Annotated in this window: 56 protein-coding genes, 1 tRNA gene and 1 other RNA gene (1 of these 58 running past the window's edge); 30 read left to right on the top strand and 28 right to left on the bottom strand. The window is 35.6% G+C overall.

What is annotated here, in order from left to right; translation table 11 throughout:
• Positions 1 to 1,376 carry the 3' portion of an SDR family oxidoreductase gene (locus CXF59_RS04785; RefSeq protein ID WP_101136619.1) on the top strand. It extends 43 nt beyond the left edge of the window, so 1,376 of the gene's 1,419 nt are visible here — the last part of the coding sequence; its start codon lies off the left edge, out of view; its stop codon occupies positions 1,374 to 1,376.
• Positions 1,377 to 1,605: 229 nt separating this feature from the next.
• Here CXF59_RS04785 and CXF59_RS04780 read toward each other — a convergent pair whose 3' ends face one another.
• From CXF59_RS04780 to CXF59_RS04750, 7 genes are all read right to left on the bottom strand, one after another.
• Entirely contained in the window at positions 1,606 to 2,901 is a 1,296-nt protein-coding gene (locus CXF59_RS04780) for a deoxyribodipyrimidine photo-lyase (RefSeq protein WP_101136618.1), read from the bottom strand.
• The gene (locus CXF59_RS04775) at positions 2,901 to 3,362 is read right to left on the bottom strand and encodes an SRPBCC family protein (RefSeq protein WP_101136616.1); all 462 of its coding nucleotides are present in this window, start codon (positions 3,360 to 3,362) and stop codon (positions 2,901 to 2,903) included. The genes CXF59_RS04780 and CXF59_RS04775 overlap by 1 nt, the downstream gene beginning before the upstream one ends.
• Before the next feature lie 175 nt (positions 3,363 to 3,537).
• Positions 3,538 to 3,978: a sterol desaturase family protein gene (locus CXF59_RS04770; protein WP_101136614.1), complete on the bottom strand. Its 441-nt coding sequence runs from the start codon at positions 3,976 to 3,978 to the stop codon at positions 3,538 to 3,540.
• 48 nt (positions 3,979 to 4,026) lie between these two features.
• Entirely contained in the window at positions 4,027 to 4,866 is an 840-nt protein-coding gene (locus CXF59_RS04765) for a phytoene/squalene synthase family protein (RefSeq protein WP_101136612.1), read from the bottom strand.
• Between the two features lie 2 nt (positions 4,867 to 4,868).
• On the bottom strand, positions 4,869 to 6,344 hold the full coding sequence (locus tag CXF59_RS04760; RefSeq protein WP_101136610.1) for an NAD(P)/FAD-dependent oxidoreductase: 1,476 nt from the start codon (positions 6,342 to 6,344) through the stop codon (positions 4,869 to 4,871).
• A gap of 35 nt (positions 6,345 to 6,379) precedes the next feature.
• On the bottom strand, positions 6,380 to 7,276 hold the full coding sequence (locus tag CXF59_RS04755) for a MerR family transcriptional regulator (RefSeq protein ID WP_101136608.1): 897 nt from the start codon (positions 7,274 to 7,276) through the stop codon (positions 6,380 to 6,382).
• A gap of 67 nt (positions 7,277 to 7,343) precedes the next feature.
• A complete protein-coding gene (locus CXF59_RS04750) occupies positions 7,344 to 8,309 on the bottom strand; it encodes an ion channel (protein WP_101136606.1) in 966 nt (321 codons plus the stop codon).
• 523 nt (positions 8,310 to 8,832) lie between these two features.
• On the opposite strand from CXF59_RS04750, the gene CXF59_RS04745 reads away from it, so the two are divergent.
• From CXF59_RS04745 to CXF59_RS04715, 7 genes are all read left to right on the top strand, one after another.
• Positions 8,833 to 9,468 carry a phosphoribosyltransferase gene (locus CXF59_RS04745; RefSeq protein ID WP_101136604.1) on the top strand — a complete coding sequence of 212 codons (636 nt, stop codon included), beginning with the start codon at positions 8,833 to 8,835 and terminating at the stop codon, positions 9,466 to 9,468.
• A 43-nt stretch (positions 9,469 to 9,511) separates the two neighbouring features.
• Complete coding sequence (locus tag CXF59_RS04740) at positions 9,512 to 10,162, top strand: dienelactone hydrolase family protein (protein WP_101136603.1); 651 nt, start codon at positions 9,512 to 9,514, stop codon at positions 10,160 to 10,162.
• Between the two features lie 139 nt (positions 10,163 to 10,301).
• Positions 10,302 to 10,985 (top strand): nitroreductase family protein, encoded by a 684-nt coding sequence (locus tag CXF59_RS04735; RefSeq protein WP_101136601.1) that lies wholly within the window; start codon positions 10,302 to 10,304, stop codon positions 10,983 to 10,985.
• A 37-nt stretch (positions 10,986 to 11,022) separates the two neighbouring features.
• The gene (locus CXF59_RS04730; protein ID WP_101136770.1) at positions 11,023 to 11,916 is read left to right on the top strand and encodes a dienelactone hydrolase family protein; all 894 of its coding nucleotides are present in this window, start codon (positions 11,023 to 11,025) and stop codon (positions 11,914 to 11,916) included.
• Between the two features lie 3 nt (positions 11,917 to 11,919).
• The gene (locus tag CXF59_RS04725; protein ID WP_101136599.1) at positions 11,920 to 12,813 is read left to right on the top strand and encodes a DUF808 domain-containing protein; all 894 of its coding nucleotides are present in this window, start codon (positions 11,920 to 11,922) and stop codon (positions 12,811 to 12,813) included.
• 110 nt (positions 12,814 to 12,923) lie between these two features.
• Positions 12,924 to 13,253, top strand: coding sequence for a GNAT family N-acetyltransferase (locus tag CXF59_RS04720; RefSeq protein ID WP_232758650.1), 330 nt, complete (start codon positions 12,924 to 12,926; stop codon positions 13,251 to 13,253).
• A 155-nt stretch (positions 13,254 to 13,408) separates the two neighbouring features.
• Entirely contained in the window at positions 13,409 to 13,717 is a 309-nt protein-coding gene (locus CXF59_RS04715; RefSeq protein ID WP_101136596.1) for a DUF3784 domain-containing protein, read from the top strand.
• A gap of 304 nt (positions 13,718 to 14,021) precedes the next feature.
• Here CXF59_RS04715 and CXF59_RS04705 read toward each other — a convergent pair whose 3' ends face one another.
• The 3 genes from CXF59_RS04705 to rpmH all read right to left on the bottom strand — a co-directional run bounded on the left by CXF59_RS04705 (position 14,022) and on the right by rpmH (position 17,977).
• Positions 14,022 to 14,363: a hypothetical protein gene (locus tag CXF59_RS04705; RefSeq protein WP_101136594.1), complete on the bottom strand. Its 342-nt coding sequence runs from the start codon at positions 14,361 to 14,363 to the stop codon at positions 14,022 to 14,024.
• Between the two features lie 443 nt (positions 14,364 to 14,806).
• Complete coding sequence (gene carB / locus CXF59_RS04700) at positions 14,807 to 17,659, bottom strand: carbamoyl-phosphate synthase large subunit (protein ID WP_101136592.1); 2,853 nt, start codon at positions 17,657 to 17,659, stop codon at positions 14,807 to 14,809.
• 156 nt (positions 17,660 to 17,815) lie between these two features.
• A complete protein-coding gene (rpmH, locus tag CXF59_RS04695; RefSeq protein WP_074723512.1) occupies positions 17,816 to 17,977 on the bottom strand; it encodes a 50S ribosomal protein L34 in 162 nt (53 codons plus the stop codon).
• A 164-nt stretch (positions 17,978 to 18,141) separates the two neighbouring features.
• Here rpmH and CXF59_RS04690 point away from each other — a divergent pair, with 164 nt between their 5' ends.
• Entirely contained in the window at positions 18,142 to 18,657 is a 516-nt protein-coding gene (locus tag CXF59_RS04690) for a hypothetical protein (RefSeq protein WP_101136590.1), read from the top strand.
• Positions 18,658 to 19,202: 545 nt separating this feature from the next.
• Here CXF59_RS04690 and CXF59_RS04680 read toward each other — a convergent pair.
• Together CXF59_RS04680 and CXF59_RS04675 are read right to left on the bottom strand one after the other, a co-directional pair.
• Positions 19,203 to 20,102: a lytic transglycosylase domain-containing protein gene (locus CXF59_RS04680; protein WP_101136588.1), complete on the bottom strand. Its 900-nt coding sequence runs from the start codon at positions 20,100 to 20,102 to the stop codon at positions 19,203 to 19,205.
• Between the two features lie 38 nt (positions 20,103 to 20,140).
• A complete protein-coding gene (locus tag CXF59_RS04675) occupies positions 20,141 to 20,815 on the bottom strand; it encodes an alpha/beta hydrolase (RefSeq protein WP_198554633.1) in 675 nt (224 codons plus the stop codon).
• A gap of 776 nt (positions 20,816 to 21,591) precedes the next feature.
• Here CXF59_RS04675 and CXF59_RS04670 point away from each other — a divergent pair.
• Complete coding sequence (locus CXF59_RS04670) at positions 21,592 to 21,876, top strand: GNAT family N-acetyltransferase (protein WP_101136766.1); 285 nt, start codon at positions 21,592 to 21,594, stop codon at positions 21,874 to 21,876.
• Between the two features lie 32 nt (positions 21,877 to 21,908).
• Here CXF59_RS04670 and CXF59_RS04665 read toward each other — a convergent pair whose 3' ends face one another.
• The gene (locus CXF59_RS04665; protein WP_157824520.1) at positions 21,909 to 23,213 is read right to left on the bottom strand and encodes a hypothetical protein; all 1,305 of its coding nucleotides are present in this window, start codon (positions 23,211 to 23,213) and stop codon (positions 21,909 to 21,911) included.
• Between the two features lie 716 nt (positions 23,214 to 23,929).
• On the opposite strand from CXF59_RS04665, the gene CXF59_RS04660 reads away from it, so the two are divergent.
• Positions 23,930 to 24,160, top strand: a complete 231-nt coding sequence (locus CXF59_RS04660; RefSeq protein ID WP_101136585.1) for a hypothetical protein — start codon at positions 23,930 to 23,932, stop codon at positions 24,158 to 24,160.
• Positions 24,161 to 24,241: 81 nt separating this feature from the next.
• On the opposite strand, the gene CXF59_RS04655 is transcribed toward CXF59_RS04660, so the two are convergent.
• From CXF59_RS04655 to CXF59_RS04640, 4 genes are all read right to left on the bottom strand, one after another.
• Positions 24,242 to 25,876: an ABC-F family ATP-binding cassette domain-containing protein gene (locus CXF59_RS04655; protein WP_101136583.1), complete on the bottom strand. Its 1,635-nt coding sequence runs from the start codon at positions 25,874 to 25,876 to the stop codon at positions 24,242 to 24,244.
• 173 nt (positions 25,877 to 26,049) lie between these two features.
• Positions 26,050 to 27,513 carry a sodium:alanine symporter family protein gene (locus CXF59_RS04650; RefSeq protein WP_101136581.1) on the bottom strand — a complete coding sequence of 488 codons (1,464 nt, stop codon included), beginning with the start codon at positions 27,511 to 27,513 and terminating at the stop codon, positions 26,050 to 26,052.
• Between the two features lie 322 nt (positions 27,514 to 27,835).
• Complete coding sequence (locus CXF59_RS04645) at positions 27,836 to 29,011, bottom strand: GlmU family protein (RefSeq protein ID WP_101136580.1); 1,176 nt, start codon at positions 29,009 to 29,011, stop codon at positions 27,836 to 27,838.
• A 153-nt stretch (positions 29,012 to 29,164) separates the two neighbouring features.
• The gene (locus tag CXF59_RS04640; protein WP_016990893.1) at positions 29,165 to 29,416 is read right to left on the bottom strand and encodes a type B 50S ribosomal protein L31; all 252 of its coding nucleotides are present in this window, start codon (positions 29,414 to 29,416) and stop codon (positions 29,165 to 29,167) included.
• Between the two features lie 231 nt (positions 29,417 to 29,647).
• Between CXF59_RS04640 and CXF59_RS04635 the strand changes: the two genes are divergently transcribed.
• From CXF59_RS04635 to CXF59_RS04615, 5 genes are all read left to right on the top strand, one after another.
• Positions 29,648 to 30,190 (top strand): DUF4199 domain-containing protein, encoded by a 543-nt coding sequence (locus tag CXF59_RS04635; RefSeq protein WP_101136578.1) that lies wholly within the window; start codon positions 29,648 to 29,650, stop codon positions 30,188 to 30,190.
• 3 nt (positions 30,191 to 30,193) lie between these two features.
• Positions 30,194 to 31,150 carry a glycosyltransferase family 2 protein gene (locus tag CXF59_RS04630; protein ID WP_101136576.1) on the top strand — a complete coding sequence of 319 codons (957 nt, stop codon included), beginning with the start codon at positions 30,194 to 30,196 and terminating at the stop codon, positions 31,148 to 31,150.
• 119 nt (positions 31,151 to 31,269) lie between these two features.
• On the top strand, positions 31,270 to 32,997 hold the full coding sequence (locus CXF59_RS04625) for a phospho-sugar mutase (RefSeq protein ID WP_101136574.1): 1,728 nt from the start codon (positions 31,270 to 31,272) through the stop codon (positions 32,995 to 32,997).
• Positions 32,997 to 34,826, top strand: coding sequence for an ABC transporter ATP-binding protein (locus tag CXF59_RS04620; protein ID WP_101136572.1), 1,830 nt, complete (start codon positions 32,997 to 32,999; stop codon positions 34,824 to 34,826). Before CXF59_RS04625 ends, CXF59_RS04620 begins: the two co-directional genes overlap by 1 nt.
• A gap of 82 nt (positions 34,827 to 34,908) precedes the next feature.
• Complete coding sequence (locus CXF59_RS04615; protein ID WP_101136570.1) at positions 34,909 to 35,610, top strand: hypothetical protein; 702 nt, start codon at positions 34,909 to 34,911, stop codon at positions 35,608 to 35,610.
• A gap of 15 nt (positions 35,611 to 35,625) precedes the next feature.
• On the opposite strand, the gene CXF59_RS04610 is transcribed toward CXF59_RS04615, so the two are convergent.
• From CXF59_RS04610 to CXF59_RS04600, 3 genes are all read right to left on the bottom strand, one after another.
• Positions 35,626 to 36,348 (bottom strand): hypothetical protein, encoded by a 723-nt coding sequence (locus CXF59_RS04610; RefSeq protein ID WP_101136568.1) that lies wholly within the window; start codon positions 36,346 to 36,348, stop codon positions 35,626 to 35,628.
• A 118-nt stretch (positions 36,349 to 36,466) separates the two neighbouring features.
• Complete coding sequence (locus CXF59_RS04605; protein WP_101136567.1) at positions 36,467 to 38,935, bottom strand: TonB-dependent siderophore receptor; 2,469 nt, start codon at positions 38,933 to 38,935, stop codon at positions 36,467 to 36,469.
• 15 nt (positions 38,936 to 38,950) lie between these two features.
• On the bottom strand, positions 38,951 to 40,648 hold the full coding sequence (locus tag CXF59_RS04600; RefSeq protein WP_101136565.1) for a M23 family metallopeptidase: 1,698 nt from the start codon (positions 40,646 to 40,648) through the stop codon (positions 38,951 to 38,953).
• A gap of 179 nt (positions 40,649 to 40,827) precedes the next feature.
• On the opposite strand from CXF59_RS04600, the gene CXF59_RS04595 reads away from it, so the two are divergent.
• The 4 genes from CXF59_RS04595 to rny all read left to right on the top strand — a co-directional run bounded on the left by CXF59_RS04595 (position 40,828) and on the right by rny (position 43,192).
• Complete coding sequence (locus CXF59_RS04595; protein WP_101136563.1) at positions 40,828 to 41,118, top strand: hypothetical protein; 291 nt, start codon at positions 40,828 to 40,830, stop codon at positions 41,116 to 41,118.
• Positions 41,119 to 41,126: 8 nt separating this feature from the next.
• Positions 41,127 to 41,420, top strand: coding sequence for a cell division protein ZapA (locus CXF59_RS04590; RefSeq protein ID WP_101136561.1), 294 nt, complete (start codon positions 41,127 to 41,129; stop codon positions 41,418 to 41,420).
• A gap of 51 nt (positions 41,421 to 41,471) precedes the next feature.
• Positions 41,472 to 41,581, top strand: a non-coding RNA gene (ssrS, locus tag CXF59_RS04585) — 6S RNA.
• Positions 41,582 to 41,629: 48 nt separating this feature from the next.
• Complete coding sequence (rny, locus tag CXF59_RS04580) at positions 41,630 to 43,192, top strand: ribonuclease Y (RefSeq protein ID WP_101136559.1); 1,563 nt, start codon at positions 41,630 to 41,632, stop codon at positions 43,190 to 43,192.
• 127 nt (positions 43,193 to 43,319) lie between these two features.
• Here rny and xerD read toward each other — a convergent pair whose 3' ends face one another.
• Together xerD and CXF59_RS14875 are read right to left on the bottom strand one after the other, a co-directional pair.
• On the bottom strand, positions 43,320 to 44,222 hold the full coding sequence (gene xerD, locus CXF59_RS04575) for a site-specific tyrosine recombinase XerD (RefSeq protein ID WP_101136558.1): 903 nt from the start codon (positions 44,220 to 44,222) through the stop codon (positions 43,320 to 43,322).
• 94 nt (positions 44,223 to 44,316) lie between these two features.
• Positions 44,317 to 44,487, bottom strand: a complete 171-nt coding sequence (locus CXF59_RS14875; RefSeq protein ID WP_157824519.1) for a hypothetical protein — start codon at positions 44,485 to 44,487, stop codon at positions 44,317 to 44,319.
• A 297-nt stretch (positions 44,488 to 44,784) separates the two neighbouring features.
• On the opposite strand from CXF59_RS14875, the gene CXF59_RS04570 reads away from it, so the two are divergent.
• Both CXF59_RS04570 and aroQ read left to right on the top strand, forming a co-directional pair.
• Positions 44,785 to 45,327, top strand: a complete 543-nt coding sequence (locus CXF59_RS04570) for a porin family protein (protein WP_101136556.1) — start codon at positions 44,785 to 44,787, stop codon at positions 45,325 to 45,327.
• Between the two features lie 75 nt (positions 45,328 to 45,402).
• Complete coding sequence (gene aroQ / locus CXF59_RS04565; RefSeq protein WP_101136554.1) at positions 45,403 to 45,819, top strand: type II 3-dehydroquinate dehydratase; 417 nt, start codon at positions 45,403 to 45,405, stop codon at positions 45,817 to 45,819.
• A gap of 86 nt (positions 45,820 to 45,905) precedes the next feature.
• Here the strand turns inward: aroQ and CXF59_RS04560 are convergent, their stop codons facing one another.
• The 4 genes from CXF59_RS04560 to CXF59_RS04545 all read right to left on the bottom strand — a co-directional run bounded on the left by CXF59_RS04560 (position 45,906) and on the right by CXF59_RS04545 (position 49,297).
• On the bottom strand, positions 45,906 to 46,775 hold the full coding sequence (locus CXF59_RS04560) for a cation diffusion facilitator family transporter (RefSeq protein ID WP_101136552.1): 870 nt from the start codon (positions 46,773 to 46,775) through the stop codon (positions 45,906 to 45,908).
• 18 nt (positions 46,776 to 46,793) lie between these two features.
• Entirely contained in the window at positions 46,794 to 48,107 is a 1,314-nt protein-coding gene (gene murA / locus CXF59_RS04555) for a UDP-N-acetylglucosamine 1-carboxyvinyltransferase (protein WP_101136550.1), read from the bottom strand.
• A 102-nt stretch (positions 48,108 to 48,209) separates the two neighbouring features.
• A complete protein-coding gene (locus CXF59_RS04550) occupies positions 48,210 to 48,920 on the bottom strand; it encodes a DUF4290 domain-containing protein (RefSeq protein WP_101136548.1) in 711 nt (236 codons plus the stop codon).
• Positions 48,921 to 49,012: 92 nt separating this feature from the next.
• A complete protein-coding gene (locus CXF59_RS04545) occupies positions 49,013 to 49,297 on the bottom strand; it encodes a DUF493 family protein (RefSeq protein ID WP_101136546.1) in 285 nt (94 codons plus the stop codon).
• A gap of 153 nt (positions 49,298 to 49,450) precedes the next feature.
• Between CXF59_RS04545 and CXF59_RS04540 the strand changes: the two genes are divergently transcribed.
• The 5 genes from CXF59_RS04540 (at position 49,451) to CXF59_RS04520 (ending at position 54,041) form a co-directional block, all read left to right on the top strand.
• Positions 49,451 to 49,990, top strand: coding sequence for an AAA family ATPase (locus tag CXF59_RS04540; RefSeq protein ID WP_101136764.1), 540 nt, complete (start codon positions 49,451 to 49,453; stop codon positions 49,988 to 49,990).
• 71 nt (positions 49,991 to 50,061) lie between these two features.
• Positions 50,062 to 51,957, top strand: coding sequence for an ATP-dependent DNA helicase RecQ (locus tag CXF59_RS04535; protein ID WP_101136545.1), 1,896 nt, complete (start codon positions 50,062 to 50,064; stop codon positions 51,955 to 51,957).
• Positions 51,957 to 52,904: a methionyl-tRNA formyltransferase gene (gene fmt, locus CXF59_RS04530; protein ID WP_101136543.1), complete on the top strand. Its 948-nt coding sequence runs from the start codon at positions 51,957 to 51,959 to the stop codon at positions 52,902 to 52,904. The genes CXF59_RS04535 and fmt overlap by 1 nt, the downstream gene beginning before the upstream one ends.
• 178 nt (positions 52,905 to 53,082) lie before the next feature.
• Positions 53,083 to 53,355, top strand: a complete 273-nt coding sequence (locus CXF59_RS04525; RefSeq protein WP_007136308.1) for an HU family DNA-binding protein — start codon at positions 53,083 to 53,085, stop codon at positions 53,353 to 53,355.
• Positions 53,356 to 53,480: 125 nt separating this feature from the next.
• Entirely contained in the window at positions 53,481 to 54,041 is a 561-nt protein-coding gene (locus CXF59_RS04520) for a YqgE/AlgH family protein (RefSeq protein ID WP_101136541.1), read from the top strand.
• On the opposite strand, the gene CXF59_RS04515 is transcribed toward CXF59_RS04520, so the two are convergent.
• Both CXF59_RS04515 and CXF59_RS04510 read right to left on the bottom strand, forming a co-directional pair.
• On the bottom strand, positions 54,038 to 54,877 hold the full coding sequence (locus tag CXF59_RS04515; protein ID WP_101136539.1) for an aminotransferase class IV: 840 nt from the start codon (positions 54,875 to 54,877) through the stop codon (positions 54,038 to 54,040). The two genes, CXF59_RS04520 and CXF59_RS04515, sit on opposite strands and share 4 nt — an antisense overlap.
• 55 nt (positions 54,878 to 54,932) lie before the next feature.
• Complete coding sequence (locus tag CXF59_RS04510) at positions 54,933 to 55,325, bottom strand: START-like domain-containing protein (RefSeq protein WP_101136537.1); 393 nt, start codon at positions 55,323 to 55,325, stop codon at positions 54,933 to 54,935.
• 153 nt (positions 55,326 to 55,478) lie between these two features.
• Here CXF59_RS04510 and CXF59_RS04505 point away from each other — a divergent pair.
• From CXF59_RS04505 to CXF59_RS04495, 3 genes are all read left to right on the top strand, one after another.
• A tRNA-Met gene (locus CXF59_RS04505) sits at positions 55,479 to 55,552 on the top strand.
• Between the two features lie 689 nt (positions 55,553 to 56,241).
• A complete protein-coding gene (locus CXF59_RS04500) occupies positions 56,242 to 56,493 on the top strand; it encodes a hypothetical protein (RefSeq protein WP_198554632.1) in 252 nt (83 codons plus the stop codon).
• A gap of 279 nt (positions 56,494 to 56,772) precedes the next feature.
• Positions 56,773 to 57,671 (top strand): hypothetical protein (locus CXF59_RS04495; protein WP_157824518.1); only part of this gene is annotated, 899 nt, incomplete at its 3' end.

Below are 57,671 nucleotides of genomic sequence, written 5' to 3'. Positions count from 1 at the left end.
GGCTTTTACCCATTTTAATTGAGCAAGGTCATGATGTAATTTGTTGCGTGAGAGATAAAAATAGATTCTACACACCCGAAGAATTCGAAAAAAAAATTACTGTTATTGAAGTGGATTTTCTAAAAGAAGAAACTTTAAAAAATATCCCTAAAGACATCGATGCCGGGTACTACCTCATTCATTCCATGGCAAGTTCAAAGGATAATTATGACGAACTAGAAAGCACCTCAGCCATTAATTTTGTCAATAGAATAAACAATACCAATGCTAAACACGTCATTTACCTAACAGGAATTGTAAATGACGACTCTTTATCTAAACACCTATCATCCAGAAAAAATGTTGAAGACATTCTAGATAACGGAACTTTTGCATTAACAGCTTTGAGAGCAGGAATCATTGTGGGCTCAGGAAGTGCATCCTTTGAAATCATTAGAGATTTAGTACTTAAGCTACCTATTATGATTACCCCAAAATGGCTCAATACCAGATGCCAGCCTATTGCAATCCGTAATGTCCTCGAATTTTTATCAAAGGCATTACTAAATCCAATAACCTACAATCAAAATTTTGACATTGGTGGGCCAAATATACTTACCTATAAGGAAATGTTATTGGGTTTTGCCAAAGCTAAAAATTTAAAAAGATGGATCTATACTGTCCCTTTAATGACCCCAAAATTGTCCTCTTATTGGCTTTATTTCGTTACTTCTACATCTTATAAATTAGCTTCAGCATTAGTTAGCAGTATGAAAGTTGAAGTAGTTTGCAGGGACACCCGCATAAATGAACTCCTTGGTGTAAATCCAATGACATACAAAAAAGCACTCTCTCTTGCTTTAATCAAAGTTGGTGAAGACAAAGTTGCTTCTAGTTGGAAAGATTCCTTAGCAAGCGGCAGATTTAGTAGTAATATTTCAGAATACCTATCGATACCGAAAAAAGATTGCTTTATCGACAGAAGAAAAAAAGCACTAATTGACCGGGAATATACCATTAATAAAATTTGGTCACTAGGTGGAGATACAGGATGGTATTATGGCGATTGGCTCTGGGGAATTCGCGGGTTTATTGACAAGCTTTTTGGAGGCGTAGGTTCTCGACGAGGAAGAACAAACAGACATGAGATTCACAGCGGAGATGTTTTGGATTTTTGGAGGGTCTTATATGCCAATAAAGAAGAAGGAAAATTAGTCTTGTATGCCGAGATGAAACTGCCGGGACAGGCATGGCTCGAATTCAAAATAATAAATAACACATTGTACCAAGCTGCCACATTTAAACCCAAGGGTATTTGGGGCAAATTATATTGGTATTCCGTTTTGCCTTTTCACGGCTTCATTTTTAACGGAATGCTGAATAAACTGATAAAGTAAATCTTCTTTTTTTATCTCAACATACGAGATTTGGTACTAGCCACTAATCATTATCTCAATCACAGCAGTATTCCACCATTTGTGATAATCAAATTCAATCTTTCATTATTAACGGAATCATGAATGAGCTTATAAAGTAATTCCTTTTTTTTTAAACATATAAGTAATAGAAGAGCGTATAAGTTGTATTATTCTTACGAAACTTATAGTACTTATATAGCAAATCCTTTTATTTCAATATACCTGCTTTGTAAGTAGCGATCGCTCTATCTCTCGCGAAAGCATGATCGACCATAGGCTTTCCGTAACCCAATTCAAATTCAGGAATCCATTTCCGTATGTAGATTCCTTTTTCATCAAATTTTTTCAATTGAATCTCCGGATTGAAAACTCTGAAATAAGGTGCTGCATCGCAACCAGTGCCGGCCGCCCATTGCCAATTGCCCACATTGGATGCCATTTCATAATCCAGTAATTTTTCGGCAAAATAGGCTTCGCCCCACTGCCAATTGATCAATAAATGTTTACATAGAAAACTCGCAACAACCATACGCACTCTATTGTGCATATAACCCGTTTCATTGAGCTGACGCATTCCTGCATCTACCATGGGATATCCTGTAGTTCCGGAACACCAGCGCTTGAAGTCGGCCTCGTTATTTAACCACTGAATCCCGTCGTAAGCGGGTTTGAAATTATGGGTTACTTCCCTGGGAAAATTAAAAAGGATTTGCATAAAAAATTCTCGCCATATCAATTCGCTTAAGAATACGGCATTCGTATTAGCAGCCCAATTAACCATTTTTCGAACACTTACCGTACCAAATCGCAAATGCGGTGATAGATAAGAAGTCGCATCTACAGCCGGAAAATCTCTTTTCTCCTCATAATTAGCAATCTGCTTTAGATTATAAGGCTGCACCTTAATAGTGCTTTCCTCAAAACCAATCTCTCCTAGAGATGGAAAAACAAAGGTTGAATTATAAAAACTAGAAGAGGTACTCGCACCAATGTACTCTCTAACGGGTGCCATTGTATTGTACTTCTCCAACCACTTATTTTTAAACGGAGTATAAATAGTATACGGTAATCCGTCTGCTTTTGTAATTTCTTTTTCTTCAAAAATAACTTGGTCTTTGAAGGAAAAACACACAATATTCTCGCTTTGTAAAAACTCACAAATCTTATAGTCCCTAGCTATGGCATACTGCTCATAATCTTTATTGAAGAACACTTCTTTGATATCAAATTCTTGAGAAAGCACTTTAAATACAGTAGCAGTTTCTCCCTTTTTAACCAACAAAGAACTTCCTATTTGTTTTAACTGATCATTGATATTAAATAATGATTGATGAATAAATCCAACTCTCGCATCATTTTTAGGTAAATTCTCTAAAATAGCATCATCATAAATAAATAATGGAATAACTGGATATTCAGACTCTAAAGCATGGAATAAACCAATGTTATCTTCCAACCGTAAATCACGTCGAAACCAAAAAAAAGATACTTTCTGTTTTGTCATTATTTTGAATTAAAGATTTCGTTCACCTTTAGAACTCTGTGTGCAAAAATTTCGTTTAATTTACTCTTAACAATAAGGGTGTTCATGATTCTTCCTAAAAAGCCCAAAGGCAATGCATAATGAACAACATCTGTCATTTTAGTACCATTCTCAGTCGCTTCAAAAAAATGTTTATGATGCCATAAAGCATAGGGTCCAAAACGCTGTTCATCAACAAAATAACTATTTTCCTCTACGAATGAAATTTCAGTCATCCAAGATATTGTTATACCCAAGAGTGGGGTTACCTTGTACTGAATTATCTGTCCGGCGTACATGGGTTTACTATCAAAATCTGTGATTTGAAATCCCATCGTCTCTGGTGTTATCTTTTGTAAGTTACCAGGACTGGAGAAAAATTTCCAGCACTCCTCTACTGTAGCATTTACATGCTGTACCGTTTCTTTTTTATATACTTTCATTGGATTTTATTTTGGATTTGATAACAACTGTTAGCAGTGAGTTGCGAGAAACGCCCACAAAAGAAATGATGTGAGCCTTATTTATGGTCGGGCTATAAAAGCGTCATTGTAACACTTAACGGGATTAAAAATAATCTATCTTTTATTTTTTAATAGAAAGTATGCGTAATAATTACTACATGTTGTAATACTTGAAAGGCACATAGAGCATCCCAAAAACCTCACTACCTTCCTTACCCATTTTTTTGTGGTGTACTTTGTGTGCTTTGCGCAAACCTATGAGGTATCTATTTTTAGTAGTCTTAAACCATTTGAATCTTTGGTGAATCAAAACATCATGAATCATGAAGTAACAAAAGCCATATGCTGTGATTCCAAGACCTATAAAAAACAAGTAGTTAAAACCAGCCTCTGCTCCAACTGAGAAAAGGACGATACTCGGAATAGCAAAAATCGCAAAAAATATATCATTACGTTCGAAGATATTCGCATATTTCGGCTGATGATGGTCTTCATGAAAATACCACATAAAACCGTGCATTAAATACTTATGCGTTAACCAAGTAACACATTCCATAAATAGAAAAACGCCAAGAAAAATTAAAAAAGAGATCATTGGTATTATATATAATTAGTTTTGGTTTCTACGAATAGGTTTTCTGCTCTACACTAGTTTCATCTTGTAAGATACAAAAGAGCGTGCCAATAATGCCGCTTTCGTATAATTAGAAACTCTTATTCTTTCAGTTCCAATTTGATGATAAGGCGTATTCTCTAGTTTATTTAATAATTTCTTATAATAGACATAGGCGGTATAAACTCCAAATTTCGCTTCGATTGGCAATTTTACAATTCCTTCGTAGGCAACCCTAAAATCCTCTTCAATTTCCTTAATAATTGAATTTTTTGCCTCTTCGTCAAACGAGTTCAAATCAACTCCGGGAAAATAGTTTCTATTCAATACTAAGTTATCCTCCTTCAGATCTCTTAGGAAATTTACTTTTTGAAAAGCAGATCCTAATCGCATCGCTTCTCCTTTTAATTGCTCATACGTCTGCGTTTTTCCGGCGACAAAAACTTTTAAACACATTAAACCTACAACATCAGCTGAACCATATATATACTCATTATACTCTTCGGTGCTGCTATAATCTGACTTGACTAAATCAAGCTTCATACTTTTTAAGAACGCCTGAATAAGGTCATCTGTAATATTGTATTCTTTCACTGTACACTGAAATGAATTTAATATCGGGTTCAAACTGATCCCTGCTTCAAATGATTTATAGTATTCTTTTTCGAAATCATTTATTAACTCTTCTTTATTAAAACCATGAAAAGAATCCACAATTTCATCAGCAAAGCGAACAAAACCGTAGATGCTGTATATAGCATCCCTAATACTTGGCGAAAGCATGTATACCGCCAATGAAAATGAAGTACTATAGTTTTTTGTCACTAGCTTACTACATTTGAATGATACATCATCAAATAATTGCTTCATAGTTATATTTCTAAAAATTGTTTATTAATTAAATCTGAAACCAATTTTCCTGATATCAATGCCGGTGGTACACCAGGCCCTGGAACAGTTAATTGCCCTGTAAAATATAAATTACGTACTTTTTTGCTTTTTAATTTTGGCCTCAGGAACGCGGTTTGCAACAATGTATTTGCCATTCCGTAAGCATTTCCCTTGTATGAATTATAGTCTTTTACAAAATCATCTTTACAAAACGAAACTTTAAAGATAATGTTATTTTTTACACTTTGTTGTGTTAAGTCCTCAAAACGATCAATTATTTTATTAAAGTACTCCTCTCTTAACTCTTCCGAATCATTAATTCCCGGTGCCAGCGGAACAAGAAAAAAACCTGATTCCATTCCTTCTGGAGCGGCCGTTTTATCAGTTAGGGAGGGGAAATTAGCATAAAAAAGAGGCTCTTTTGGCCACTGCGGTGCATCATATATATCTTTTGCATGCTGATAAAAATCTACATCAAAAAACAAGGCATGATGTGATATATTTTCAATTTTTTTATCGAAACCAACATAAAACAATAAAGATGAAGGAGCAAAAACTCTACTATCCCAATATTTTTCTGAGTAAGCGCGAAATTCCTTATCTAACAACGTTTCCGTATGGTGATAATCAGCACCACTCAAAACTAAATCGGATGTAATAGTTTCTCCGTTCACTACAATTGCCGTTGCTGTTTTATTTTCAACAATTATTTTTTCAATGTTGGAGTTGGTATGAAACGTTACTCCCAGCTCTCTGGCCAGACTTTCCATGGCTTTAACTACATCAAACATACCCGTTTTGGGATGCCAAGTTCCCATTCCAAAATCGGCATAATTCATAAAGCTATAAAAGGACGGAGTATCAGATGGTTTTGCTCCCAAGAATAAAACAGGAAATTCAAGAATTTGAATTAACCGTTCGTTTTTAAACTTCTTACGTACATCACGACTAATATTGCTAAAAAATTGTCCTATCTTCTTCGTTGTTTCCACAGTTACAAGTTCTAACGGTGATACTCCCGGACGATATACTAAATCTTTTATGGCAATGTCATAGTTGCTTTTTGCCTCAGTTATGAATTTGTGCAAGACCGCACCACTTCCTTCTTCAATAGATTCAAAAGTAGCTTCAATTTCCACTAAATTATCTGCGATTGTAATAAATTCATCGACACCAAAGTAAACGCGATAAGCAGGCGACAGTTTGATGAGCTCATAATAATCGGTTGTCTTTTTCCCGAAATCAGCAAAGAAGCGATCAAAAACATCAGGCATCCAGTACCAACTTGGCCCCATATCAAATGTAAAACCATCTTTCTTCAATTGTCTTGCTCTTCCGCCAATGGTTGCATTCTTTTCAAAAACCACGACTTCATGGCCACTTTTTGCCAAGTAGCATGCAGCAGATAATGCTGAAAATCCGGAACCTATAATTGTAATTTTCTTTTTTTCTTTCATTTGTTTAACAAATATTCAAAGTAATTAAACGAAACCTATATTTTTTCTGCTAATTCTGCGATAGAATTAAAAACAACTACTCTATCGGACAGATTTTCAGCATCAATAAACTGAGTTAACCATCCCATATACCATAATTCGGTCCTATCGTCCAATAGTTGATCCGACATTTGTACGATATACTCGTTAATTTCACTTCGTTCTGGCTGAACCGTTAGATATGATACAAATACAATAGAGTCGAAATGTTTTTTGAGGTCTTTTAAGTTATCAATTGGCATACTCTCCCCTAAATACAACGACTTATAGCCGCTTGACAAAATTTCGTAATTCAGATACATCAAACCCAACTCATGTATTTCATTCATCGGAAGCGAAAGTACGAACACTTTATCTAATTTTGTTGGTTTAACCGATTGAAGTTTTTCCGTATTGACCAGTATCTTTTGTTTGATTAAATAACTGACGAAATGCTCGTGAGCAGGAGTGATAGTATCAGTCTGCCATAACAAACCCAATTCTTCAAGCAATGGAATAAATACCTGATGAAATATTTCCTTGAATGACTTTTCTTCAGTCAGCCAATTGTACGTGTTTAAAAATAGTTCTTGATCAAAATTCATCATCGCCATTTTGAAAGCGGTGATAGCATGATTTTTTGCACTCTTTGAAGATACAATTTCTCTTACCATCATTGGAATCTCCTCCTCTGGATAAGAAGAAATTTTAGATATTTTATATCCGTAATCATGTAATAAAGTAATGTTCAACAGTTTTTGCAAACTCGCCAAATCATACAATCTGATATTAGTGTCTGTGCGCATGGGCTGCAGCACATTATACCTTTTCTCCCAAATGCGAATGGTGTGTGCTTTTATGCCGGAAAGGTTTTCGAGGTCCTTTATGCTAAAAACATTTTTAATATTGTTCATTATTTATCCAAATTTATTAAACAAATGTAGTGTATTTATTTGTTTTAAATCTGAAAATAAGTTAAAACTATCCATTTAGAGGGGCATCCTTGAATGAATTCAGCTTATCTAAATACAAAATTGTTTTCGCATTGTCAATGCTTCTCGTGTACATCGTTTCAAATTTAGCCCCATAAATCACTTCCTCAAAAGTATAAGAAGTGCGAATGGCCACTGTATTACTGAACATATCATCAAACGTTTTTACAAAAACAAGAATTTCACCTTGCGTATTGGCAAAATCATCTTTTGTGAATTGGTACAAGGGACTTTCCTCGGTAATGGGATGCACTAAGGTCCAACTTAAGGGCAGCGCATTTATTCTTTCTAATTCTAAATCCAACGAATAGAATTTATTAACCATCTTTCCGTCTTCCTCTATGCTCATCCCTAACGTTATTTTCGCTTCCGCATCGGTAAAATTAGTGTTTTTAAAAGGTGCTACTCGTATCATCAGTCCTGAAATATCACCATAAGGTGCAATCAACGCATTGTGTGAAAATTTCAAAAAGGCAGTGGGCTTACTGAATCTTCCAAAGAACAATCCTGTAGCAATAGCAAAACTCAATAAACCAATTAACGCCTCGGCAGCAGAAAGTGCGCTGGTCAAAAACCCGGTGGGACTGATATGCCCGTAACCAACAGTGGTGAAGGTTTGCGCGCTAAAAAAATAAGCTTGCCCAAATTTTACCCATTCACTGTCCGTACTTGTAATTCCGTCTAAATGTTCGATCCCAATTCCATAATAAATAGTGGCAAATATAAAATTAATACCCGCGTAGAAAGATAGAATAATCAGCATAAATCTCCACACTTTCATATCAATCATCGTATGATACCAACTGATGCGCTGTAAAATAGGCATCCCTCGCTTCATTACGTTAGCGCTTCCATTTTTATTGACAAAACGACCGCCATAACTGTTAGCATTCGTACCAAACCCTGTATTTTTATCCGCTTTTGCCCTTAGATTTATTCTTTCTAACAATGCCATTTCCGATGTATTATATAAAACCAAAATTAAATAAAATTAATTAGCATCCAAGAAAATTGTTCCGAGAGAAAACGACTGCCATAAACAGTGATAGTGATTCCTAATTAATTCAATTTCAAAACACCATTAAAAACGAATCGCATTCATCATTAGTCCTTTTGTATTATAAATAACTTTGATATCCAATTGATTTATAGCCACTGAACAAATACAGTACACGTGCAAAAGAATGCTTTTGCCCCCACTTTGATTCATCACGAGCCAAAACTGCAATACCCTCTCTTTTTGTTTGTTTTTTTAGTACGGCAATAACTCCTTCAATCTAGAAAATACCTGCAAGTCTATTTTGGCAGATTAACCCCCCTATTGGTTCCTGAAACTGAATAGTAGTTCCATGGGATTATCACAACAGGCCGCTTAGTAAATTTTACAAACCAAATAAATTTTTACCTTATGTTATATAACTAATTATAAATCAGTAACTTTATGTATAAACCTATTCTTTTTTGCTAAAATTAATGTCATGTATAACGAGATCTTTAAAGACCGAATCGAAGCTGCAATTTTGCTTTCGGAAAAATTAAAAAAGTACAAAAATAGCAATTCGGTTGTTTTGTCCGTACCTAGAGGAGGCGTGCCCCTTGGTTATGAAATTGCCAAAAACCTACAACTTCCTTTAGAAATTGTTCTTTCCAAAAAAATCGGACATCCTTTCAATAAAGAATTTGCTATTGGCGCCGTTTCGATGGATTCTACCATTCTAGACGACCATCCTGATGTCCCAAAGGAATACGTAGAAAAAGAAATTGTCCGACTGCGAAGTCTGCTGCGGGAAAAACACAAACTCTATAGAGGCGATAGAGACCCCATAGTCCTTAAGGATAAAAATGTCATTCTCGTAGATGACGGAATAGCGACAGGAAACACCCTGTTAGCAAGTATAGAAATATTGCGAAAGCAGCATCCCGCTAAAATTATTGTCGCCGTTCCGGTCTTGCCCTACGATACTCTACCCATATTTGAAAAACAAACTGATGAATTCGTCTATTTGATCGCCTCAAAACATTTCAGGGGCGTAGGTAGATTTTACGAAGATTTTCAACAGGTAAAAGACGACGAAGTAATCCAGATGCTGGAAGTTACACATCCGCTTGCATAAATGCCATTCACTATACCCATCAATTATTCAAAAAACGGAAATTATGAAACAAGTAGAAATAGACATCCCCTTAACGTATGTAACACTAAAAGGAAATTTAATAATTCCCGAAGACGCGACAGCAATTGTTGTTTTCTCCCATGGGAGTGGCAGCAGCCGATTTAGCACCAGAAATAGAACGGTGGCAGAACTAATTCAAAAACAAAAAATAGGCACTTTATTGTTTGACTTGCTTACGGTGGAGGAAGAAAGTGTTTACGAAAACAGATTTAATATCGACCTGTTGGTCAGCCGATTGATTGAAACCACGGAATGGCTCATGAGTTACAATGAAGTGAAAGATTTGCCCATCGGCTATTTTGGATCCAGTACGGGAGCGGCTTCGGCGTTGCGAGCAGCTGCCTATTTTGGTGACACCATAAAAGCGGTAGTCTCTCGTGGCGGCAGACCTGACTTGGCATTGAGTGCCTTGCATCAGGTGACGGCTCCAACATTATTAATTGTGGGTGGCATGGATATGCTCGTAATCGAAATGAATAAAACCGCTTATGACGAATTGCATTGCATAAAAGAAATGAAAATTATTACCGGAGCAAGCCATCTGTTTGAAGAGCCAGGAAAACTGTCGGAAGTGGCTGATTTTGCAATTACCTGGTATAAAAAGCACCTGGTCAATAAAAAGGAGTATCATTAAATTCTAACCACAGCACTACCAAAATCCCAATTGAGGGATTTTTTTTGTTGCCAGTAGAAAGTGCTACTTGAGCAGTAAATCTATTCTTTAGACTCATATTTTTTTTTATATTTGACATTAGGAATAAAAAAAGATCAAAATGCCCGATAAAAAAATAATTGAAGACCATCCGTATATCCGCTACAGCAAACCCATTCTTTCCGATGAAGAAATGCTCGAACGTTCCTTCTCTTTTTTTGAAGCCATGGACAGCAGACGTTCGGTAAGGGAATTTTCAGATAGACCAGTTCCCAGAAAAGTGATTGAAAACCTTATAAAAACGGCTTCTACCGCCCCTTCCGGTGCGCACAAGCAGCCTTGGACTTTTTGCGTGGTCGAAAATCCCGCAATAAAAAAACAAATACGAATCGCTGCCGAAGAGGAAGAACTAGAAAGCTACGAATCTCGCATGTCGAGTGATTGGCTGGAAGATCTAAAACCTTTGGGCACGGATTGGCGCAAACCTTTTCTGGAAACCGCTCCCTACCTCATCATCGTTTTTAGGCGCATATATGAATTTGACGCTGAAGGCAAAAAGAAAAACAACTATTACGTGCAGGAAAGTGTGGGCATAGCAGCTGGATTTTTATTGGCAGCGATACATCAGGCGGGTTTGGTTTCCTTAACCCATACCCCCAGCCCGATGAACTTCCTAACCAAAACCCTAAGCCGGCCTGAAAATGAGAAACCTTTTCTGTTAATTCCCGTGGGTTATCCCGCTGAAGAATGCTGGGTTCCGGACATAAAAAGAAAAAGACTCGAAGATATTTGTGTTTTCTATTGATTCGAACAAAAGATTACCTTTAACAAAAGCTATGACCATGAAAAAATTGACCAAAGAAGATATCAGTCAAGAAGTATTTGACCTATATGACGACTACGCACATAACAAAATTGACAGAAGAAGGTTCGTTGAAAAATTATCCTTGTTTGCTGTAGGAGCTCTTACTGTTCCTTCTTTACTAAGTTTTATGACGCCCAATTACCTGGATTCCATATTGATCAAACCCGGAGATCCACGGTTAAAATCAGAATACATCACTTACGAATCCTCTAAAGGCGGAGGAAAAATCAAGGCGCTTTTATCTCAGCCAACGGGGACGAAAAAGAAACTACCCGGAATAATTGTAGTACACGAAAATCGCGGACTGAATCCTTATATCGAAGATGTAGGCCGGAGAGCTGCAGTAGAAGGGTTCATCACTTTAGCACCGGATGCATTATCTCCATTAGGTGGTTATCCTGGCAATGACGACGATGGAAGAGAGTTACAAAAAAAACGGACTCGCGAAGAAATGCTCGAAGACTTCATTGCTGCCTACGACTATCTAAGGTCGCATAAAAATTGTAATGGTCAAGTGGGTGTTGTAGGATTTTGTTTTGGAGGTTGGATTACCAATATGATGGCGGTGAAAGTTCCAACTTTAGCGGCAGCTGTACCGTATTATGGTGGACAGCCCACTGCCGAAGGAGCCGCACAAATAACAACACCACTCCTGCTGCACTACGCAGGTTTAGACAGCCGAGTAAATGAAGGTTGGCCTGCCTATGAAACCATTCTCAAAACGAATAAAGTAGAAAATACCGCATATACATATCTAGGAGTCAATCATGGCTTTCACAACAACACCACGCCCAGATATGATGAAGCTGCAGCTACAGTGTCATGGACCCGTACAATTGAATTTTTTAAAGAAAAACTAAACATAAAATAGATTATGGCATCAGGAATTTTTGCACTGCTGGACGATATCGCAGCACTTATGGATGACGTTGTGGTGATGAGTAAAATAGCTACTAAAAAAACAGCAGGAATATTAGGGGATGACTTAGCTGTTAATGCTGAAAAAGCATCGGGATTTGTTTCCTCCAGAGAAATTCCTGTCTTGTGGGCGATAACAAAAGGATCTTTTTTAAACAAATTGATAATCCTACCGCTCGCTTTTGTATTAAGTTATTTTGTACCCTGGTTAATCACAGTCGTACTTATATTAGGCGCTATTTATCTTGCTTTCGAAGGTGCTGAAAAAATATACGAATACATAGTTCCCCATGAACATGAGGTCACTAAAATTGACACCATAATCCCGAGCAAAGAGGAAGTATTAGCTCTCGAAAAAGGAAAAATAAAAGCAGCCATACTAACTGATTTTATATTATCAGTAGAAATTGTAATTATAGCCTTAGGTAGCGTAGAAGGGAAACCAATCACGACCCAAGTTATTGTGGTCACATTTATCGCCTTTTTAGCCACCGTAGGAGTCTATGGAATTGTCGCTGCTATCGTACGAATGGATGATTTAGGAATGCTACTAACTGCTAATAGAAGTAAAACCTCTAAATTTATTGGCAAGCAGTTGATCCAATTGCTACCCATAGTCATTAAAAGCCTCGCCTTTATAGGAACCATTGCATTGATTTTAGTTGCAGGAGGAATATTCATGCATAAAATTGAACCGGTGCATCATTTACTACAAAACCTGCCTTCGATAGTTGGAGAGTACCTCGCTGGACTTGTTGGTGGAATCATAGCATTAGTACTTGTAAAAGGATATAAAAAAATATTTGGCAAGAAAAACGACACCGTTAAAAATTTAGATACTACAAATTAATGATTACTATACAGCGCATTGAAACCTCCAATCCTCTTTATCAATTAGAAACCGATCTAAGAAACCGTATTTTATTACGCCCCATTGGCATTCCAGACCATGCTTGGGAAATGCACGATCAAAAGGCCTGGCATTTTGTGGCGGTTGAGAATGATGCTGTCATGGGCTGTGTGGTATTAAATCCGCTAAACCCTGAAAAAACCAAAACCCAACTCATGCAAATGGCGGTGGAAACGAACCAACAAGGAAAAGGCATCGGAAAATTATTAGTGAAGGAATTGCTGTTTTTTTGTAACGCTAACGGAATTAAAGAAGTGGTTTCTCATGCTCGAGATAATGCCGTTCCCTTTTATTTGAATTTAGGGTTCGAAATCTATGGCGAACCTTTTGTGGAAGTAGGTATTCCTCATGAACACATGAGAATTCAAGTTGTAGATTGAGAGCTATTATAATGCAATACTAGTAAAGCAACTTAAATTACAGCTCTTCTAAATATCTGTAGCTAAAATGATATATATTTACCCAAAGAAACAGAAGCTGTTGATTAGTAAATACCTACAAGTCGTAATGCCTTAGAAAAAAAACAGAATAGAAAATGATTGTAGTTGCTATAGTATTTATAATACTTGGGATTTTAATAAAATACGGAAAAATGTATTTCCTGATAGCAGGCTACAACACCATGCCGAAAGAAGAACAGGAAAAATATAATATTAAAGCAATAGCATCAGTCTTTAGAAATGCAATGTTTGGTATGGCTTTGCTAATTATTCTTGGATTTTTTGCAGCAAAATGGTTTGAAGATCCAAAAATTGAACAGTATACTTTTTGGAGTTCAATGCTTATTGGAGTTCCTTATTTGTTGATTAAATCAAATTCAAAAAAATACAAAATTAAAGAATGACTTATGACCAGTATATTTGAAAACCCTTTGTTTTTAATACCAATAACATCTGGACCACTATTTATGATTGCAGGTCTGGTACTGTTGAAGTTTCCTCCAAAAAAGATAAACTCGCTATATGGCTACAGAACGAATAGCTCTATGAAAAATATAGCAAAATAGGACTTTGCACAAAAGCATGCTTCAATTGAGATGATGAAACTCGGAGGAATATTAACTTTAAGTGGACTAGCAGGTTACTTGTATTATCCTAGCGGAAAAATAGCAATGTTTCTGGGTTTAGGTTTAATGATTACGATGGTTCTTATTTTAATCTTTCGAGTTGAAAGAGCACTAAAAAAAAGAACTTAACACTACTAAATAAAGACACCACAGCTATAGCTATAGCTAAATACTTATTCTCGAAAGCTCTTCTACCCAAGGGATGTTGTAAAACATCCATTTTATTTATACCAGTCATTACTAAATCCATGAAAAAAATAATTTTAATAGCTTTGTTTATCGCAGCCGTTACATAAGTGTAAACAGCAAACCCGTCTTTTACCAGAGAATAGCCAAGATAGTAATCCAGAAGTAACGAAGCAAAACCAAGAACCAACCCAGTCCCTCCCTGCAAAACTTGAAACTTATCTAACGTATCTATCATCAAATGAAGACACTCTAGACTATTGCAATGGAGCTGTTAGCGACAGCGACGGATACAGAAAGACCATTACTCCTAAAGTAACAACAAACACAGTCGTAGACAAAATGACCCTAAATAGATTAGCAAAAGCCACAGTAATGACTGTTACTTCTGGAAAGTGCAATAGAATTATGGAGTAAACCACCATAAAAGTAGCAGGAAATACTGCTTATATTACTACCATCGAAGGGTCAGCTGGTATTTCAATAACCATGTGTAATTGTCGTCCGGAAATAGAAGTTAACTCATTGCAATTACCCGGCATCAATAAAGTAGTTTTTGAATAATAAAATACAGGACTCCCCCACTTCTACAATTGTTCCACTCGTACACACCTAAAAAATAAATTTATCCCACAAAAAAAGCCCCAATCAAGGGGCTTTTTCAATATATTCAATTCAAGCTTACTTGCTCAAATACATTTTACGTCTAGAGTACAATTCATAGAATTGATCGTCTTTCAGGTCGTCAATAAACAAGATACTTTCCCCTGTTGATTTCATTTCTGGTCCTAGTGCTTTGTTTACATTATGAAACTTACTGAAAGAAAAAACAGGCTGCTTTATCGCGTATCCTTTTAATTGCGGGTTAAATTTAAAGTCGGTTACTTTATTGTGACCTAACATTACTTTCGTTGCATAATTCACATAAGGTTCTCCGTATGCTTTTGCTATAAATGGAACTGTTCTAGAAGCTCTAGGATTCGCTTCAATAATATAAACGATCTCATCTTTTATAGCAAACTGAACATTGATTAAACCAACAGTCCTTAAACCCAGTGCGATTTTCTTAGTATGATCTTTTATTTGTTGCATTACTAGTTCTCCTAAATTAAAAGGAGGCAAAGTTGCATTACTGTCTCCAGAGTGCACTCCACATGGCTCGATGTGTTCCATAATTCCTATGATATACACATTTTCTCCGTCGCAAATTGCATCTGCTTCTGCTTCTATCGCACCATCAAGATAGTGATCTAAAAGTAATTTATTTCCAGGAATTGTTTTTAATAAATTTACAACATGCTCCTCTAGTTCTTGCTTGTTGATTACAATCTTCATTCCCTGACCACCCAATACATAAGAAGGACGAATCAATAAAGGAAAATCTAAAGTATCAGCTAAAGCTGAAGCTTCATCAGCAGTTTCAGCAATTCCGAACTGTGGAAAAGGAATTTTTAAGTCAGTTAGCAATTCGGAGAAACGCCCTCTGTCTTCGGCTAAATCCAAAGCATCAAAGCTAGTTCCAATAATTTTTATACCGTATTTAGAAAGCTTCTCTGCCAATTTTAAGGCAGTTTGTCCACCTAATTGCACAATTACACCTTCTGGCTTTTCATGTTTGATAATATCGTAGATGTGTTCCCAGAAAACGGGTTCAAAATACAATTTATCAGCTGTATCAAAATCAGTAGAAACCGTTTCAGGATTACAGTTGATCATGATAGTCTCATAACCGCACTCTTGCGCTGCAAGTACTCCATGAACACATGAATAATCAAATTCAATTCCTTGTCCAATCCTATTTGGGCCAGAGCCAAGAACGATTATCTTCTTTTTATCGGTAACAACACTTTCATTGTCGACGTAACGTGTTCCGTCTGCTTTTTCAATTTCGGCTTCAAAAGTCGAATAGTAATAAGGCGTTTTGGCTTTGAATTCCGCCGCACAAGTATCTACTAATTTGAATACACGATTGATGTTCATATCAATACGCAAAGTATGCACCTGACTTTCTAAACAACGCACCATGTGTGCAATTTGTCTGTCGGCAAATCCTTTTTGTTTCGCTTCAAGCAAAAGCTCTCTTGGTAAATCCTCCACTTTATAAGTAGAGATTTCTTTCTCTAAAGCATAAAGCTCTTCATATTGTTTCAAGAACCACATATCGATTTTAGTGATTTCATGTATACGGCTTAATGGAATTCCCATTGCAATAGCATCATAAATCACAAAAACACGATCCCAACTCGCAAAAGTCAATTTCTCTATAATTTGTTCGTAGTTTGTATATCCTTTTCCGTCAGCACCCAGACCATTTCTTTTTATTTCTAATGATTGAGTCGCTTTATGAAGGGCTTCCTGGAACGAACGTCCAATTCCCATCACTTCACCTACTGATTTCATTTGAAGTCCTAACGTTCTGTCGGCACCTTCAAATTTGTCAAAGTTCCAACGTGGAATTTTGACAATTACATAATCCAAAGTTGGCTCGAACAAAGCTGAAGTCGATTTTGTAATTTGGTTCTGCAATTCATCCAAGTTGTATCCTAAAGCTAGTTTTGTAGCGATCTTTGCAATTGGATAACCCGTCGCTTTAGACGCCAATGCAGAAGAACGAGACACACGAGGATTGATTTCAATCGCTACAATGTCTTCTTTTTCGTCCGGTGAAACGGCAAACTGCACGTTACAACCTCCGGCAAAGTTTCCGATGCTGCGCATCATCAAGATTGCATAATCACGCATTCTTTGAAACGTGGTATCCGATAAAGTCATCGCTGGCGCCACCGTAATGGAATCCCCTGTATGAATACCCATTGGGTCCATGTTTTCGATGGAACAGATGATGACAACATTGTCATTCTTATCTCTCAAAAGTTCCAATTCGTATTCTTTCCAACCCATTAACGCTTTGTCAATCAAAACTTCATGAATAGGCGACGCTTCTAAACCTCTGGTTAAGAGAGTGTCAAAATCTTCTTTTTTATAAACAATAGCCGCTCCGGTTCCACCTAAGGTAAACGAGGGACGGATTACCAGCGGGAAACCAAATTCCTGTGCAATTTCTTTTCCCCTAAGGTAAGAAGTACATATTTCCGCAGGTGCAGAGGGTACATTTATCTTTTTTAGCAATTGTTTAAATTCCTCTCTGTTCTCCGTAATATTGATAGCATTTACATCAACACCTATCATTCTTACTCCGAAATCTTGCCAAATTCCTTTTTCGTCTGCTTCTAAACACAAATTCAAAGCCGTTTGTCCGCCCATGGTAGGTAAAACAGAATCGATTTGAGGATGCGCTTTTAAAATTTCAATTATCGACTTAGTCGTTAGGGGTTTCAAATAAATATGATCGGCCATGGATGGGTCGGTCATAATTGTTGCCGGATTTGAATTGATAAGAATAACCTCAATTCCTTCCTCACGGATAGAACGAGCAGATTGTGATCCCGCATAATCAAATTCACATGCTTGACCAATAACAATAGGACCTGAACCTATAATTAAGACTGATTTTATGGAAGTATCTTTTGGCATTGTATTGAAGTTAGTGTGTTGTGTAGTTGTTTTTAGAAAGGCTAAAGTTACTGAACTTAAAGACCTTAAACCTGAACCTTAATTATATTTTAACGAATAGGTATAAAAAAAGGCGATACTAAAAAAAGTAACGCCTTATTTATGTTTATACAAACATTATTTTTTGTGTCTTGGTTCGCAAGAAACAGTCAATTTATGTCTTCCTTTAGCTCTTCTTCTAGCAAGAACTTTTCTTCCATTCGGAGTCTCCATTCTGTCCATGAATCCGTGCTTATTTCTTCTTTTTCTTTTCGATGGTTGAAACGTTCTTTTGCTCATTGCTTTGTATCTTTAAAATCTTATTTATATGTCTTCCCGTTTTTGAATATCTGTTACCCTAAAACCGAGTGCAAATATACAAAGACTTTTTTTTCTCACAAGTAGTTTTGTAAAAATATTTTCAATTCATTTTACTATATTTGCGTTCATAAAACAATCATACTATGTTTCACAAGAATATTAAACTTATTATCGCCGGACTTCTGGTAATTACTGGCATTTGGCAATTTACTGAAAACAATATTGGCAATGGGATTTTCCTTATATTATTGACTGCAATTCCAATTTTCCTTTACTTCAAAAATGAATTCATCTTATTAGCGTTCTTAAAACTAAGAAAACAGGATTTTGAAGGTGCCAAAAAATGGCTGGTATTCATTAAAAATCCGGAAACTGCCTTAGTAAGAAAACAACAAGGGTACTTCAATTACCTGCACGGAATCATGCTTTCGCAAACTAACATCAATCAGGCAGAGAAATATTTCAAGAAGGCAATCGAATTAGGCTTGTCTATGGATATGGATTTGGCTGTAGCCAAATTGAATCTTGCCGGAGTTGCAATGTCAAGAAGAAGAAAGCTAGAGGCAACTAACCTTCTAAACGAAGCAAAAAGACTAGACAAACAAGGTATGTTGAAAGAACAGATCACCATGATGAAAGGTCAAATGAAAAAGATATAATTTAAAAAAGGCAAATGACATCATTTGCCTTTTTTACTTTTATTCCCTTAGGAACTAAAAAACAATAAGAAAGCGCAGCTTTGCAGGTCTATTTAAAAATAGTAATTGCGAAGCTGCATTTTTTTGTAGTTTAAACAGAAGAGATTCTCAAGCGCTTTTTACTTTCATCATTTTTCATAGAGAAGGAATCCCCCAAGAACTAACAACCTAAACGCAAAAACTTTCTTCAATGTATTTTGATAAACATGAATGACCATTTTACTCCCAAAATAAACGCCTACCACAAATACCAATGAAATTATGATTGCAAAGCGCCAACCTATAAACCCTGCTTTGTGCTACTTAATAACAGCAACGTAACGGGCGACAATAAGGCCGCTAAACTTATATCTTGGACCTGTGTTTGTGCAAACCCCATCAATAACCAAAACGAAACTATTATTATTCCTCCACCTCTTCCAATCAATCCGCTCAAAACACCCGCAGTAAGCCAATAGACATTAACAAAATTATAGTTTGAATCGTTATTTTCATGTCAGTTTAGATTAATATCCACTTAATGGAATTTCAATCGTATATTTTTTATTGGTTGGATTTTCTAATTTTCTATCTCTAAGCCAAGGATTGTGAATTTTCAAAATCTTATAGTTTATCCCCTGTGCTTTCGCGAAGTCCGCTAAATCAGTAATAGTACTGTCCACCTCGATTTTTCTGGTCGGTAATATCGTATACAATTCTTCATTTACTAAAGAGAATCCATATTTTTCAGGGTTCCTCATAATTTCTTTTAGCGCCAAAATTCGGAATACGTAACGGGACGTTTCTTCGGTAAGAAGCAAATCATAGTAATTGGATTCTTTCTGGATATCCATTTGCTTGTTTACACCTCCCATTCCGCCATTATAAGAGGCGGCAGCTAAAGTCCAAGTTCCAAATTTTTCTTTGGCTCGCAACAGATAGCTACAGGCTCCCTCTGTCGATTTTTCTAAATTGTAGCGTTCATCGACAATATCATTCACTTCCATCCCTCTTTCCTTGGCTGTTTCAGGCATGAATTGCCATACACCTCTCGCACCGGCGCTGGATACAGCATTGACCAAACCGCTTTCTATAACTGCCAGATACTTAAAGTCATCCGGAATTCCGTTCTTTTTAAGAATAGGTTCAATTACAGGGAAAGCCCGGTTCGCTCGTTTTATTGCTAAAATGGTGGACGCATGAAGATTTATGTTCACGATCAATTCCCGGTCCAAGCGTTCTTTGACATCCGCAATTTTCAGCGGCGTTGCTTCTCCAGCAAAATTAGCAGTGACCGGAAAATAACTTGATACGTATACTTTTTCTTTATCTGTTTTATTTTTGGATTCAGAAGTAGTCGCAAAAATCAACAAACCACTTGCAAAAACTATGGTAAGAACGACGCTTATTCTTTCTATTCTTTTCATTTTTTCTTGTTTTAGGCATTTATATCAGGCAGCTACAATCAGTCCACACTTACCTTTGTGTCTAAAATAACCGCAGCCAAATTAGCATTAAACCACCTGTATTTATTCAAAATCATGATATGACTCCCGCCCTTTACTACAGTACACTCTTTAATGTACTTGATTGGAAAAACATCATCCATGTCACCATGAATATGTATTACGCTTTCGTCAGCGACCGTTCTCTCCCATAGAATCACTTTTTCTACTGCCCATTCCAAATAACCGATATCACGAACCGACAGGAATTTTTTATATAATTTTAATCTATGAGTAATCTTTGCTCCAAAGGAAAACTTAGCTAAATTCTCCAAATTTAATATCAAACTCATCGGAATCAGTTTGTAAGCCTTAGTGGTCTTGGCGATTTTCATCCTTCGGGGAAACTCCAAATTACTTTTTACACTCGAGATAATGATTACTTTTCTGACATTGATATGTTTTGCCATTTCCTGAACCAGAATACCGCCAAACGAAACTCCGACTAAAACTGGGTTTTCACGTTTAATTTTTTTTGCAATTCTCTTGGCATAATCGTCCAAAGACTCCTTAGCCAGCGGAATCTCCCATTCTAAAAGATGTATTTCACAATCAGCTTCAGGAAGTTGTATTCGCTCAAAAATTGAGGCACTAGCCGCTAGTCCCGGCATAAAATAAACTGGTATTTTACTCATAATCGTATTTCCTGATTTTACAACAAATTGCCGTCTAATTATTATAAATTTCCTATAAAATTAATTTTTTTATTGAAACCAACTCCGAATCTACCTTTATATTAGCATTAAATTATGACTGCCACACTTTACAAATCTAAGACTGAAGGCAAGGTAGATTTAGTATAACCTATCAACTAATCCTTTCCCTTTAGACGTTATTGCCGTTCCCATCGAATGCGGGTTGAAAAATCGAAACTACACGCCGTTATAAAGCGCCAAAAACGGAAAGCATATACAGGAACAACAGCGGAACAGTATGAAATTAAAGTGTACAAAAATTAACGTACAAAAACCCCCTAAACACTTATTATTACTGACCAATAGGAACTTACCCCCAACATAGACGTTAAAATGATTTGATACCGAGAAGCAAATGGGTACCTTTGTAAAGGTTGCCTCACCAAAAAAATGCACTAAATACAATATAGGTTCATTGATGAAACTATATTTATCTACAAATTTTAGAAAACAAAACAACCACAGCAGATCGTATACGCTTATCTCAGAAAGACGTTTATCTATCTTCTTAGTTAAATGGATTAGTATTACACAACCAAATTTATCAGGACAGACAATATGAAGATCGTTGATTTTCTTAATTTGAAATAAAACCAGAACTAAATCTAAAACACTATTGGTTAAAATACCAATGAATCCCCAAGAATTAAACTTGGCAAAATAATACTCCGCTAATAAATACCTAAATAAACAATATGGAACAATCTAGTATCATCATGGAAATCAAAGACAATACTTTCGCAAGGCAATTTGAAACCACAGTAGAACAGGGGGTTGTTTCAGTTGAATATTCTTTTCAGGAAAGAAAAATATTTTTGACAAAAATAAATACCCCAGATCAATTCGACAACGAAGAATTTGTTTCTCAGTTCCTCTCGGAAATAATGGCAATTGCTATTGAAAGAAAATTAAAAGTAGTCCCAATACTTCCAAAAATAGTGGTGTTTTTTAAAAAAAACCCCATTTACAAAGAACTGCTTCCCCCAGGAATTAGATTTTAAAAAAAGAAAGGGGGGCTTAAAAAAGAAACCCACTATAAATTTTTATCAACGACCTTTTGTATTTCAGAACGATTAGACCTTCTGACTTCCCGAGCTGATTGCCTTATTTGACGATTAGTTTGTCTCGTTGCAGATCGTGTAGCCCGCGCCTGTTGTCTATTGGACTCTCTAGTTTGAGACTTTATTGACTTTCTCTTCTGCTGTCTTGTTGATGTCCGATTGCCTGATCGCGGTGGTTGTTGTCTTGTTGACGGCCGAACGCGCTGTCTTGTAGGCTGTTTGTTCTGCCGTCTTGTTGACGGCTGAACACGTTGTCTTGTCGACTCTATGTTCTGCTGTCTTGTTGAAGGCTGCACTCGTTGTCTTGTCGACTCTATGTTCTGCTGTCTTGTCGAAGGCTGCACTCGTTGTCTTGTCGACTCTATGTTCTGTTGTCTTGCTGAAGGCCGGACTTGCTGTCTTGACGGCGCACTGTTTTCTCTGCGTATTTCTCGTCTTGACGGTCTGCTAACTGGAGTTGCCGGTCTGCTAAACACTCTTCCTTCATAAGTACTACCATACCGCCCATCTCTTCGGTTTCTTTCCACGATACGAGAGGTAGTTCGTCTTCTTTGATAATAAGAATGATGGGAAGGATATCTTACATAGGCTATCCTTCTATAATACGGACTCCTGTAATAATGACTATGAATACCCCAATAATTATAATATCGGAGGGGTGTCCATGGAAAGTAATATATAGGGTAATAACCCCAATGCCAAGGCGAAATATAAACCGAAAATACTGGTGAGAAGAGATATGCAACAAGGGGCCAACTGTCAACATAGACAACAGTGTTTGCATAGTTATAGTCCCTGACAACAACTGTCCTATTCCCTGTGTAAGCTGGGTTTGGCGTTTCGGCACGGCTATATGAAGGTTCCACAATATAATCCCTACCATACAAAGCTTCATCTCCAATGACCTGCACAATAACTCTACCCGAATTATTTTTACTGACTTCAATAACCGCCACATCCTGGTATTCTGAACTGCTCACCGCTACGCGCAACACAATAGAATGAAATTGCCCTTGGTCATAACTTAACACTGAAATATAATCAACCTGACTGTCATTGTTCAAATCCAAATTATTAATATTCGTAGCCCTAGAGTTAATTGCTCTTTCAAATTCCTCCAATGTTTCTGAATCTTGAAAAACATTTAAAACAGCGTAAAGATTAAGATTATCTCCAGGCAAACCTAAGGCCTCCGCTTCACCTGAAATTTGGGAAAACAATGAAATACTTGAAAAACCTGTAATTAACAAAAGTACAGTTAAAACTAATTTATTCATGATACCTAATTTTAATATTGCTATTACATCCAACAACAAGATACAAAATTTAAGAACATAATTTACTAATAATCAATATTTTAACAATCATTTCTTTATACAAATAAACCGTTACTAACAGCGCTTATACTACCAGGAAAAAGCTATACTCATTACAATAAAAAGACATTCGAATAATTCGTAAGCCTTTCACTTCGTTTCCTCCTTATCAATTTGAATTCCTTGAAAAAGATTTGAAGATCTATTTCTCAATTTCAGCCCTGTCATTCATTTTATTGTGTACTAAAAAATATGGTGTTTTAAAAGTTTCATTGATGTGAATATTCAAAATTAAATCTTTCTCTAATACTACTTCTAAATGAAACAGGTACGTTTAATAAAGTGCAAAACCATTGCTTTTTGACTACTTCTAATAAAATATCAAGATTCCGTCAGAATACTACTTCTATCTTTATAGTCTATTGATTTATAAATTCACTACAAAAAACGACTCACTCAACAATTTATCAAACTATCGAAATAAAAATCAAGATGAAAAAATATCTAACTCTTTCCATTCTTACTTTTTTTTCATTTGCCGGCTATGCTCAAATAGACGTCTCGATATCTCTGCAAAAAGCAATTGAATAAAAAAAAGTTCTATCAAAGACAAAGAATTTGAAATTGGAAAATTAAATCTACGGGAAAAAAGCGTCTGGAATAAAGATATCCCAACTGTGGATGCAACTGCTATTTATTCCTGTTTTGATAATCAGCTGACGATAGATCTCCCTACTGCAACTATTCCTCAAGTCAATTACCCCCTATTTAACGGAAAAACAGCTTTCGATAATTATGGAAATCTTTTCAACGGAAGTTTAATGGCAAAACGTTACGGTGTAGCGATTTGCAAATTCCAAACGGAGTCAAAGCAATTCAACAAAAAGCCAAAGGAACAGAGTATCTGAAAGAATCTGAGATTTAACCCCACAAAAAAAGGCATAAGAATCAACTTCTGCCTTTTGCATTATAGAAATACTGTCTAAATATTACTTCTCTATCTCGCTCATGCTTTCCATTTTTTTGTGTGCCAAGAAACCGGTGATATCTTCAAAATGCTCCACTACCCTTTTGTTTCCGAATTCAAAAACCTTCATCGCTAATCCGTCAAGGAAATCCCTATCGTGAGAAACTAAGATTAAAGTCCCGTCAAAATCGCGTAGCGCATCTTTAATGATGTCTTTGGTTTTCATATCCAAGTGATTGGAAGGCTCATCCAGAATCAACAAGTTAACCGGCTCCAACAATAGTTTTATCATTGCCAAACGTGTTTTCTCTCCTCCTGAAAGGACTTTTACTTTTTTGGTCACATCATCTCCGTGAAACATGAAAGCACCTAAAATGTCCTTAATTTTAGTTCTGACGTCGCCTACTGCAATATCATCGATGGTTTCAAAAATAGTAGCATTCTCATTTAACAAAGAGGCTTGATTTTGAGCAAAATAACCAATTTGGGCATTATGACCTATCTCAAGACTTCCTGCATCAATGCCGATCTCTTTCATGATGGCTTTAATCATGGTCGACTTCCCTTCTCCGTTTTTACCTACGAATGCAACCTTCTCGCCTCTTTCAATAACAATATTCGCATCCTTGAAAACTACATGATCCCCATATGCTTTTGACAAGTCCTTTACAATTACTGGGTATTGCCCCGAACGAACTGCTGCAGGGAATTTTAATTTTAACGACGAATTATCTACTTCATCCACCTGTACTATAACCAACTTCTCTAACATCTTAACCCTTGATTGAACGGCATCAGTTTTAGAAAAAGTCCCTTTAAAACGGTCAATAAAAGTTCGATTGTCTGCAATCATACGTTGTTGTTCATCATATGCTTTTTGCTGATGGACACGTCTGTCTTTACGCAGCTCTAAATAATGAGAGTACTTGGCTTTATAATCATAGATACGACCCATAGTAACTTCTATAGTACGATTCGTAATATTATCAACAAATGCCCTATCGTGGGAAATTACCACAACGGCCTTTGCTGAATTAATCAAGAAATCTTCTAACCATTGAATACTTTCAATATCCATATGATTGGTAGGCTCATCCAATAAAATTAAATCCGGTTTTTGCAGAAGGATTTTAGCCAACTCAATTCGCATTCTCCATCCTCCGGAAAACTCTGAAGTCTGTCTTGCAAAGTCTTCGCGAACGAAACCCAGACCTATTAATATTTTCTCTACTTCAGCTTCATAATTTACTTCTTCAATTGCATAGAACTTCTCACTTAAATCAGAAACGCGTTCAATCAACTTCATATAGGCATCACTTTCATAATCCGTACGAATCGTCAATTGCTCGTTGATTTCGTCAATATCTGCCTTCATTCCAAAAATTTCGCCAAATGCCTTAGAAGCTTCCTCCATAACGGTAGCTCCATCAGTAGCCAACAAATGCTGAGGCAAATAAGCCACCACAGCCTCTTTGGGCGCAGATATATTTCCCGTTGATGGTTTGCTTTGACCAGCAATAATTTTAAGAAGCGTTGACTTTCCTGCCCCATTTTTACCCATAAGGGCAATCTTATCATTTTCATTAATAGCAAAGGAGACGTCGCTAAAAAGAGTGGTTCCGCCAAACTGTACTGAAATGTCGTTAACTGTAATCATTGAATTATTGCTTTTGTAGATTCGGCTATTCGTTAATTAGAAAACCGATATGTTTTAAAAAATGCAAAGATAGATTAATTAAGTAGTTTGCTTACTATAAAATGAAAGCTTCTAGAAACAGAATAAAAATCCGGTCTCTAGAAGCTTTCAACGTTAGTAGTGAAATAAAAGAACTACTCTTCTTTATGTTTACCTATCGTATTCCAAATATGGGCATTTGACACCCCAATATCTTCTGGATTAAAAACAGGATCTTTCCCCGCTTTTCTTTGTTTTTCGTAATCCTTCAATGCAAGTAATGCCGGCTTTTGTAAAAGCAGAATGGCAATAATATTAAACCAAGCCATTAACCCTACTCCTAAATCACCAATATTCCAAGCTAACTTTGCCTGATTGATCGAACCGTACATAATCACTACCATCATTAATACTTTAAGCAAATGATTGTAAATAGGCGATTTTAAATTCCTTGTCAAATAAGAGATATTTGTTTCAGCAATATAATAATAGGCTAACATCGTGGTGAATGCAAAGAAAAACAATGCAATAGCAACGAAGTAAGAACCAAAACCAGGAAAAACACTATCCATCGCGGTTTGCGTAAATCCAGGACCCGCAGAAACATTTTCTGCTCCTTGATATAAAAACTGCGTAGCACCATCGGGTCCTAACACTGGATTCTGAACATTGTATTTACCGGTAATCAGTAACATAAATCCAGTAGCCGAACATACTAATAAAGTATCAATATAAACAGAGAATGATTGCACTAAGCCTTGTTTAGTAGGATGAGAAACATTTGCTGCCGCAGCAATATGCGGTGCTGTCCCCTGACCTGCTTCATTAGAATAAATACCCCTTTTTACACCCCATTGAATTGCTAAACCAAAAACAGCTCCAAAACCAGCTTCCATATTAAAAGCGCTTTTAAAAACTAAAGAGATGACCCCCGGAAGTTGATCGATATCAATTACTATAATTATCAATACAATTAAAATGTAAACAATGGCCATTATTGGAACGACAAATTCTGTAAATTTGGCAATTCTTTTTACACCACCAAATACGATGGCACCAAATATTAATGAGACTACTATACCTGATTTCCAAGTGTCTATTTCAAAGGCATTCTGAATTCCGTCTGCAACAGAGTTCGCTTGAACTCCGGGTAACAAAACTCCTGCCGAAATAATAGAAACTACGGCAAACAAAACAGCAAACCATTTAACGCCTAATCCTCTCTCAATATAAAAAGCAGGTCCCCCACGGAATTCACCCAGATGTTTCTCTTTATAAATTTGAGCCAAAGTAGCTTCTACAAAGGCAGTGCTTGCCCCAAAAAAAGCAACCATCCACATCCAGAATAAAGCTCCAGGTCCCCCAAAGGCTATAGCTGTAGCTACACCTGCAATATTTCCCGTACCTACCCTACCTGCCAACGACATTGATAATGCCTGAAAAGAAGAAACTCCAGATTCTGAACTTTTACCGTCAAACAGTAAACGAAACATTTCTTTAATATGACGTACCTGCAAAAAACGCGTTCTTATGGAAAAATAAAGTCCTGTTCCTAAACACAAAACGATTAATGCATCACTCCATACAATATCGTTTAATATCCCAATAATCTCTTCCATATATTTTTTTCTATTTAATACCTTCTACTAAATGAATAGTATTCGTTTTGTAATTATTTTTTATAAAACTATAACATTAAGCCAAAAAAAACTAACTATGCAGCACATAAAACCCTGAACATCTCATAATGTACTAATAATCAATGATTAATAAAAATAATAATTCTTACAAACAAACACAATATTATGTTAATGCAATTTTACACTATGGAGTAAAACGGCACTATTCCTCCACTAAAACCCAAAAAAAACTGCTTCATGTTGTACAATGAAGCAGTTAATTATTTTTTAGTATCAAATTTAAATCAAAACTTAAAAACTGTTATTCTTTCCTCCATTTTTTACTTTCCTCGAAAACATGTTCTAAAATAGTGGCTTCTTTCTCATCAAAATCTACATTCCTGCGCCCCATTACTAATCTTGCCGTTTCAAATGCTTTTTTAGTGATGTAAGTAGTAAAACCAGCAGCTCCTCCCCAAGAAAAACTCGGTACAAAATTACGTGGAAATCCAGACCCAAAAATATTTGCACTGACTCCAATTACAGTTCCTGTATTGAACATGGTATTGATTCCGCACTTACTATGATCCCCCATCATCAACCCACAAAACTGCAATCCGGTTTTAGCAAAGCTTTCTGTTTCATAACTCCACAACTTCACTTCCTCATAGTTATTTTTTAGGTTCGAATTATTACTATCTGCACCAATATTACACCACTCCCCTAGTACTGAATTCCCTAAAAAACCATCATGTCCTTTATTCGAATAAGCCGAAATAACCGAGTTGTTTACCTCTCCTCCAATTCTGGAATGAGGCCCTACAGTGGTAGCACCATACACTTTAGCTCCCATTTTCACTACGGCACCTTCACACAATGCAAAGGGTCCACGAATTACAGAACCTTCCATAATTTCAGTATCTTTCCCTATATAAATAGGACCCGAAGAAGCATTTAAAGTAACAAACTCTAACTTAGCTCCATCTTCGATAAATATATTTTCGTGTCCAAGCACATTGACACTTTTGGGAATTGGTTTCGATTTTCTATCCGCCGTTAAAAATTCGAAATCTTCTCGAATAGCAGCATCATTTTTCGAGAAAATATCCCAAGTATTCATAACGGTTAAGCAGTCCTCACGATACTCAATAATCTCATAGGAATCGAAATCCACTTCTTCCTGATTTTCATCCGTATAAAATGCAACAACTTCTTCTCCTTTAAAGATAACCTGATTTGGCTCAAGATTACTGACCATTTCAACCAAGACAGCATTGGGAAGAAAAGAAGCATTAATCATCACATTCTCTTCTAACTCGACCATCGGATATTTATCTGACAGATACTCCTCAGTCAATGTTGTGGTAGTAGAACCAAGATGCATTTCCCATTTTTGACGAATCGTCATAATCCCAATTAGAATATCAGCCACAGGGCGGGTAAAAGTAAAAGGCAATAAAGCATTTCGGGCGGGTCCGTCAAAAAGTATGTAATTCATATAATATTTATTTGTGATAGGTTCAGGTCGCGACTTGCCTAAACATTAATTTGTTTTTAAATAAAGCCCAAAGTTACAACGTTTTCAAATAGATAAAAATAAAAAAAGCCCCCCAAAACGGAAGGCTTTAATGTACTTGAAAACAAACTATAATTATTTAGCGTGTTTAGCGTATTTAGTTTTGAATTTATCAATACGTCCTGCAGTATCGATAAGTTTATTTTTTCCTGTGTAAAAAGGATGAGACGTTCTAGAGATCTCTAATTTCACAACTGGGTATTCAACACCATCAACTGTAATTGTTTCTCTTGTTTCCGCAGCAGATTTAGTGATAAAAACGTCTTCATTCGACATGTCTTTAAATGCAACTAATCTGTAATTTTCTGGGTGCGTACCTTTTTTCATCTTTTTTATTTGTTTGGTTATAACTTGTTTTGAAGCTTCTCTTTTGACAGAAAAGGTGTAAACTCATTATAACTTTTTGTTTTACACTATTATTTTGAGTGTGCAAATTTACAATTATTTTTCAATAAACAAATCTTTGTTTTCATTTTTTTTATTAAATCGTAAAAACTCTTTTTTGTAGCCCAATATATCGGGAATTGCTATATTTGTGGATTAATAAATAAAGTCTCTATGGAAAAAAGTGTGTCCCCAGGTAAATCTGGACTACTATATGGTGTATTGTTTGGTGTTATAATGGTTCTGGAATTCGTAATTATGTACATAATAGGAATGCGCTCTTTAGTAGGAACAAGTGCCGGAGTGATTGTTAATATTGCCAATTACCTTATACTACCTTTGATATTCATCTCTTTAGGGTGCATTAACTACAAGAAAAACCTAAATAACGGCTTCATTTCCTTTGGTGAAAGTCTAAAGATAGGGGTTTCTATTACTTTCATAGCAGGTCTAGTATATGGACTATTTAATATTGCCTTTAATTTTATTTTTCCTGAGTTTATCAATGAGATGATTTCTATTTCCAAAAATGAAATGATCAGACAAAACCCGAACATAACAAGTAAAGACATGGAAATGGGACTTACAATGATCAAAAAATTCATGAATCCTTTCATTGTCTTTCCCGTTACACTTGCAATGTATTCCTTTATTGGTTTAATTTATTCGCTAATTGTTGGTGCAATTATAAAAAACGAAAATCCTCAAAGCTTGTAATTAATGAATCTATCGATACTCATACCCCTTCTTAACGAGGAAGAATCACTTAAAGAACTTTATATCTGGATTATTAAGGTGATGCAGTCGAACAATTACTCCTATGAGATCATCTTTCTGGATGATGGCAGCACGGACAAATCCTGGTCGATTATCGAACAATTTGCAGCGGAAAACCCAAATGTAAAGGGAATACGCTTCATGAAAAACTTTGGTAAATCTCAGGCTTTACACGCTGGATTTGCTAAAGCCAAAGGTGATGTCATTATTACAATGGATGCCGACTTACAAGACAGTCCTGAAGAAATTCCAGGTCTATACAATATGATTACCTCCCAAAACTTTGATTTAGTTTCCGGTTGGAAAAAGAAGCGCTACGATTCTGTGGTTGCTAAAAACCTACCTTCAAAATTATTCAATTGGGCAGCCAGAAAAACATCTGGTGTGGAACTAAATGATTTCAATTGCGGGTTAAAAGCCTATAAAAATATAGTGGTAAAAAACATTGAAGTTTCGGGTGAAATGCACCGATACATTCCTGTTTTGGCAAAAAATGCCGGTTTCGGAAAAATCGGAGAAAAAGTGGTGCAACACCAGGCTCGCAAATATGGGGAAACCAAATTTGGAATGGAGCGTTTCATCAATGGATTCCTGGATTTAATTACCATTTGGTTTCTTTCCCGATTTGGAAAAAGACCAATGCATTTATTTGGAGCCATGGGGTCGCTAATGTTCATCATTGGATTTTTACTGGCTGGATACATTGGAGTTTCAAAGCTATATCATATGTACACTAATGTGCGCTATAACTTAGTAACTGACAATCCTTGGTTTTTTATCGCCTTAACCACCATGATATTGGGTACCCAATTATTTTTGGCAGGATTCCTTGGTGAAATTATTTTACGTACGAAAAGCAACGAAGAACGTTATAAAATTTCGAGCGAGGTTAATTTATAATTTGCCCCCTAGCCCTGATAGTAGTGAAAATCCTTTTATGCTGGGGTTCAGTATAAAAGATTGTAACAGATAGCAGGATTAGCTCCTAAACTTAAACTAAAAGCTAAAAACATATAAAAATGGAAATTCAACAAAACATTTTGAATGCAGTGAACGAATGGTTAACCCCAACATTTGACGCAGCAACACAGCAAGCCGTCAAAGAATTAATAGCTGGCTCCCCTAAAGAACTAGAGGAAAGCTTTTACAAAGACCTCGAGTTTGGAACTGGTGGAATGCGCGGTGTGATGGGCGTTGGAAACAACCGAATCAATAAATATACCCTTGGAAAGAGTACGCAAGGACTCTCTGATTATTTACATAAAGCCTTTCCTAATAAGCCTTTAAAAGCAGCTATCGCTTATGATTGTCGTCACAACAGCGATACTTTAGCAAAATTGGTTGCTGATGTTTTCTCTGCGAATGGTATAGAGGTGTACTTGTTTTCAGAATTAAGACCAACACCAGAATTATCATTTGCCGTTAAGCACTTAGGGTGTCAATGCGGAATTGTACTTACTGCATCACACAATCCTCCTGAATATAACGGATACAAAGTTTATTGGGAAGATGGCGGCCAGATTGTCCCTCCAGAAGATGAAGCCATTATACATACTATCGAAAAACTGAACTTCAATCAAATTAAGTTTGAAGCTAATGAGGATTTAATCCATTATATTGGTGCCGAGGTGGATCAAGCATTCATTAAATCATCGATTGAAAACGCAAGCTTCAATACTCCCGCTGAAGCCAAAGAAAACTTAAATATTGTTTTCACTTCATTGCACGGGACTTCCATAACCTTAGTTCCAGATACTTTATCTAAAGCAGGATATACTAATGTTCATATTGTTCCCGAACAAGCTGTTCCAAACGGTGATTTCCCAACTGTAAAATCTCCAAATCCAGAAGAGCCAGAGGCTTTGACAATGGCATTAGCTTTAGCTGATAAAACAAAAGCAGATATCGTTATTGGGACTGATCCTGATTGTGACCGTTTAGGTATTGCTGTTCGAAATAATGAGGGGCAAATGACTTTGTTGAACGGAAACCAAACCATGATTTTAATGACCGCTTTTTTATTGGAGAAATGGAAGAACGCAAATAAAATAAATGGCAACCAATTTGTTGGCTCGACAATTGTTTCTACTCCGATGATGATGGAACTGGCGACAAGCTACGGTGTAGAATGCAAAGTTGGTTTGACCGGCTTTAAGTGGATTGCGAAAATGATTAAAGACTTTCCAGAACAGGAATTCATTGGTGGTGGCGAAGAAAGTTTCGGATATATGGTAGGAGATGCAGTGCGAGATAAAGATGCCGTTGCCGCTACCCTATTGATTTGTGAAGTTGCTGCTCAAGCTAAAGCGAAAGGAAGTACTGTTTACAAAGAATTACAGCAATTGTATGTAGAACATGGATTTTACAAAGAGTATTTAGTTTCTATTACTAAAAAGGGAATGGAAGGATTGCAAGAAATAAATCAAATGATGATTGACTTGCGTGAAAACCCATTAAAAGATATTAACGGACAAAGAGTGATAATAGTCGAAGACTATCAATCCTCCGTGGCTAAGAATCTATTGGACGATTCAGTCATAAAAATGGACATTCCGAAATCGAATGTACTGATTTATTACACAGAAGACGGATCTAAAATTTGCGCCAGACCAAGCGGAACAGAGCCAAAAATAAAATTCTACATCAGCGTCAACACCATTTTAGATGATGTTGAAGACTTCAAGGAAGTCGAAGCTGTTTTAGACCAAAAAATTAAAAATATTATTACCGCAATGCAATTGACCTAATGGATAAAAGCTTAATAAAATTACTTCCTTATACAAAACCATATAAGTCACATATCATCTGGAATGTGGTATTCAATGTATTATACGCATTGTTTAGCACTATTTCTATGCTCACACTCCTTCCTGTACTTGAAGTACTTTTTGGAAAAACAAGAGCGGTCTTAAATAAACCAACATATACTGGAATAGGAGATATAAAACAGTTTGGTACTGATTACATGTATTATCAAATTTCAACACTGACAAAAGACAATAGTATTCAAGTTGCGTTATTGTTTGTTGTGTTGATGGTAATTACTACTTTTTTACTAAAAAACGTGTTCAATTATTTGGCTTCTCATCATATTATGTATCTCAAGAATGGTGTCTTACGAGATTTAAGAAAGTCAATGTATAATAAAATAATAGAACTACCTATATCTTACTATTCTGAGAAAAGAAAAGGAGATATCATGGCACGTATGCTTGGTGATGTAAACGAAGTGCAGAACTCCTTTTTCTCCATTTTAGAACTAGTTATAAAAGAACCACTTACTATTGTTTTTGCACTAGGGACCATGTTTATTATCAGCACAAAACTGACTTTATTCGTTTTGATTTTCATGCCAATTTCGGGATGGATCATTTCGAAGTTAGCCAAGAACCTTAGAGCTAAATCATTAGAAGCTCAAAAAGAAAGCGGTCAATTAATCTCTATTGTCGATGAGACATTAGGAGGCTTGAAAGTAATTAAAAGTTATAATGCCGAACCGAATTTTAAAAGTAGATTTCATGATTCAGTAACCCGATTGTTAAATTTAACGAACAGCATAGGAAGTCGAAATAATCTAGCAACGCCGTTAAGTGAATTCCTAGGGATAACAACCATAGCCGTTTTACTTTTTTATGGTGGTAATTTGGTTCTAGTAGAAAAGACCTTAGACGGGTCTGCTTTTATTGTCTATCTGACATTAGCCTTTAATATTCTTACCCCGGCAAAAGCCATCTCTAAAGCCTCGTATTCCGTAAAAAATGGATTAGCAGCTGCGGATCGTGTTTTTGAAGTTCTAGAAGTTGAAAATGAAATTACATCCAGAGAAAATGCCATTATAAAAAATACTTTTGAGTCTGATATCACAATCAAAAATATCAATTTCAAATACGAAGACGAAAATGTCTTAAAAGACTTTTCATTTCAAGTTAAAAAGGGACAAACCGTAGCACTGGTAGGACAGTCAGGAAGCGGAAAAAGTACTATTGCTAATTTACTGACCCGTTTTTATGATGTCAACGAAGGTACAATCAGCATCGACGGAATAAACATCCAAGATCTTAACCTGCAGTCGCTTCGCGGTTTAATGGGATTAGTTACACAAGACAGCATATTATTTAATGACACCATAAAAGCGAACATTTCATTAGGAAAACCAGACGCTACTGATGATGAAATTATCGTAGCTCTAAAAATTGCCAATGCGTATGAATTCGTAAATGAGTTACCAAAAGGTATTCATACTAACATTGGAGACAGTGGTAATAAACTTTCTGGCGGTCAAAAACAAAGGCTTTCTATCGCTCGTGCTGTTTTGAAAAATCCTCCAATTATGATTCTGGATGAGGCTACATCAGCATTGGATACGGAGAGTGAAAAGTTTGTGCAAGTGGCTCTTGAAAATATGATGCAAAACAGAACGTCAATCGTAATTGCGCATCGCCTTTCCACTATTCAAAAAGCAGATATTATTATCGTGATGAAAAAAGGAAAAATTGTAGAGCAAGGGAGTCACGACGAATTAATTGCAATGAACGGAATGTATAATAAATTAGTTACGTTGCAGTCTTTCGAATAATAATTGTTGATTTTTGATTCAAGATTTATCTATCGAGTAAAATCTTTAAAATATTCCATTTTTAAATCTTTAAACAGAAAGAATGTATCTTAACAACCAAAATATAAAACTCCCTGAAGACCCAGACACTATAATTTGGAAGTATTTGGATTTGTCTAAGTTTTTGGATTTGTTAATGTCCAAAAAACTTTTCATGTCGCGCTCTGATAAATTTGAGGATCAATATGAAGGCACTTTCAGCGAACCTACTTTTGAAGAAATCAGAAAACTGTCTATCGACAATCCTGATTTTTTAAAGTTTTACAAAACACACCGTGAAAAAGTAGCAATAAGTAGTTGGCATATCAATGAATATGAGTCCTTCGCCATGTGGCAAATATTCACGCAAAATACTGAGGGACTAGCCATACAATCAACAATAGGTCGATTACAAAATGCACTAGCTACCGAAAACAATTACAAACAGTTTATTGGTGAAGTAAATTATATAGATTACAAAAAAGAATATATCCCTTTTGACGATATGTTTTTTCCGTTTTTATTCAAAAGAAAAAGCTTTCAATACGAGCGTGAAGTGCGCATTATAACTGATGTGGCCGAAAGTAACATTACGTTAAACGACGGCTTAAAAATCAATGTGGATCTCGATCAACTGATTGAAAAAATCTACATTCACCCTAAGTCAGAAAACTGGTATAAAAACTTAGTCATCCAGCTGTTAAAACAACTTGGCTTTAATTTTACTATTGAAAAATCAGATTTAGAGAGTGATATCCTGATTTAGCGTTTCACTATTCTATTAAATTGGTTCGTAGTTAGATACTTTCCATTCATTATTTGATAGATCAATGTAATTGTAATGCACCACATCGTTTTTATCAAACTGTCCATTTTTATTCGTGTCTTCAACGGTTCTAAAGTAAAGTCGACTTTTAGAGTCTATCAAATTCCAATCAATCAATTCCTGAAGATCTACTGACACTTTTGTAAATCGCTTTCCGCTAATCTCACTCAAGTACAACGATTTAATATCACTGCTGTCTAATTTACCATCTCTATTCGTATCCGCATCAAACATGGTGTACACCATAATCTGTTTTTTAGCTCTATCGGAAACAGACTTTAAATAGGTTGCGGTTTGTATTAAAACAGGTTTATTAGTTAATGCATGTATCGAATCAGAATCGGTCTTTTGAAATTTTAAATTTTGTAAATAACCGGTAATCTCATTTTCTCCATAATTGGAAATCGTAAAACTCAAATCAATTACGCTGGAAGAACCATACCTTGCCTTTGACCCTCTTTCGTATACTCTCAAATCTCCCACCGGATGAATCAAATAATCAGTTCCTTCCATCTGAATAGGTAAATCAGAAATGGACACTTGAGTAGAATCTACTTTAGATATTCCTTTTGCTTTATTAGTGGCGTCATAAATAACTTTTGGCTTTTCTTCTTCTTTCTTGCAACTAGCAAAAAGCAAAACAGTAGTACTTAATAAGGCTATATATAATTTTTTCATAATGATGTAATATTAAAAATCAATCCAAATGTAATGAATTTTAAAAATGGTTCTGATATTTATAACCAATTTATGCAATAAAACGAATGCTTAAGTGAAAGCGATTCCTAGTCCTATTCTATAATCTGGCACTCAACTTAACATTAAAAACCCTCGTGGTCATATAATTTGGAATCGCATATTCATTTTTAGAATAAACATCTCGAACCCAGGTATTCGTAATTGCGTTTTGATTATTAAAAAGATTGAAAATTTCCAACCCTATGGCAAGTTCTTTGAAATTCCCCAACCAATTTGCCTTTGGCTCCCCTTTAGTATTATCCAACAAAACTTTTGAAAACCCGACATCTACCCTACGATAATCATTTAATCTACTTTGGTACAAATAAGGATCTGCGTAAGAAGGCGAACCTCCGGGCAATCCTGTATTGTAAACCAAGTTCAAATATATTTTCACACTTGGAATATTAGGCATGTAATCCTGGAACAAAAGTCCGAATTTTAATCTCTGGTCTGTCGGCCGGGCGATATAGCCTTTATTTTCGCTATTTTCTTCCGTTTTAAGATAGCCAAAACTAAACCAAGATTCTGTTCCGGGAACAAACTCTCCATTCAACCTCAAATCCAGTCCTTGCGCATAGCCTTTGGCCACATTAGAAGCCGAATAACGTATTCTAACATTATCAATCGTGTAGGTATTCACATCCGTAAGTCTCTTATAATACAACTCCGAAACGAGTTTAAAAGGGCGTTCCCACATTTTAAAACTATAATCGTTGCTTAGCACAAAATGAACGGATTGTTGTGCTTTTACATTAGGCTGAACCACTCCGTCAGCATCCCTAAGCTCTCTGTAGAATGGTGGCTGATGGTATAAACCTCCTGAGACTCTGAATACCATGTCCTTTTCCCAATCCGGTTTTATGGCAAATTGCGCTCTGGGGCTAAAGGTAGTCTGGGCTGATCCGTTGACATCCCCGCCTGTAACTTCCCAATTATGGATTCGTACTCCGGCATTGTACCATACTTCACTGCTGCCTATCTTATCTTTTCTACTCCATTGTCCATAACCAGAAAATCTATTAATCATATTAAAATTAATGGCACGGACATTCTGATACGGAACTAATGGTCCAGCATAAGGCGAATAGGGCTGGTCATTTTTGGGCAAATTAATAATCGGAGGATTTATTGAAAAACCGGCCGAATCAATTACTTCCCATTCCACTACTCTATCACGAATCGATTCACGAGTATATTTAACTCCCCATTCCAATTGGTTTTTTCTCCAATCATGAAATCCTTTTATTTCAGTATTTATGATCAATGCATCCAAATCATTTCGAGCGTGATTCAGTTGCGTACCGATACCTCTAGTAAAAGCAACGTCGCCATAGGTCTCTGAGCCAATATTTGAATCTACTTCACCTAAACGATATTGGGCAAAAATATCAAAATGTTCTTGTTCTAAAGTATGAAAAACCGAACCAATGAATTTTAATGTAAAAGCATCCGTGGCTTTCCATGTTGTTTTAAAAGCACCGAAATAAGTATCGTACTTATCCTTTTCCAGCCCTTCATAATAAACAGTAAGCGCCAGCGGGTTGTCTAAGGTTCCAAATTTGGTTTCTCGCGTTAAGGGTTGGTATTGGTATTTATTTTGTGAGATGTTCCCCAGAAAACTCCATTGCCATTTTGGCGAAGCCTGATAAATTACGTTTGTTTGTACATCGACAAATGCAGGAGTAAAATTAGTTTGGGTATCCTGACTATTAACTAGCAGACTATTATTTCTATAACGAACTCCTGTAATGGCCGTCCACTTTTTATTTTTTGAAACCGCATCTACTGACAGGCTTCCGCCAAGAAAACTCGCTTCAAGTGTAGCTCCAAATTGTGTGGGTTTCCGATACGTAATATCCAATACAGAAGATAACTTATCTCCGAATTTTGCCTGAAAACCGCCCGCAGAAAACTCCACGTTTTGAACCAAGTCAGTATTGGTAAAGCTTAGCCCTTCCTGTTGCCCGGAACGAATCAGAAAAGGACGGTAAATTTCGATTTCATTTACATAAACCAAATTCTCATCGTAATTCCCGCCTCGAACAGCATATTGCGTACTGAGTTCATTATTGGAATTTACGCCTGGCAGCGTTTTTAAAATATTTTCGATACCTGCATTGGCTCCGGGAATTTTTCGGATAACCTCTGGCTCAATGGTCGTAATTCCTTGAACTTGCTTCTTGTTGTTGGTGGTGACTATAATTTCGCCCATTTGTTCTTCCTGATCATTCATAACCAAGTTAAACTCGTAGTCTTCATCTATTTTTAAGGTTAGAAAGACCGTTGCTTTTTTTAAAGAAACATGGGTAAAAACAATGGCCACCTTTTGATTAACCGGGACGCTGACAAGATAAAATCCGTTTTCATTAGATTGCGTTCTGTTTCCTGCAGCCGTAATATTTACATTCTCTATCGGTTGATTATATTTATCGAGAATAACTCCCTTTAACCGTGCAGATTGTGCAAACGAAGGCAAGCTAATCCATAAGGCAATAAAAACAAAGATTATTTTGTTGACACTCAAGATGTATGTATATTATTATTTTTGACTTCTAAAAAATTGCGTCGCAAAGGTAGTAGAATTTCCTACATTATCTGTGACAATCACCTTTAAATCATTAGCCCCTTCTGCTACTATACCGTCACTAAAATTGTGGGTAATTCTTCTCGTCTTATTATCATATTCAAATAAAATCCAATTCCCGTTCAAATACCCGTCGTAACTCTTTAATCCAGAACCATAGTCATTAATCGAAAGTTGAATTGTTTTTTGTGAACTCAACCATCTGCCTTCAATAGATTTACCAATAGAAATTGTTGGAGCAGTTGTGTCCGTTGCCAAAGTATACTTGCCCAACGACCTCACTTTAGCGGTAAATACATTACCCTTTTTAGAGGTGCCGTTATATCCCATCCTTCCACTTTTGCTGACATCTGCAATGAATACTTTTTCCTTTTGCGCATCCGTATATTTACTATCCTCTATAGTAATTGTAAAACTGGAGTGAACAGGGGTCGTCTCATCATGAAGATATAGTATATTGTCTTTAACATCAAAATTCATATTAAAGTCTTCATAAAAGGTTCCGGCAGGAAAGAAAACTGACATGTTATTTTTAGCAAAACTGTTGTCTTTATTCACCTTAACGAAATAATTAGACACTACCGCCTCTTTATCAATAATGGCTGACGATAAGTCATAGCTAATCGGAATGGAAACTGTTGTCATATTCCCAAGAAAATCTGACACTTCAATACGATAAACAGAGGTTAAGTTAGGAACAACGGTAATAATACCTTTTGTTTCATCTGTCTTAATAAAACTCAAATTATAAGGATTAACCATAAATAATTTTTGCACCCTTTGTGAGGTTGTTTTATATCTTGGATAATCAATTAACGCATTTATATAACGCATTTCGTCAAATGAATATATATCCAATTGATAACCAAAATTAGGCTTTCCATTCAAATAGGTCTGTAATTTATATATTCCGTTTCTATTACCCGATACATTATCATAATCAACAGCGGTGATCCCAAATCCTATCTTACCATTGGCGACCACTTTATTTGCCAGATAGCTTCCGTCTTTTTGCAAAGACAAATTTAATAACAACGGACGTTTAGATTGGTTTACTGAAGTTTTACTATCAACCGGATAAACATAAACCGCGGAAACAGACGGTTTTTTAGTATCTTTTATGTCTTTATCAAAACCAAACAGCATAGGATTGATGATTTTCTCGCTTTTACTGTCTCGAAATTCAAAATGCAGATGAGGCCCTTCTGAAGACCCAGTATTACCGGATAGCGCAATAGTTTGTCCTTTTTTGACAACCAACTCATTCGGTTTTAAAAACATCTCTATCTCGAATGATTTTTCTTTATAATGTGTCTTTTCAATATAGCTTTCAATGGCATCAGTACCTTTTTGTAAATGACAATATACAGAAGTATAGCCATTTGGATGTGTTATATAAATCGCCTTACCGTTCCCAAATGTAGATATCTTTATCCTTGAGACATAGCCATCTGCGACAGCATGTACATTCAGCCCTTCTCGCTGCAATGTCTTAAAATCAAAACCCGCATGAAAATGATTAGGTCTTAATTCCCCAAAATTACCCGACAACACCATAGGAATGTCTAAAGGAGGACTAAAATAGTCCTTTGGATAATCGGTTTGAGCCAAAATAGAAACCGAAAACATTAGAAAAAAAATAAAAAATCTCATGGTATACATTTTTGCTAAGATAAAAAAAGTAATTTATTCTCCTTATATAAAAGAGCAGATTTCGTAACACATTACAGTACAACATTTTGATTATTTTCTAATAAAAAAACGAATAATATATTGTAATAATAAAAAGTAATACTAAATTTGTAATATTAAGTAATGAATAGGATAAATAAATGAGTGTAATTGCAGAAATAATTGATACTCTTGAAAATAAGGTTGAAAAACTAATTCTAAAAATAAAACGTTTAGATCAAAATACTCAAGAATTAAAAATCGAATTAACAAAATCTGCACACATCATACAAACTCAATCAAATGAGATTGAAGCGTTAAAATCGCAATATGAGACACTTAAGATTGCCAACTCATTATTAGGCAGTGACGATAATAAAAGAGATACGAAGCTTAAAATAAATTCATTAATTCGTGAAATTGATTACTGTATAGCACAGCTATCTGATTAGTAAAACATATGGACGAAAAGCTAAAAATTAAAATATCAATTGCAGACAGGGTCTATCCGTTAACGGTAGAACTTGCTCAGGAAGAAGGACTTAGAAGTGCTTCTAAAAAGATTGATGTGATGATGAAGCAATTTGAAGAAAATTACGCAGTTCGTGATAAACAAGATGTTTTAGCCATGTGCGCTTTACAGTTTGCTTCACAATCTGAACAAAAACAAATTGACAACTCTATCAATGGTGAAGAAACCATCGAAAGAATTAAAAAAATCAATGCGCTTTTAGATCAATATCTCGACAATTAAACGTTCTTTACAGAAACTAAGATACTGCCTACATTAGTTCACATTTGGTAAACTCAACACTAATAATTTAGAATGAGCAAATCATCACTACTAAAGCATGCCACGCCTAGGCGAGGAAACTTGAACAGTGAGTTAGCTCAAAACTTGTCAATTTCGAGTTTATTCAGACAACTTAATGTAGGCTTTTTTATATATAAATTTTAACAAACATGGACATATTAACGATCGTTATTTCAGGAATTATAGGTATTGCAGCGGGTTTTGGAATCGCTAAAATTATAGAAAAAAGCAATATTTCTAATCTTATTAAAAACGCAAAAAAAGAAGCTTCATCAATCTTAAAAGATGCCAACCTTGAAGCTGAGAACATAAAGAAAGATAAAATCCTTCAGGCAAAAGAGAAATTTATTGAACTTAAATCAGAACACGAACAAGTAATTCTGGGTAGAGACAAGAAAGTAGCTGAAGTTGAAAAAAGAATCAGAGACAAGGAATCTCAGGTTTCTAACGAATTATCCAAGGTTAAGAAAGTCAATGACGATTTTGAAGCAAAAACGACTGAATACACCTCTAAAATTGAGGTTCTAGACAAAAGACAAATAGAGGTCGATAAATTGCACAAAAGCCAATTACAACAACTTGAAGTAATTTCCGGCTTATCTGCAGAAGATGCTAAAGAGCAATTAGTAGAAGGTTTGAAAGCAGAAGCGAAGACAAAAGCGATGTCTCATATTCAAGATACAATTGAAGAGGCTAAGCTAACGGCACAACAAGAAGCTAAAAAAATCATTATCAACACCATTCAAAGAGTTGGAACAGAAGAAGCGGTAGAAAACTGTGTATCTGTATTCAACATAGAATCTGATGATGTTAAAGGTAGGATTATTGGTCGTGAAGGGCGAAACATTAGAGCACTCGAAGCAGCAACGGGAGTGGAAATCATTGTAGACGATACACCGGAAGCTATTATTCTTTCTTGTTTTGATCCAGTACGCAGAGAAATCGCACGTTTGGCTCTACATAAACTGGTAACGGACGGTCGTATTCACCCTGCCCGTATTGAAGAGGTTGTTGCAAAAACAGCTAAGCAAATTGACGATGAAATTATAGAAGTTGGAAAACGTACTGTTATCGATTTAGGAATTCATGGATTACACCCTGAATTAATAAAAGTAGTGGGACGTATGAAATACCGTTCTTCTTACGGACAAAATTTATTGCAACACTCCCGTGAAGTTTCTAAACTTTGTGGAATCATGGCAGCTGAACTAGGACTGAATGTAAAATTAGCCAAAAGAGCTGGTTTATTGCATGATATCGGTAAAGTACCAGATGCAGAAAGCGATTTACCTCACGCTTTATTAGGTATGCAATGGGCTGAAAAATATGGTGAAAAAGAAGAAGTATGTAATGCTATCGGAGCTCACCATGATGAGATAGAAATGAAATCCTTATTGTCGCCAATAATTCAGGTTTGTGATGCCATTTCAGGCGCTAGACCGGGTGCAAGAAGACAAGTATTAGATTCTTATATCCAACGTCTGAAAGACTTAGAAGAAGTAGCTTACGGATTCACTGGTGTTAAAAACGCTTATGCGATTCAAGCTGGTAGAGAACTAAGAGTTATTGTAGAAAGCGAAAAAGTGTCTGATGACAATGCAGCCACTCTGTCTTTTGAAATTTCACAAAAAATTCAAACAGAGATGACGTATCCAGGTCAAGTGAAAGTAACAGTAATTAGAGAAACACGAGCAGTTAATATTGCTAAATAATGCTTCCCCTAGCCCCTCCGAAGGAGGGGAATAAAGAAAAAGACCTATCGAATTATGATTCAATAGGTCTTTTTTTTTTATTGCTGTAAATATTCCGTATTTCGATACTGCATTTTTCTATAGACAATCAAGAACTCTTTCGAGGATGAAAAGTATTAATCACTTCTGTTAAAAACTTCCGATCCAAGTGTAAATAGATCTCTGTTGTAGTAATCGATTCATGTCCTAGCATCAATTGAATGGAACGCAAGTCTGCACCATTTTGAAGAAGATGTGTCGCAAAAGAATGACGAAAGGTATGTGGACTAATCTTTTTATGCAACTCTATTTTAACCGCTAAATCTTTGATGATCGTAAAAACCATCGCTCTTGTGAGTTGGCTTCCTCTCCTATTCAAAAATAAAACATCACCATGCTCTTTCTTTACGTTCAGATGAATTCTAATGGTGCTTTTATAGATCTGGATGTATTTTTGAGCTACTATGCCGATAGGCACAAAACGTTGCTTATTTCCTTTCCCTGTGACTTTAATAAATCCCTCCTCAAAGAACAAATCGGAAATTTTTAAAGATACCAATTCTGAAACTCGGAGTCCGCAACCGTAAAGGGTTTCTAACATCGCGCGATTGCGCTCCCCTTCATTTGAAGTCAAGTCAATTGCCTTGATCAACAAATCAATTTCATCAATGGATAACGTATCAGGTAACTTTCGACCCGTTTTGGGTGATTCAATCAGCTCTAAAGGGTTGTCGAGTCGAAAATCTTCAAAAATCAAATAACCGAAGAAGCTTTTAAGACCTGATATAATCCGCGCTTGAGAGCGTGGATTAACCTGACTTGACACTGCATATATAAATTGTTGAATTATTTCTTCCTCGATCTTAAGTGGCGAAATATCAATTTTATTTTCACTAAGAAATAAGCACAGCCGTTCGATATCGAAAGAATAATTTTCTATCGTATTCTTTGACAAACCTCGCTCGATTTTTAAATAGGACTGATAACTTTTGATATATGAACTCCAATTCATCTTACAAAGTAAAGCCTTTTTTAGACATAAAAAAACCAAGCTAAAAGCGCTACTTTAAAAATATTTTTTTTCTACAAATTAAAATGTTGACACCCTACCCTGTTTTTGAACCATCAACTTTTCTGATGTCCATACTATTTAAACCCACTTTAACTACAAAAGACAGATCTGCTTTTTCTTGAACACCCACAAGTCCCAAAAGAAAAATCACCAATGTCTGTAAAGTTTTATTTAGCTTATCGTATCTTAAATTTATAGCAGACAAAATAAGATTGTCAAAATAATATTTTTTTTACTAACTACTTTGACTAATTATCAATGATTTAAAATTTACAACATAAAAAAAAATGTTTTGACCCTACATAATTCGTATCTATCCGTTGCTCCTATTGCCTTTTCACAACCGACATAAAGCCTGACTCTTAATTTACGGCGCAGTATTTGATTAATCGAAAGGGTTATAACAATACAAAAAAATAAGAAAAGTGAAACGCAATATTTACACTATTAAAGTGTTATCAATTGCAGCTTCAAATTAGAAACTATTATTAAATACAATTTTATGAAAAAAACAATTTTGGCTGCCGTAGTTTTATTAGCTATGTCTACCTCCGTTCAGGCACAATTAGTTAAATTTGGAATTAAAGGGGGGTTAAATTACTCCAATTATTCAGGTTCAGATATGCAATTTGATGCTATAACAAGTTATCATGCAGGCCTAGTTGCCGAAATAAAGCTGGTGGACAGTTTCTCTATCCAACCTGAATTATTGTACTCTACACAAGGGGCTACCTACAAAAATGCCGTCGAAGAATTTAGAAATGAATTGGGATATTTAGCTATTCCCGTCATGGCAAAAATTTATTTGAATAGAGCAGTCAGCCTTGAACTTGGTCCACAGGCTTCCTTTTTATTAAGTGAAAGAAATAATTTTGATGTCAAAGACGCCAATACGTTTGATTTTGCGGCAAATGCAGGATTAGGACTTAAAATCACAAAGAGTTTCTTTATCGAAGGTCGTTACAGTTTAGGATTAACCGATGTTTCAACAAATGCTCAAACTAAAAACTCAGTAGTTCAAGTTTCCGCCGGATTCTTATTCTAAAAGAATAAAAAACTAATTTTATTAAAACCGCTCTTTAATTGGAACGGTTTTTTTATTTTTACAAAAATATCAAATATGAAAATTTGCATTATCAATGGACCTAACTTGAATTTACTGGGTATAAGAGAACCCGAAGTTTATGGAAATCAAACCTTTGAAAATTACTTTTCTATTATTAGAGATAAATATCCTGAAATTGAAATTTCTTATTTTCAAAGTAACATCGAAGGGGAACTAATTGATAAAATTCAGGCACTGGGATTTTCTACTGATGGAATCATTTTAAACGCTGGTGCCTATACACATACTTCGATTGCTATTGGGGACGCCATTAAAGCAATCACCACTCCCGTTATTGAAGTGCATATTTCAAATACCTACTCACGTGAAAGTTTCAGACATCAATCTTATATTTCAGGAAATGCCAAAGGAGTTATATTAGGGTTTGGGTTACAAAGCTACGAATTAGCTTTAGTATCGTTTATAAAATAATTGCTACCTAGAAATTATAGCAAATAAAAAAGGAGTTAGATTATTTAATCTGACTCCTTTTTTAATATATTTTTCTATTTTCAATGCTACTTATGAGGCTCCACATGTATCAACACATGTCCCAATTCAGGGAGCTCCTTTTGTAACCTATCCTTTAGTTTATGCGCTAAATCGTGCCCTTCCTTTACGGTAATAGTCGCATTCACAATTGCATGAAGGTCTACGTGATATTTCATACCTGCTTTTCTGATGAAACATTTTTCAGTATCAATAATTCCTTCCACTTGATGCGACACTTCTCTTATATTTTCAATTAATCCATCATATACATGTTCATCCATTATTTCACCAAGTGCAGGCCTAAAAATAAGATACGCATTGAACAGAATAAATCCCGAAGCAAAAAGTGCCGCCCAATCATCCGCAGACTCATATCCTTTTCCTAATAGTAGAGCGACAGAAATTCCTATGAATGCTGCGACAGAAGTAATTGCATCACTCCTATGATGCCAAGCATCCGCTTTTAATGACGAACTATTGGTTTCCAAACTCCTTCTTATAACTAAGCGAAAAGAATATTCTTTCCATATAATTATTGCTCCCAGAACTAGAAGTGTCCAGGGTTTAGGTAAATCATGTGCTGTTTGAATATTTGAAATACTCTCATAAGCAATAATGGTAGCTGAAGTGATTAAAAAACCAACCACTATAAACGTGATTAAAGGCTCTGCGCGACCGTGTCCGTAGGGATGGTTTTTATCCGCTGGTCTATTAGAATATTTGATACCGAACAATACTAAAAAGGACGCGAAAATATCTGTGGTGGACTCAATCGCATCGGCAATCAAGGCATATGAATTGCCAAAAAAACCTGCCATCCCTTTAATAAGGGCTAAGCAGGTATTTCCAATGATACTAAAATAAGTTGCTTTTATAGCAGTTTGTTCATTCGTCATTACTTGTTGTTACGTTTTTTATTCAACACGAACAATATTCGCTCCAATAGCTCTTAATCGTTCATCAATTCTTTCATAACCACGATCAATTTGCTCAATGTTTTGTATGGTACTTGTTCCTTTAGCCGAAAGCGCTGCAATCAACAAAGAAATACCCGCACGAATATCAGGTGAAGACATAGTCGTCGCTTTCAATTGTGACTGAAAATCATGTCCCATAACTACCGCTCTGTGTGGGTCACATAACATTATTTTCGCACCCATATCAATCAATTTATCAACGAAGAACAATCGGCTTTCAAACATTTTTTGGTGTATCAAAACGTCCCCTTTGGCTTGCGTTGCCACAACCAAAACGATACTCAATAAATCAGGGGTAAACCCTGGCCACGGAGCATCTGCAACGGTAAGAATCGAACCGTCAATATCTGTTTTAATTTCGTACCCATCCTCATGAGCTGGAATATAAATATCATCTCCCCTACGCTCGAATGTAATACCAATTTTTCTAAATGTACTTGGAATGACACCTAAGTTATCCCAACTGACATCTTTGATTGTAATTTCACTTCTGGTCATCGCTGCCAGTCCAATCCAACTACCAATTTCAATCATATCAGGTAAAATCCGGTGTTCGCATCCACTAAGACTTTTGACTCCTTCGATTACCAACAAGTTTGACCCCACTCCGGTGATTTTGGCACCCATACTGTTCAACATCTTACACAATTGTTGCAAATAAGGCTCACAAGCAGCATTATAAACCGTTGTTTTTCCTTTTGCTAAAACAGCAGCCATAACAATGTTAGCCGTTCCGGTTACAGACGCTTCATCCAACAACATATCAGCTCCTGTCAATCCTTTTGGAGCTTCCACTCCATAAAAATGGTCTTCTCTGTTATAACGGAATTTCGCACCTAAGTTAATAAACCCTTCAAAGTGTGTATCTAATCTTCTTCTTCCAATTTTATCACCACCAGGTTTCGGAATATACCCTTTACCGAAGCGGGCTAAAAGCGGCCCGACAATCATAATAGAACCACGCAATGAACCACCTTCTTTCTTAAAAGCTTCCGTTTCTAAATAGCCTATATTGACATCATCTGCCTGAAAAGTATAGGATCCAGGACCGTTTTTTTGAATTTTTACACCTAAATTCCCTAAAAGTGTAATCAACTTATTGATATCAATAATATCAGGAATGTTGTTAATTATTACTTTTTCAGTAGTTAAAAGAACAGCACATAAAATTTGTAACGCCTCGTTTTTCGCACCTTGCGGAGTGATTTCTCCTTTTAAACGAATACCTCCTTCTATTTTGAAAATTCCCATATGATTGTAGTACTATTTATGTAATTCATTTAAAAAAATACGATGACAGTAGAAAATTAATCCACAATCCGTATCCTCTAAAGACATCACTATTTCTAATTATTATTTATTTTTTGTATACGTTTTTGATTTGCCGGTTTTTACGTTTTTATTGCTTTGTATTTTCGGTTGCCCGGCCGGCAAAATTTTATTGGATATTCGTTTGTTTGTTCGCAACAAATCCGTCGTACTGATAAGTTCCTCCGTACCTTGAGTCAAGTTTAATTTACCATCCGAAAGTTCGTATAAATGCTCAAAAATCACGTCATCTTTAACAGTGTCTTTGTTCCAACTTAAATAGGACTTTTTCATGTGATTTGCAATCACTTTAACGAGCGCATTTTTCATGTCACCCTCATCCCACTTATTGGCAACATCAATCATGTACTTAATGTTATTACCATAATACCTGTATTTTGGAAAATTCTGAGGGTACTCTAAAACGTCCGGTCTCAGCTGTAACACTTCGCGCGAAGGTATTGGGTATGGTGAGTCTACATCCAATTTAAAATCGGACATGATAAAAAGTTGGTCCCATAATTTATGTTGAAAGTCCAAAACGTCACGCAGATGGGGATTTAAACTACCCATTACTTGAATGATGTACTTTGCAGCTTTATTTCGCTCTTCAACATCCTCAATAGCAATTGCCTGTTCAATAAGTTTTTGTAAATGACGACCATATTCAGGAATAATCAAATGCGATCTCTCCGCATTATATTCTAAATGATGAACGACATCGTTCGCGATTTCTTTTTGATATTTTGAATTCATAGGTGAATTTAATTTTGATTCTATGTTGCAGCCTGATTTAAAGAACGGACAAAACAAGTATTTACGTTGGCTTTAAACAGTCTATTTCCTTATTAGAGGGAAACAATACCCTTGATAGTAGAAACTTCTAGGTATTTACTAATTATTTCTTGAGAATCCTTGACCTGAACATCAACTGATATACTGGTAAACTTCCCTGTTTTGGATTTTGTCGTTTTAATAACGGCTCCCATACAATCAAAAGCCAGCTCTACCCTTGCAACGTTATCCTCTACAGACGGTACAATAAATTTAAACAAATATAAAGCAGGCCAGGTATTACTCATATCCAACTCCACTTTTAACCTAGCATAAAATTCTTCGGTGTTTTTGTCCATTTTGATATTTAAAAAAATAATAGCAAATATACGGTTTCAAATGCAAATTACGAATGATGGAATATGAATTTTTCCCGAAAACTATTATTTTAATGGCAATCATTTTTTCAATTCCCAATAAGTTTGAGTAAGTTTGCGCCTTATTTCAAAAAAGTGCAGAAAGAAATCGTAGTAATTATCGGCGGTCCGGGAACAGGAAAAAGTACCATTATCGATGGCTTACTAGCCAAAGGTTTTTGTTGTTACCCTGAAATTTCCAGAGAAGTAACCCTAGAGGCAAAGAAACAAGGTATCGAGCAATTATTTCTCGAAAAGCCATTGTTATTCAGCGAACTACTTCTTGAAGGAAGGAAAAAGCAATTCGTTGATGCTATGAATGAATCTCATGACGTTGTTTTTATTGACCGTGGAATTCCTGATATTTTAGCTTATATGCACTACATCGGAGATAGTTACCCTGCCTCTTTTGACGCTATTTGCCGAGAACATGTCTACAGTAAAATTTTCATTCTCCCCCCTTGGGAAGAAATTTACGTGAGTGATGAGGCGCGCTATGAAAACTACGAGCAAGCAAAATTGATCCAAAATCACCTGATAGAAACCTACGAAGGCTATGGCTATACTCTTATAGAAGTTCCTAAAGACAACCTTGATAACAGAATTCTTTTTATATTAGACGAAATTTCTAAGTAATTAGTTATTGTAGTCAAGAGCTACTAATCATTGATTTGTAATTCGAAATTTGTAATCAAAATTCATAAGTGATGTCAGAAGCATTACAAATTCTTAAAAAATACTGGAAACACGATTCCTTTAGATCGTTGCAAAATGAAATCATTGATTCCGTTTTAAGCGGTCAGGACACCTTTGCACTGATGCCAACCGGAGGAGGAAAATCAGTCTGCTTTCAGATTCCGGCGATGATGAACGAAGGGATTTGCTTAGTAGTCTCCCCTTTAGTAGCCTTAATGAAAGATCAGGTTGCCAATTTGCAAAAGCGAAACATCAAAGCAATCGCACTAACAGGCGGAATAAAGTCAGACGAAATGATTGACCTGTTGGATAATTGCCAATTTGGAAATTATAAGTTTCTCTATTTATCTCCTGAACGTTTGCAATCAGACTGGATTATGGATAGAATAAAAAATCTACCCATAAATTTAATAACCATCGACGAGGCACATTGCGTTTCGCAATGGGGGCATGATTTTCGCCCAGCCTATTTGAAAATTTCCAACTTAAAAACGCATTTCCCTAAAGTTCCCTTTTTAGCCTTAACCGCAACCGCGACGCCAAAGGTAAAAGAAGACATCATCAACGAACTAGGCTTAAAAGAACCGCAGGTTTTTGAAAAATCGTTTGCAAGGAAAAATATTGCTTATATGGTTTTTGAAGTCGAGGATAAACTCTTTCGAATCGAACAAATTCTAAGGAAAAATCCTCAATCCTCTATAATCTATGTCAGAAATAGAAAATCCTGCATCGAAATTTCATCTCAATTGCAATCTTTAGGGTTTAAATCCACCTATTATCATGGCGGACTACCCTCTAAGGAGAAGGACAAAAACATGCAGCTTTGGATGGAAGATAAGGTCCAAGTTATTGTTGCCACAAATGCATTTGGAATGGGAATTGACAAAGCAGATGTAAAGACCGTAATTCATATTCAGCTTCCGGAAAACCTTGAAAATTATTATCAGGAAGCAGGTCGCTCTGGCAGAAACGGGGAAAAAGCATTTGCTGTGCTCCTAACCAATCCCTCCGATATTAAACAGGCCGAGAATCAGTTTATACATATTCTCCCCGACAAAAAATTTCTGAACGAAATGTACAATAAACTATGTAATTTTTTCCAAATTGCATACGGAGAAGGAATCAATGAACGGTTTTCTTTTAATATGAATAATTTTTGTTTAAAATATAAGTTCCCTGTTCTAAAAACATACAATGCGATGCAGTTTTTGGACAGACAAGGAATAATTACTCTCTCACAAGAATTTTCAGAAAAGATCCTATTGCAGTTCATTATTCCTTCCAAAGAACTAATGCGATACATGAGTTTGAATCGCAACGACGAGGAAATCATTTTGGCTATCCTTAGAACATATGCTGGAATTTATGATATACAAAATGCCTTTAATTTACCATTAATCGCAAAAAAATCAAAACATACTGAAACTCAAGTACTGGCCGTTTTACAGAAATTAAAAGAAAAAAACATTGTTGATTATCAGTCAAAAAACAACGATGCCTCACTGGTTTTTAACGAAATTCGAGAAGACGAAAGGACCATCTCCAGAGTTTCTAAATATTTAGAAAACCAAAATCAACTAAAAAAAGAGCAACTTCAATCGGTATTGCATTACATTAGTGAACAAAAAGTCTGCAAAAGCAAATTGATCTTACACTATTTTGGTGAAAAAACAAATATTGATTGTGGCATATGTTCCTACTGCATCACTAAAAAAAACAAGAAAACAGATAGCTCCAGTCTTTCAAAAGAAATAATGGCCTTATTACAAATCGCCGATTTAAATTCCCGAGAGATTGAAAATAAACTTAATAAAAAATCAGACGATATTATCTTTGTACTTCAGCAACTCTTAGAAAAGGAACATATACTGATAAAATCGAATAATAAATATACCTTAAAACTATAATGGAAAAATTAAGAATCGTATTTATGGGAACGCCGGAATTTGCCGTCGGCATTTTGGACACTATAATCAAAAACAACCATACCGTTGTCGGAGTCATTACTGCCGCCGATAAACCTGCCGGTCGTGGGCAAAAATTAAAATATTCTGCCGTAAAAGAATATGCGTTAGCAAATAATTTAAGACTATTACAGCCTACAAACCTTAAAGAGGAATCTTTCTTAGAGGAATTAAAATCTCTAAATGCAAATTTGCAGATTGTTGTAGCCTTTAGAATGTTACCAAAAGTAGTTTGGGAAATGCCGGAGTTAGGTACTTTTAACCTTCACGCGTCACTCCTACCCAATTATCGTGGTGCTGCACCAATAAACTGGGCAATAATAAATGGAGAAACGAAAACGGGAGTCACCACTTTTTTTATTGATGACAAGATCGATACCGGTGCGATGATCCTAAGTTCAGAAATTGAAATAGATCCAAATGAAAATGCAGGACATTTGCACGACCGCTTAATGCATTTGGGCAGCAAGACAGTTATAAGTACTTTGGAACTGATAGAAAAAGGAAATGTCACGACCACCATTCAGAAAGACGCGTCAGACATCAAACCTGCATTCAAACTTAACAAGGAAAACTGTAAAATCGATTGGACAAAATCAGCGGTAGAAATTAATAACCTGATTAGAGGCTTAAGTCCCTATCCGGCAGCTTGGTGTGTGTTTTTAGATAAAAATGAAGAATGGAATGTAAAAATCTACGATGCTAAAATAGTACTTGAAGAACATGATTTAGCTACCGGAAATATGATCTGCACTAAAAAAGAAATGAAAATTGCAGTGGAAAAAGGTTTTATTCAGGTTCTAAGTTTACAATTTCCCGGCAAAAAGAAGATGACCACACCCGAATTTCTAAATGGAATCTCGTTTTCTCCCGAGGCAAAGGTCTACTAAGCTCAGTAAAACAGGGTGTTCTTTACAAAGCACAACAAATAACCGTGGTTTTATGAACAAAAAAAATAAGTTATCAACAAAACGAACTAAAAATAGCCGAAACACTTGCAAGGAAGGGATTTCCTCTTAAATTTGTGTATTAACAATTATTTATAACCAACAATTAATAACTATTATTATGAACAAATCAGAATTAATCGATGCTATCGCTGCTGATGCAGGAATCACAAAAGCAGCTGCAAAATTGGCTTTAGAGTCATTTTTAGGAAATGTAAGTGGAACTTTGAAAAAAGGTGGTAGAGTATCTCTAGTAGGTTTCGGATCTTGGTCAGTTTCAGCAAGAGCAGCAAGAGACGGTAGAAATCCTCAAACAGGAAAAACTATTCAAATCGCAGCTAAGAATGTTGTAAAATTCAAAGCGGGTGCAGAATTAGAAGGTGCAGTAAACTAATTGTAAGTTTTAAAACCTATTATAATAAAAACCTTCCTGATGGAAGGTTTTTTTTTGTCTTTAAACGATTTTATTTGGTTAATTCTCTTATTTATTCTTAAATTTAGTAAAAAAATCACAGTATTATGATTTCAGAAAACTTAATAAAAGGACAACTACTTATAGCAGAGCCTTCTATAATCGGAGATCTATCATTCAATAGATCTGTAATTTTATTAGCGGACCACGATAAGGAAGGATCAGTAGGTTTTATCATAAATAAACCATTGAAATATACCATCAATGATCTACTCCCTGAAATTAATGCCGCTTTCAAAATCTATAATGGAGGACCTGTCGAGCAAGATAACCTCTATTTTATCCACAATATCCCAGAGCTGATACCAAATAGTATAGAAATTTCTAATGGTATCTATTGGGGAGGAGATTTTGAATCTACAAAGGCACTCATTAATAATGGAAAAATAAACAAAAACAACATCCGTTTCTTTTTAGGTTACACGGGATGGGAAGAAAACCAATTGGAATTGGAAATGATATCAAATTCATGGATTGTTGCTCCTAATAGTTATAAAAACAAAATCATAGGTAAGGCCTCTGCACATTTCTGGAAAGAACAAATCTTAGAATTAGGCGGCGACTACATGATCTGGTCTAACGCACCGGAAAACCCCTATCTAAACTAAGTAGCACTTACCACTTCGTTTAATTTTTCCAATAACACTTTCGCCACGACGATATCGAACTCTTTTTTCCTGTATTTAGTTATGGGCTGTATTCCTTTTATTACGTTTGTGATGAACAATTCGTCTGCTTTTTGTAGATCAAACGGGGATATTGCTTCTTCTACCACCTCCAAGTTGTCCATTTTTTTAGCGAATTCCAAAACCTGTTTTCTCATAACGCCATTTAAACAGCCCTCAGAGACCGGAGGAGTAATCAATTTATTTCCAGTAAGCATGAAAAGATTACCCTGAATTGCTTCCACAACATTCTTACTATCGTTTAACAACAAACAATTGTCATATCCATTTTCACTAGCAAAAATACTGGCCGTAATATTTAGAATTTTGTTAGTCGTTTTTATGGAAGACAGTAATTGTTTTGTTACATAAAAATCTTTAAACAAATCAACCTCATATTTCGCCTGATTGAATGGATAAAGGATGTCTTCTAGACCTATCGTATGAATCAAAAAAGAGACTGTGTTAATCTTTGGTAAATAATACCCGCCATCATTCCTGAAAACAGTAATTCTGGCACGACAGGAGCTTGACAACGCATTAGCAGTCGCTAAAGAAACGATTTGCTCTTCAAGGAACTCCATAGTGAAATTCATAGGAATTTCCATTCTAATGACACGCATGGACGCCATTAACCTGAAATAATGATCTTCTAAAAAAAGAATTTTAGCGTTTACGATTTTAACCGTCTCAAAAACGGCATCACCATATAAAAAAGCACGATTCTGTGTCAATATATTGGTATCCTCAGATACCATAGTCCCATTAAAATTAATCATAAAAAAAGCCCTAAATTTAGTTTAGGGCAAAGATAAGTTATAATATACAATTTTACTAGACAGATCCAATTAGATGTTTAAGGTCCGATATTTGATTTTCCCATAGTTGTGATGCTTCATCAATTTCATCTTTTTCAGCAAAATCGACTACCATTAAAGAAACATCTTTAGTTAGCTCATCGACTAAAATATGCAATTCAAAAAAATACTCTGTATCTTTGTTATCACTATCCACCCATTTAAACTTCACTTTTTCACCTGATTTCTTTGACGCAAGCCTTGCTTTTTCCTCAGAATCATTCCATATAAATGTAAAAAATTCACCTCGAGAATTCACATTATCTGCAAACCATTCCGATAATCCAGACGGTGTCGAAATATACTGATATAACAATTGAGGAGACGAGTTTATGGGGAACTCTATTTCGTAACGTACTTTTAAATCCATGATCTACATTTATATTTTTTTCGAATATATAGAATTTAATGCCTAAAAAAAAATATTTTTAAATTTATTTATTTTTTTGATTTATGCTTGCGTGCTTTAATATTATTTTTATCTTTGCACCCGCGTTCAGGGATTGTTATTCTTAGAACATTTGGCGAGGTAGCTCAGTCGGTTAGAGCGCAGGATTCATAACCCTGAGGTCACGGGTTCAAATCCCGTCCTCGCTACAAAAACAAACCCTTAAACAACAATTGTTTAAGGGTTTTTTATTGGAATTATATTTCCAAATGATAAAAATTTTTTTTTATGAAGGAGGATTTAGAGTGAGGAATCTCTATCAAATATCTTATTTTTCATATCTCCTTTTCAACTACTAATGAGATTTGTCAGTATAAATAAAAATTTCCTCATACCAATTGACCAGAATGTGACCCGAATATTTTTGTTTGTTTTTGCATTACTCGATAAACCCGTGAAATACAGGGTTTCCTTAAAAAACTTCAAACTGTTTTTTTTCTATCCCAACACCTTTTTATCATTGGTAAAATATTCCGAAAGGACAACTATAATAGTTACTGACTGGACTTTTCCTTCATAATATTAAATTTCGAACAATAGACTAAATAATTCCCAGGTCACTAATTAAAATTCCTGCAAATGCCGTACATATTTTCTGTTATTTAACCACAAAATCCACATTTATCTAAAAACCCTAGTTTTTTTATATTATTTAACTTACTTTTTTTAAAATTTTACGCATTTTATCGATTATATATGCTTTTTATCGAATAAAAAATAAAATGCAAGTACTTTTAGTGTCCCCAAATCTATCGTAGTAAAATAAATTTCAGCCTGAAAAATTATGAGAAAACATTACTTTAAATCCAAAAATTGATGAATACACTTTTTACTACTTATGGTGCTAGCTTGTGATATGATGACAGAAACAACTGAACCCATTGCAACATCCAGACCATTTACTGTTCCTGACGGAGTTACAAGCGTAATAGTTGAAGCATGGGTAGGCAGCGGAAAAGGTGGGTCTAAAGCTGGCAGCGGCAATGGAAGTGAATCAAATGGAAATTCAAGGCTTTTTCCTGGCGGTGTGTTTTGTGTATTGTTAATTCAGGACGGGACATACTTTATAAAAAAACTGTCTGAAAGTTAGTTTTTTTGAGCACAATTTTAAAATAAAAAACAGTCATTTAAGAAATCAACCTAATTAAATCCAGTAGTTCATCGAGAAAAAAATCACTTCATCGAGAAAATAAAATAAAACAATCAAATATATTATTAAAAACCTATCTTTCAATCAGATGAACCTTACTACATCAAGTAAAGAAAAAAACGATTTACAAAAGAATTTATACTATTCCTTTTTTCTTAATTTTTTTTAAGTCTATCTGAAGAGATGACCGGTTCTTTTTTAAATTCAAAAGTGTCCGTTATGAAACAAAAATACTACTACCTAATATTATTAATTACAATTTCTCTCTCAAGTTTCGGTCAAACAACTGGTGACTTTCGATCAAAAACTGGTGGACCTGCTGAATGGAATACCTATACTTCTTGGCAAATTTTCAATGGCACATGGAATGACGCAATATTATCCGATGGGTATCCTGGAGAAAATAGTACGACATCCCCTTACCCTACTGTAACAATTCTTGCCGGACAGACTATCAATATTTCGTTATCCCTTACAATTCATAATGAAATTAAGGAATTAATAATTTTTGGCACTCTCGCAATGGGGGATCGTTCTTCAACCCAAAACAATACAAGTCTAATTACAAATTTAATTACCATAGAATCAACGGGCACCCTTAACTTCAATGGCGGGAAAGTTAGATTAACATTACCAAATTCTAATGCTGCTATTAGTGTTTCTTCCGGTGGAAAAATAAATGGGAATTGTACCGCCAATGATGAAATTTTCATTGGCTCGACCAAATATGCAACTTGTACTGGTGGCGGCTCTAACACTTATTCTTTTGGAAAGATAGAGACCGCTGGAGGAACCCTAAAAGCAGAAATAACAGACCCTTCAATAGAAAATCAAACCATTGAGGCTTGCACTTCTGTTTCAGGCGGTTATATAGGACCTGACAACGTGGTTTTTAAATGGAATCTTACAGACGTAGATGGAAATGCTGTAGCCATAAACACCTTTTCCCCCGCTAGTGGTAATCTAGCGACTAGCGACGATCAGACAACGGCCTCTTTTTCACCTATTGCCGGTCAATATCTTTTGTCATTAGAAATAACAAAAGGAACTATTACTAATATTGCAACAAGAAATATTACAGTTACAGATGATGCAACGCCTCCAACAATAAATTGTCC

The sequence above is a fragment of the Flavobacterium sp. ALD4 genome, from assembly GCF_002836475.1.
Lineage (GTDB): Bacteria > Bacteroidota > Bacteroidia > Flavobacteriales > Flavobacteriaceae > Flavobacterium.
Note: the sequence above shows the minus strand (reverse complement) of the source record. Positions and strands in the feature narration are given on the sequence as shown.

Bases quoted from the DNA above. Each gene is read 5' to 3' on its own strand.
- CXF59_RS04705 (WP_101136594.1), bottom strand. From the start codon at position 14,363: ATGATAGATACGTTAGATAAGTTTCAAGTTTTGCAGGGAGGGACTGGG.
- fmt (WP_101136543.1), top strand. From the start codon at position 51,957: ATGGAAAAATTAAGAATCGTATTTATGGGAACGCCGGAATTTGCCGTC.
- CXF59_RS04600 (WP_101136565.1), bottom strand. From the start codon at position 40,648: ATGAGATTTTTTATTTTTTTTCTAATGTTTTCGGTTTCTATTTTGGCT.
- CXF59_RS04760 (WP_101136610.1), bottom strand. From the start codon at position 6,344: ATGAAAGAAAAAAAGAAAATTACAATTATAGGTTCCGGATTTTCAGCA.
- CXF59_RS04595 (WP_101136563.1), top strand. From the start codon at position 40,828: ATGAGTGTAATTGCAGAAATAATTGATACTCTTGAAAATAAGGTTGAA.
- CXF59_RS04665 (WP_157824520.1), bottom strand. From the start codon at position 23,213: ATGAATAAATTAGTTTTAACTGTACTTTTGTTAATTACAGGTTTTTCA.
- CXF59_RS04740 (WP_101136603.1), top strand. From the start codon at position 9,512: ATGAAACAAGTAGAAATAGACATCCCCTTAACGTATGTAACACTAAAA.
- CXF59_RS04525 (WP_007136308.1), top strand. From the start codon at position 53,083: ATGAACAAATCAGAATTAATCGATGCTATCGCTGCTGATGCAGGAATC.
- CXF59_RS04775 (WP_101136616.1), bottom strand. From the start codon at position 3,362: ATGAAAGTATATAAAAAAGAAACGGTACAGCATGTAAATGCTACAGTA.
- CXF59_RS04510 (WP_101136537.1), bottom strand. From the start codon at position 55,325: ATGGATTTAAAAGTACGTTACGAAATAGAGTTCCCCATAAACTCGTCT.
- CXF59_RS04535 (WP_101136545.1), top strand. From the start codon at position 50,062: ATGTCAGAAGCATTACAAATTCTTAAAAAATACTGGAAACACGATTCC.
- CXF59_RS04515 (WP_101136539.1), bottom strand. From the start codon at position 54,877: ATGATTAATTTTAATGGGACTATGGTATCTGAGGATACCAATATATTG.
- CXF59_RS04645 (WP_101136580.1), bottom strand. From the start codon at position 29,011: ATGAATTACATACTTTTTGACGGACCCGCCCGAAATGCTTTATTGCCT.
- CXF59_RS04715 (WP_101136596.1), top strand. From the start codon at position 13,409: ATGATTGTAGTTGCTATAGTATTTATAATACTTGGGATTTTAATAAAA.
- aroQ (WP_101136554.1), top strand. From the start codon at position 45,403: ATGAAAATTTGCATTATCAATGGACCTAACTTGAATTTACTGGGTATA.
- CXF59_RS04680 (WP_101136588.1), bottom strand. From the start codon at position 20,102: ATGAAAAGAATAGAAAGAATAAGCGTCGTTCTTACCATAGTTTTTGCA.
- CXF59_RS04625 (WP_101136574.1), top strand. From the start codon at position 31,270: ATGGAAATTCAACAAAACATTTTGAATGCAGTGAACGAATGGTTAACC.
- xerD (WP_101136558.1), bottom strand. From the start codon at position 44,222: ATGAATTGGAGTTCATATATCAAAAGTTATCAGTCCTATTTAAAAATC.
- CXF59_RS04650 (WP_101136581.1), bottom strand. From the start codon at position 27,513: ATGGAAGAGATTATTGGGATATTAAACGATATTGTATGGAGTGATGCA.
- CXF59_RS04690 (WP_101136590.1), top strand. From the start codon at position 18,142: ATGTTTCACAAGAATATTAAACTTATTATCGCCGGACTTCTGGTAATT.
- CXF59_RS04635 (WP_101136578.1), top strand. From the start codon at position 29,648: ATGGAAAAAAGTGTGTCCCCAGGTAAATCTGGACTACTATATGGTGTA.
- CXF59_RS04670 (WP_101136766.1), top strand. From the start codon at position 21,592: ATGGAAATCAAAGACAATACTTTCGCAAGGCAATTTGAAACCACAGTA.
- CXF59_RS04570 (WP_101136556.1), top strand. From the start codon at position 44,785: ATGAAAAAAACAATTTTGGCTGCCGTAGTTTTATTAGCTATGTCTACC.
- rpmH (WP_074723512.1), bottom strand. From the start codon at position 17,977: ATGAGCAAAAGAACGTTTCAACCATCGAAAAGAAAAAGAAGAAATAAG.
- murA (WP_101136550.1), bottom strand. From the start codon at position 48,107: ATGGGAATTTTCAAAATAGAAGGAGGTATTCGTTTAAAAGGAGAAATC.
- CXF59_RS04610 (WP_101136568.1), bottom strand. From the start codon at position 36,348: ATGAAAAAATTATATATAGCCTTATTAAGTACTACTGTTTTGCTTTTT.
- CXF59_RS04520 (WP_101136541.1), top strand. From the start codon at position 53,481: ATGATTTCAGAAAACTTAATAAAAGGACAACTACTTATAGCAGAGCCT.
- CXF59_RS04730 (WP_101136770.1), top strand. From the start codon at position 11,023: ATGAAAAAATTGACCAAAGAAGATATCAGTCAAGAAGTATTTGACCTA.
- CXF59_RS04655 (WP_101136583.1), bottom strand. From the start codon at position 25,876: ATGATTACAGTTAACGACATTTCAGTACAGTTTGGCGGAACCACTCTT.
- CXF59_RS04550 (WP_101136548.1), bottom strand. From the start codon at position 48,920: ATGAATTCAAAATATCAAAAAGAAATCGCGAACGATGTCGTTCATCAT.
- carB (WP_101136592.1), bottom strand. From the start codon at position 17,659: ATGCCAAAAGATACTTCCATAAAATCAGTCTTAATTATAGGTTCAGGT.
- CXF59_RS04755 (WP_101136608.1), bottom strand. From the start codon at position 7,276: ATGAACAATATTAAAAATGTTTTTAGCATAAAGGACCTCGAAAACCTT.
- CXF59_RS04765 (WP_101136612.1), bottom strand. From the start codon at position 4,866: ATGAAGCAATTATTTGATGATGTATCATTCAAATGTAGTAAGCTAGTG.
- rny (WP_101136559.1), top strand. From the start codon at position 41,630: ATGGACATATTAACGATCGTTATTTCAGGAATTATAGGTATTGCAGCG.
- CXF59_RS04750 (WP_101136606.1), bottom strand. From the start codon at position 8,309: ATGGCATTGTTAGAAAGAATAAATCTAAGGGCAAAAGCGGATAAAAAT.
- CXF59_RS04640 (WP_016990893.1), bottom strand. From the start codon at position 29,416: ATGAAAAAAGGTACGCACCCAGAAAATTACAGATTAGTTGCATTTAAA.
- CXF59_RS04590 (WP_101136561.1), top strand. From the start codon at position 41,127: ATGGACGAAAAGCTAAAAATTAAAATATCAATTGCAGACAGGGTCTAT.
- CXF59_RS04735 (WP_101136601.1), top strand. From the start codon at position 10,302: ATGCCCGATAAAAAAATAATTGAAGACCATCCGTATATCCGCTACAGC.
- CXF59_RS04780 (WP_101136618.1), bottom strand. From the start codon at position 2,901: ATGACAAAACAGAAAGTATCTTTTTTTTGGTTTCGACGTGATTTACGG.
- CXF59_RS04620 (WP_101136572.1), top strand. From the start codon at position 32,997: ATGGATAAAAGCTTAATAAAATTACTTCCTTATACAAAACCATATAAG.
- CXF59_RS04615 (WP_101136570.1), top strand. From the start codon at position 34,909: ATGTATCTTAACAACCAAAATATAAAACTCCCTGAAGACCCAGACACT.
- CXF59_RS04500 (WP_198554632.1), top strand. From the start codon at position 56,242: ATGGTGCTAGCTTGTGATATGATGACAGAAACAACTGAACCCATTGCA.
- CXF59_RS04675 (WP_198554633.1), bottom strand. From the start codon at position 20,815: ATGAGTAAAATACCAGTTTATTTTATGCCGGGACTAGCGGCTAGTGCC.
- CXF59_RS04630 (WP_101136576.1), top strand. From the start codon at position 30,194: ATGAATCTATCGATACTCATACCCCTTCTTAACGAGGAAGAATCACTT.
- CXF59_RS04545 (WP_101136546.1), bottom strand. From the start codon at position 49,297: ATGGACAAAAACACCGAAGAATTTTATGCTAGGTTAAAAGTGGAGTTG.
- CXF59_RS04745 (WP_101136604.1), top strand. From the start codon at position 8,833: ATGTATAACGAGATCTTTAAAGACCGAATCGAAGCTGCAATTTTGCTT.
- CXF59_RS04560 (WP_101136552.1), bottom strand. From the start codon at position 46,775: ATGACGAATGAACAAACTGCTATAAAAGCAACTTATTTTAGTATCATT.
- CXF59_RS04770 (WP_101136614.1), bottom strand. From the start codon at position 3,978: ATGATCTCTTTTTTAATTTTTCTTGGCGTTTTTCTATTTATGGAATGT.
- CXF59_RS04720 (WP_232758650.1), top strand. From the start codon at position 12,924: ATGCACGATCAAAAGGCCTGGCATTTTGTGGCGGTTGAGAATGATGCT.
- CXF59_RS04725 (WP_101136599.1), top strand. From the start codon at position 11,920: ATGGCATCAGGAATTTTTGCACTGCTGGACGATATCGCAGCACTTATG.